The sequence below is a fragment of the Xanthomonas sp. F10 genome, from assembly GCF_014206815.1.
GTDB classification, from domain to species: domain Bacteria; phylum Pseudomonadota; class Gammaproteobacteria; order Xanthomonadales; family Xanthomonadaceae; genus Xanthomonas_A; species Xanthomonas_A indica.
This window is the reverse complement of the sequence record NZ_JACHNP010000003.1, coordinates 344,223-399,830: the sequence shown is the minus strand read 5'-3', so window position 1 is coordinate 399,830 and position 55,608 is coordinate 344,223. Positions and strand designations below refer to the sequence as shown.

Annotated in this window: 52 protein-coding genes (1 of these 52 cut by a window edge); 14 read left to right on the top strand and 38 right to left on the bottom strand. The window is 66.4% G+C overall.

Translation table 11 applies throughout. The features are described 5' to 3' along the window. Positions 1–67: 67 nt before the first annotated feature. The 5 genes from FHR56_RS18535 to FHR56_RS18515 all read right to left on the bottom strand — a co-directional run bounded on the left by FHR56_RS18535 (position 68) and on the right by FHR56_RS18515 (position 7,593). Positions 68–1,615, bottom strand: coding sequence for a PepSY-associated TM helix domain-containing protein (locus FHR56_RS18535; protein WP_184502764.1), 1,548 nt, complete (start codon positions 1,613–1,615; stop codon positions 68–70). Beyond that, positions 1,612–1,884, bottom strand: coding sequence for a hypothetical protein (locus tag FHR56_RS18530; RefSeq protein ID WP_184502819.1), 273 nt, complete (start codon positions 1,882–1,884; stop codon positions 1,612–1,614). Before FHR56_RS18530 ends, FHR56_RS18535 begins: the two co-directional genes overlap by 4 nt. Further along, positions 1,874–2,164 (bottom strand): hypothetical protein, encoded by a 291-nt coding sequence (locus FHR56_RS18525; RefSeq protein WP_184502763.1) that lies wholly within the window; start codon positions 2,162–2,164, stop codon positions 1,874–1,876. Before FHR56_RS18525 ends, FHR56_RS18530 begins: the two co-directional genes overlap by 11 nt. Next, positions 2,164–4,416 carry a TonB-dependent receptor gene (locus FHR56_RS18520; protein ID WP_345776741.1) on the bottom strand — a complete coding sequence of 751 codons (2,253 nt, stop codon included), beginning with the start codon at positions 4,414–4,416 and terminating at the stop codon, positions 2,164–2,166. Before FHR56_RS18520 ends, FHR56_RS18525 begins: the two co-directional genes overlap by 1 nt. Before the next feature lie 798 nt (positions 4,417–5,214). Beyond that, entirely contained in the window at positions 5,215–7,593 is a 2,379-nt protein-coding gene (locus tag FHR56_RS18515) for a TonB-dependent receptor (RefSeq protein WP_184502762.1), read from the bottom strand. Positions 7,594–7,955: 362 nt separating this feature from the next. Here FHR56_RS18515 and FHR56_RS18510 point away from each other — a divergent pair, with 362 nt between their 5' ends. Beyond that, entirely contained in the window at positions 7,956–8,717 is a 762-nt protein-coding gene (locus FHR56_RS18510) for an OBAP family protein (RefSeq protein ID WP_260400330.1), read from the top strand. A gap of 135 nt (positions 8,718–8,852) precedes the next feature. Here the strand turns inward: FHR56_RS18510 and FHR56_RS18505 are convergent, their stop codons facing one another. The 6 genes from FHR56_RS18505 to FHR56_RS18480 all read right to left on the bottom strand — a co-directional run bounded on the left by FHR56_RS18505 (position 8,853) and on the right by FHR56_RS18480 (position 12,603). Further along, complete coding sequence (locus FHR56_RS18505) at positions 8,853–9,317, bottom strand: YbjP/YqhG family protein (protein WP_260400328.1); 465 nt, start codon at positions 9,315–9,317, stop codon at positions 8,853–8,855. Between the two features lie 316 nt (positions 9,318–9,633). Continuing rightward, positions 9,634–10,074, bottom strand: coding sequence for a hypothetical protein (locus FHR56_RS18500; RefSeq protein ID WP_184502761.1), 441 nt, complete (start codon positions 10,072–10,074; stop codon positions 9,634–9,636). Between the two features lie 121 nt (positions 10,075–10,195). Beyond that, on the bottom strand, positions 10,196–10,588 hold the full coding sequence (locus FHR56_RS18495; protein ID WP_184502760.1) for a hypothetical protein: 393 nt from the start codon (positions 10,586–10,588) through the stop codon (positions 10,196–10,198). A 685-nt stretch (positions 10,589–11,273) separates the two neighbouring features. Continuing rightward, the gene (locus FHR56_RS18490; RefSeq protein WP_184502759.1) at positions 11,274–11,714 is read right to left on the bottom strand and encodes a hypothetical protein; all 441 of its coding nucleotides are present in this window, start codon (positions 11,712–11,714) and stop codon (positions 11,274–11,276) included. A 59-nt stretch (positions 11,715–11,773) separates the two neighbouring features. Next, a complete protein-coding gene (locus FHR56_RS18485) occupies positions 11,774–12,055 on the bottom strand; it encodes a hypothetical protein (protein ID WP_184502758.1) in 282 nt (93 codons plus the stop codon). A 113-nt stretch (positions 12,056–12,168) separates the two neighbouring features. Beyond that, positions 12,169–12,603, bottom strand: coding sequence for an Imm26 family immunity protein (locus FHR56_RS18480; RefSeq protein ID WP_184502757.1), 435 nt, complete (start codon positions 12,601–12,603; stop codon positions 12,169–12,171). Between the two features lie 209 nt (positions 12,604–12,812). Between FHR56_RS18480 and FHR56_RS18475 the strand changes: the two genes are divergently transcribed. Then, a complete protein-coding gene (locus tag FHR56_RS18475) occupies positions 12,813–13,490 on the top strand; it encodes a hypothetical protein (protein WP_184502756.1) in 678 nt (225 codons plus the stop codon). Here FHR56_RS18475 and FHR56_RS18470 read toward each other — a convergent pair. The 8 genes from FHR56_RS18470 to FHR56_RS18435 form a co-directional block, all read right to left on the bottom strand. Next, positions 13,453–14,055 (bottom strand): hypothetical protein, encoded by a 603-nt coding sequence (locus FHR56_RS18470; protein ID WP_260400326.1) that lies wholly within the window; start codon positions 14,053–14,055, stop codon positions 13,453–13,455. The genes FHR56_RS18475 and FHR56_RS18470 overlap by 38 nt on opposite strands. A gap of 70 nt (positions 14,056–14,125) precedes the next feature. Continuing rightward, complete coding sequence (locus FHR56_RS18465; protein WP_184502755.1) at positions 14,126–14,389, bottom strand: hypothetical protein; 264 nt, start codon at positions 14,387–14,389, stop codon at positions 14,126–14,128. Between the two features lie 65 nt (positions 14,390–14,454). Then, positions 14,455–14,811 (bottom strand): hypothetical protein, encoded by a 357-nt coding sequence (locus tag FHR56_RS18460; RefSeq protein WP_184502754.1) that lies wholly within the window; start codon positions 14,809–14,811, stop codon positions 14,455–14,457. A 155-nt stretch (positions 14,812–14,966) separates the two neighbouring features. Next, entirely contained in the window at positions 14,967–15,359 is a 393-nt protein-coding gene (locus tag FHR56_RS18455) for a DUF4288 domain-containing protein (RefSeq protein ID WP_184502753.1), read from the bottom strand. Between the two features lie 92 nt (positions 15,360–15,451). After that, complete coding sequence (locus tag FHR56_RS18450; protein ID WP_184502752.1) at positions 15,452–15,904, bottom strand: hypothetical protein; 453 nt, start codon at positions 15,902–15,904, stop codon at positions 15,452–15,454. Between the two features lie 180 nt (positions 15,905–16,084). Then, a complete protein-coding gene (locus FHR56_RS18445) occupies positions 16,085–16,489 on the bottom strand; it encodes a hypothetical protein (RefSeq protein WP_184502751.1) in 405 nt (134 codons plus the stop codon). A gap of 127 nt (positions 16,490–16,616) precedes the next feature. Continuing rightward, positions 16,617–16,943: a hypothetical protein gene (locus tag FHR56_RS18440; RefSeq protein ID WP_184502750.1), complete on the bottom strand. Its 327-nt coding sequence runs from the start codon at positions 16,941–16,943 to the stop codon at positions 16,617–16,619. Positions 16,944–16,961: 18 nt separating this feature from the next. Next, positions 16,962–17,150: a hypothetical protein gene (locus FHR56_RS18435; RefSeq protein ID WP_184502749.1), complete on the bottom strand. Its 189-nt coding sequence runs from the start codon at positions 17,148–17,150 to the stop codon at positions 16,962–16,964. Between the two features lie 978 nt (positions 17,151–18,128). On the opposite strand from FHR56_RS18435, the gene FHR56_RS18430 reads away from it, so the two are divergent. Then, positions 18,129–18,326, top strand: a complete 198-nt coding sequence (locus tag FHR56_RS18430; RefSeq protein WP_184502748.1) for a hypothetical protein — start codon at positions 18,129–18,131, stop codon at positions 18,324–18,326. A gap of 327 nt (positions 18,327–18,653) precedes the next feature. On the opposite strand, the gene FHR56_RS18425 is transcribed toward FHR56_RS18430, so the two are convergent. The 8 genes from FHR56_RS18425 to FHR56_RS18385 form a co-directional block, all read right to left on the bottom strand. Then, complete coding sequence (locus FHR56_RS18425) at positions 18,654–19,115, bottom strand: hypothetical protein (protein WP_184502747.1); 462 nt, start codon at positions 19,113–19,115, stop codon at positions 18,654–18,656. Between the two features lie 178 nt (positions 19,116–19,293). Beyond that, positions 19,294–19,980: a hypothetical protein gene (locus FHR56_RS20530; RefSeq protein ID WP_221441957.1), complete on the bottom strand. Its 687-nt coding sequence runs from the start codon at positions 19,978–19,980 to the stop codon at positions 19,294–19,296. 372 nt (positions 19,981–20,352) lie between these two features. After that, entirely contained in the window at positions 20,353–20,655 is a 303-nt protein-coding gene (locus FHR56_RS18415; RefSeq protein WP_184502746.1) for a hypothetical protein, read from the bottom strand. Between the two features lie 61 nt (positions 20,656–20,716). Further along, entirely contained in the window at positions 20,717–21,025 is a 309-nt protein-coding gene (locus tag FHR56_RS18410) for a hypothetical protein (RefSeq protein ID WP_184502745.1), read from the bottom strand. A gap of 727 nt (positions 21,026–21,752) precedes the next feature. Further along, positions 21,753–22,280 (bottom strand): hypothetical protein, encoded by a 528-nt coding sequence (locus FHR56_RS18405; protein WP_184502744.1) that lies wholly within the window; start codon positions 22,278–22,280, stop codon positions 21,753–21,755. 255 nt (positions 22,281–22,535) lie between these two features. Beyond that, the gene (locus FHR56_RS18400) at positions 22,536–23,885 is read right to left on the bottom strand and encodes a hypothetical protein (protein WP_184502743.1); all 1,350 of its coding nucleotides are present in this window, start codon (positions 23,883–23,885) and stop codon (positions 22,536–22,538) included. A gap of 698 nt (positions 23,886–24,583) precedes the next feature. After that, the gene (locus FHR56_RS18390) at positions 24,584–28,408 is read right to left on the bottom strand and encodes a LamG-like jellyroll fold domain-containing protein (protein ID WP_184502741.1); all 3,825 of its coding nucleotides are present in this window, start codon (positions 28,406–28,408) and stop codon (positions 24,584–24,586) included. 271 nt (positions 28,409–28,679) lie between these two features. Further along, the gene (locus FHR56_RS18385) at positions 28,680–31,454 is read right to left on the bottom strand and encodes a TonB-dependent receptor (protein ID WP_184502740.1); all 2,775 of its coding nucleotides are present in this window, start codon (positions 31,452–31,454) and stop codon (positions 28,680–28,682) included. Between the two features lie 296 nt (positions 31,455–31,750). On the opposite strand from FHR56_RS18385, the gene FHR56_RS18380 reads away from it, so the two are divergent. Continuing rightward, positions 31,751–32,773 (top strand): sugar kinase, encoded by a 1,023-nt coding sequence (locus FHR56_RS18380; protein WP_184502739.1) that lies wholly within the window; start codon positions 31,751–31,753, stop codon positions 32,771–32,773. Positions 32,774–33,361: 588 nt separating this feature from the next. Here FHR56_RS18380 and fabV read toward each other — a convergent pair. From fabV to FHR56_RS18365, 3 genes are all read right to left on the bottom strand, one after another. Further along, positions 33,362–34,567 carry an enoyl-ACP reductase FabV gene (fabV, locus tag FHR56_RS18375; RefSeq protein ID WP_184502738.1) on the bottom strand — a complete coding sequence of 402 codons (1,206 nt, stop codon included), beginning with the start codon at positions 34,565–34,567 and terminating at the stop codon, positions 33,362–33,364. A gap of 363 nt (positions 34,568–34,930) precedes the next feature. After that, positions 34,931–35,563, bottom strand: coding sequence for a response regulator transcription factor (locus FHR56_RS18370; RefSeq protein WP_184502737.1), 633 nt, complete (start codon positions 35,561–35,563; stop codon positions 34,931–34,933). Further along, complete coding sequence (locus FHR56_RS18365; RefSeq protein WP_184502736.1) at positions 35,560–36,657, bottom strand: histidine kinase; 1,098 nt, start codon at positions 36,655–36,657, stop codon at positions 35,560–35,562. Before FHR56_RS18365 ends, FHR56_RS18370 begins: the two co-directional genes overlap by 4 nt. A 230-nt stretch (positions 36,658–36,887) precedes the next feature. Between FHR56_RS18365 and FHR56_RS18360 the strand changes: the two genes are divergently transcribed. The 3 genes from FHR56_RS18360 to lldD all read left to right on the top strand — a co-directional run bounded on the left by FHR56_RS18360 (position 36,888) and on the right by lldD (position 39,574). Beyond that, the gene (locus FHR56_RS18360) at positions 36,888–37,463 is read left to right on the top strand and encodes an isoprenylcysteine carboxylmethyltransferase family protein (protein WP_184502814.1); all 576 of its coding nucleotides are present in this window, start codon (positions 36,888–36,890) and stop codon (positions 37,461–37,463) included. A 133-nt stretch (positions 37,464–37,596) separates the two neighbouring features. Continuing rightward, positions 37,597–38,397 (top strand): transcriptional regulator LldR, encoded by an 801-nt coding sequence (gene lldR / locus FHR56_RS18355; protein WP_184502735.1) that lies wholly within the window; start codon positions 37,597–37,599, stop codon positions 38,395–38,397. Between the two features lie 13 nt (positions 38,398–38,410). Beyond that, complete coding sequence (gene lldD, locus FHR56_RS18350; RefSeq protein ID WP_184502734.1) at positions 38,411–39,574, top strand: FMN-dependent L-lactate dehydrogenase LldD; 1,164 nt, start codon at positions 38,411–38,413, stop codon at positions 39,572–39,574. Positions 39,575–39,848: 274 nt separating this feature from the next. Here the strand turns inward: lldD and FHR56_RS18345 are convergent, their stop codons facing one another. Both FHR56_RS18345 and FHR56_RS18340 read right to left on the bottom strand, forming a co-directional pair. Next, positions 39,849–40,826, bottom strand: coding sequence for a Ku protein (locus FHR56_RS18345; RefSeq protein ID WP_184502733.1), 978 nt, complete (start codon positions 40,824–40,826; stop codon positions 39,849–39,851). Continuing rightward, positions 40,826–41,221 (bottom strand): hypothetical protein, encoded by a 396-nt coding sequence (locus tag FHR56_RS18340; RefSeq protein WP_184502732.1) that lies wholly within the window; start codon positions 41,219–41,221, stop codon positions 40,826–40,828. Before FHR56_RS18340 ends, FHR56_RS18345 begins: the two co-directional genes overlap by 1 nt. A 162-nt stretch (positions 41,222–41,383) precedes the next feature. Between FHR56_RS18340 and FHR56_RS18335 the strand changes: the two genes are divergently transcribed. After that, on the top strand, positions 41,384–41,686 hold the full coding sequence (locus tag FHR56_RS18335; protein ID WP_184502731.1) for a hypothetical protein: 303 nt from the start codon (positions 41,384–41,386) through the stop codon (positions 41,684–41,686). A gap of 376 nt (positions 41,687–42,062) precedes the next feature. On the opposite strand, the gene FHR56_RS18330 is transcribed toward FHR56_RS18335, so the two are convergent. From FHR56_RS18330 to adh, 3 genes are all read right to left on the bottom strand, one after another. Then, positions 42,063–42,458, bottom strand: coding sequence for a DUF779 domain-containing protein (locus tag FHR56_RS18330; protein ID WP_184502730.1), 396 nt, complete (start codon positions 42,456–42,458; stop codon positions 42,063–42,065). Then, complete coding sequence (adhP, locus tag FHR56_RS18325; protein ID WP_184502729.1) at positions 42,458–43,486, bottom strand: alcohol dehydrogenase AdhP; 1,029 nt, start codon at positions 43,484–43,486, stop codon at positions 42,458–42,460. Before adhP ends, FHR56_RS18330 begins: the two co-directional genes overlap by 1 nt. A 124-nt stretch (positions 43,487–43,610) precedes the next feature. After that, a complete protein-coding gene (gene adh / locus FHR56_RS18320; protein ID WP_184502728.1) occupies positions 43,611–45,140 on the bottom strand; it encodes an aldehyde dehydrogenase in 1,530 nt (509 codons plus the stop codon). Between the two features lie 243 nt (positions 45,141–45,383). Between adh and FHR56_RS18315 the strand changes: the two genes are divergently transcribed. Beyond that, positions 45,384–47,279: a sigma-54-dependent Fis family transcriptional regulator gene (locus tag FHR56_RS18315; RefSeq protein WP_184502727.1), complete on the top strand. Its 1,896-nt coding sequence runs from the start codon at positions 45,384–45,386 to the stop codon at positions 47,277–47,279. A 156-nt stretch (positions 47,280–47,435) separates the two neighbouring features. Here the strand turns inward: FHR56_RS18315 and FHR56_RS18310 are convergent, their stop codons facing one another. Next, the gene (locus FHR56_RS18310) at positions 47,436–47,771 is read right to left on the bottom strand and encodes a hypothetical protein (RefSeq protein ID WP_184502726.1); all 336 of its coding nucleotides are present in this window, start codon (positions 47,769–47,771) and stop codon (positions 47,436–47,438) included. Positions 47,772–47,845: 74 nt separating this feature from the next. Then, positions 47,846–49,927, bottom strand: a complete 2,082-nt coding sequence (locus FHR56_RS18305) for a TonB-dependent receptor (RefSeq protein ID WP_184502725.1) — start codon at positions 49,925–49,927, stop codon at positions 47,846–47,848. Positions 49,928–50,102: 175 nt separating this feature from the next. On the opposite strand from FHR56_RS18305, the gene FHR56_RS18300 reads away from it, so the two are divergent. Then, positions 50,103–51,305 carry an amino acid aminotransferase gene (locus FHR56_RS18300; protein WP_010340653.1) on the top strand — a complete coding sequence of 401 codons (1,203 nt, stop codon included), beginning with the start codon at positions 50,103–50,105 and terminating at the stop codon, positions 51,303–51,305. A 202-nt stretch (positions 51,306–51,507) separates the two neighbouring features. Here the strand turns inward: FHR56_RS18300 and FHR56_RS18295 are convergent, their stop codons facing one another. Next, complete coding sequence (locus FHR56_RS18295; RefSeq protein WP_184502724.1) at positions 51,508–52,992, bottom strand: FAD-dependent oxidoreductase; 1,485 nt, start codon at positions 52,990–52,992, stop codon at positions 51,508–51,510. 68 nt (positions 52,993–53,060) lie between these two features. Between FHR56_RS18295 and FHR56_RS18290 the strand changes: the two genes are divergently transcribed. The 4 genes from FHR56_RS18290 to FHR56_RS18275 all read left to right on the top strand — a co-directional run. Then, positions 53,061–53,528, top strand: a complete 468-nt coding sequence (locus tag FHR56_RS18290; protein WP_242082613.1) for a MarR family transcriptional regulator — start codon at positions 53,061–53,063, stop codon at positions 53,526–53,528. A gap of 119 nt (positions 53,529–53,647) precedes the next feature. After that, positions 53,648–54,664, top strand: coding sequence for a class 1 fructose-bisphosphatase (locus FHR56_RS18285; RefSeq protein ID WP_184502722.1), 1,017 nt, complete (start codon positions 53,648–53,650; stop codon positions 54,662–54,664). A gap of 263 nt (positions 54,665–54,927) precedes the next feature. Further along, positions 54,928–55,251, top strand: coding sequence for a hypothetical protein (locus tag FHR56_RS18280; RefSeq protein ID WP_019796764.1), 324 nt, complete (start codon positions 54,928–54,930; stop codon positions 55,249–55,251). 80 nt (positions 55,252–55,331) lie between these two features. Beyond that, positions 55,332–55,608, top strand: partial view of a hypothetical protein gene (locus FHR56_RS18275; protein WP_260400323.1) — the 5' portion only. The gene runs 236 nt beyond the window's last position; 277 of the gene's 513 nt are visible here — the first part of the coding sequence; the start codon lies at positions 55,332–55,334; the stop codon falls past the right edge of the window.

The window sequence follows — 55,608 nt, the reverse complement described above, 5'->3', positions numbered from 1 at the left end:
ACTTTCGCGGCCATCGATTGCGTGACAGCGGCACCCTACCGTGCCGCATGGCGTGCGCTGCGGCGCCTCAGCGCGGCGGCGGGAACGCCCACACGCTGTGCGGATCGCCGCCCTGCCCGCGACGGTACGCCGCGCGCGCCATCTGCCAGTAGGCCCAGGCCAGCAGCAACGCACAGGCGTCGATCGCCAGCAGGGTGCCGCTGCTCCACGGCGCCACCCAACCGGCGGCACCGCGCAACCCGGCCAGCGGCACCAACGCGGTCAACGTCGCGCAGGCCAGCAGCAGTTCGTAGGCGCCGCGCGCCGTCGGCCGCAGCAGCGCCCAGGCCACCGCGAGCGCGAACACCGCGTAGTACGCGCCACGCTCCATGCCCGGCGGCAGCAGGCGCGCAGCCACGAACAGCGCCGAGACCCCGGCCACGCAGCCCAGGCACACGCCGGTGGTGAGCCGTGCCATGAGGTGGGTGCGCAACGGCTGCGCGTGCTGGCGGCGCTTGCGCCGTGCTTCCACCCACAGCAGGTTGCCGCTGTAGAACAGGAAGGCGCCGCCGAGCCCGAGCAGGAAGTACAGCCACTGCAGCGGCCAACGCCCGTAGTTGCCGAAGTGCAAGGTCTGCAGGCCGCGCAGCGCGGCCACGCCCGGCGACATGGTCTGCGGCGACAGCACCCGCAGCACCTGGCCGTCGGCCGCGCGCAGCGCCACGCCGCCGAGGGTGTTGAGCCGGCGCTGGTCCTGGTGGCCGTAGAGCTCGACCTGCGCGTTGGCGTCGCCGGCGTCGTGGAAGGACAGGCTCTCCGGCACGAAGCCGGGATTGGCCGCGCGCGCCCGCGCCACCAACTCGGCCACCGGCAGCATCGGCGCAGGCACGTGCGCGGGCTGCACGTGCGGGGCCAGTTCGAAGTCCGGCTGCAGCACCTGCATCAGCTTGCCGTCGAACACCAGGTACTGGAACGGCGCCAGCAGCAGCACGCCCAGGGTCAGCACCGCGCCGGACCAGGCGAAGATCACGTGGAACGGCAGCGACAGCATGCCGATGGCGTTGTGCGCGTCCTGCCACAGGCGCTTGACGTTGCGGCCGCGGCGCAGCGCGAACAGGTCCTTGAGCAGCACCGGCGCATACAGCACCACGCCGCTGACCAGGGCCAGCCCGTACAGCAGGCAGACCACGCCGAACAGGTAGGTGCCGAAGGTGCGCGGCAGGCCGGCAGTGAAATGCAGGTCGTACAGGAAGTCCACGAAGCCGCTGCGCTGCGGCAGTTGCAGCGGTTGCCCATCGGCGCCGGGCTGGAACTGCACCATGCCGCCGAAGGCCTGCTGTGCGGCCGGCCCGAACGCATACAGCTGCGGCAACGCGCGGCCCTCGCCCGGCAGCATCAGCGTGTAGGACTCGGCCAGCGCCGGATGCCGCGCCAGCACCGCATCGGCCAGCGCCTGCGCGGCCTGTTCCGGCGGCAGCGTCGGGGCGTGCAGCGCCGACGGCCGCGGCCACTGCTCCAGGTCATGGGTGAACACGTTGATCGCCCCGGCATAGAAGGCGATGAACAAGGCCATGCCGGCGAGCAGGCCCATCCAGCTGTGCGCCGACAGGAACTGGCGCAGGGTCGCGGCCTTCATGGGGTCACCTGCACGAGATGGTTGGCCTTGAGCAGGAACAGCGCCACGTAGCACAGCGCGGTCGCACCGCCCAGCCACAGCCACGCGCGTGCGCCGCTGCGGAACACGAAGGCCAGCGACATCGCGCCGATCCACGCCGGGAACACCAGCAACAGCCAGGGCAGCGTATGCACCTGCAGATTGCCCGGCCACAGCAACACGCACAGGCCGATCGCACCCACCGCCAGCGGCAGGCCGAGCACGATCGCCGCCAGCCACCTAGCCCACATCGCCAGCCCCTCGGTGCAATTGCCGCCACGCATCCAGGTACGGCAAGGCCACCGCCGCCAGCATCGTCGCGCTCAGCGCGGCGAAGACGCCGGCCCACACACCCAGCGCGGCGATCGCCGCACCCAGCGCCGCCACGCACAGCAGCGTGCCGGCCACGCGCAGCGCGCGCGCGTGCCGGCGCCAGGCCGGGCACAGCCGCTGGTGCGCGGTGGCCAGGTAGAACGCCAGCGCCGCCAGCGCGGCGGCCAGCAGATAGCCGGCGGTGGCGAGGGCGGTCATCACCAGCGCGCCTCGAAGCCGATGCCGACCACGCGTGGCGCGCCCAGGATCGCGACCGGCTCGGTGGCCCAGCGGTACTGCACGTAGTCGCGGTCGAGCAGGTTGTTGGCGAAGATCCACGCGCTCCAGTCCAGGTTCTCGTAGCCGAACTTGGCGTTGACCACGGTGCGCGAGGCCAGCTGCACGGCGCCGGCGCCGATGTCGGTGTACACGCGGTCGCGGAAGCTGGCGTTGAGGTTGGCCAGCCAGCCCCCGGCGAAGCGCCAGTTGGCGCCCAGCGCCGCGGTCCAGTGTGGCGCGTAGGCGAACTCGCGGCCGGCGTAGTCGATGACCGAGGCGCCGGCGATGGTGGCGAAGCTGTCGTAGCGGGTGCGCGCATAGCCCAGCGAGCCGTACCAGTCGAAGGCCTCGTTGGGGCGGTGGCTGGCCTCCAGCTCGGCCCCGTACAGATGCGCGCGGCCGGCGTTGACGGTGTTGTAGTCGAAGCTGTTGAGGCCGAAGTAGGCGGTGGTCTGCTTGTCCTTCCAGTCGATGTAGTAGGCGTTGGCGTTGAGGGTCAGGCGCCGGTCCAGCCACTGCGAGCGCAGCGAGGCCTCGTAGTTCCAGGTGTATTCCGGGTCGTAGGGGAAGGCCTGGCTGCGCGCTGAGTTGAAGCTGGAGCCGCCGGAGCGGTAGCCGCGCTGCACCACCAGGCTGGTCGACACGTCCGGGTTCCAGTCGTAGCGCACGCCGAGCTTGGGCAACAGGGCGTCGAAGTCGCGCGTGTTCCAGGCCACCTCGCCGTTGGCCGAGCGCACGATGCCGGCCACGCCCTGGTTGATCGCGACGATGGCCCGATACAGCGCGGTGCCGCTGGCGGCGAAGGCGGCCGGGTCGGGATAGCGGCCGGCGAAGGCGGCGGTGGTGTCGGAGGCCATGGCGTAGCGCTGGCGGTCGTAGCGCAGCCCGCCCAGCAGCGAGAAGCCGCTGCCGACCTGCCATTGGCCGTCGGCGAACAGCGCGCGGTTGCTGGAGCGGGTCGGGCTGGCGCTGACGTAGTCGACCGGAATCACCGGCAGGGCCTGCGCGTAGCGGGTGGCGATCGCGGTGGCGGTGGCGGCCGGGAAGCCGGCGCTGCGCAGCAGGCCGGCGATGGTCGTGGTCGGCGTGGCGACGTTGTTCAACAGTTGCGCGTCGTTGTCTTCCACGTGCCGCGCCCAGTACGCGCCGATCAGGCCCTGCACCGCTGCGCCGGCGTAGTGCAGGCGCAGCTCCTGCGAGGCGGTGGTGTCGTCGAGCTGGCGCTGCGCGTAGCCGGCGTTGTCCGGGCCATGGTCCATGTCCCACAGGCTGGACGAGGTGACCTTGTTCCAGGCGCTGACCGAGGACAGCGACCAGGCGTCGGAGAGCGCGTAGTCGGCCTGCAGGGTGACGATGTCGCTGTCGCTGCGGGTGCGGTCCGGGGTGTTGTTGGTGGCGTCGCGGTGCTCGAGGTAGTCGGGCAGGTCGGTGCGCACGTAGGTGTACATGTACGGGCCGGTGCGGTGCGAGCGGGTGTAGCCCAGTTGCACCTTCAGCCCGGTGATCGCCGACGGCGTCCACAGCAGCTTGCCGCGGTAGATCGCCGAGACCTGCGCGTCGTCAGCGGCCTGGCGGGTGAGGTTCCAGGTGTAGCCGTCGAAGCTGCGCTGCTCCACCGAGGCGCGGAACGCCAGCTCGTCGGGCACGATCGGCCCGCCGATCGCGCCGGCCAGGCTGCGGTCGGACGGATCGGAGGCCAGCACCCGCAGCTTGCCCTGCCAGTCCATGGTCGGCTCGGCAGTGCGCAGGACGATCGCGCCGGCCAGGGCGTTCTCGCCCTGCAGGGTGGATTGCGGGCCGCGCAGGACTTCCACCTGCTGCAGGTCCCACAGGCTCAGCGGCGCCCAGCTGATCGCTTTCCACGGCAGGGCGGCGCCGTCCAGGTAGATGGTGGCCAGCGGCGCATCGCTGCCGCCGTCGATGTTGCGGATGCCGCGGATGCTGAAGCCGGCGTCGCCATAGGTCTGCGCCATGTTGGCGGTGCGGTTGAACACCTCGTAGGCGTTCTGCAGGTTCTCCTGCTCGATGCGCGCTTCGGTGGTGACGGCGACCGAGCTGGTCGTGTCCTGCACGCTGCGGCCGCTCTTCTCGCCGGTGACGACGATCTGGTCGAGGGTGGTGGGATCAGGAGGCGGCGCGGCCTCGCCGTCGGCTGCGCGCGTTGTGGGCGCCCAGCCCAGCAGGATGGACACGACAGACAAGGTCAACACCGATCGCGCGACGCGCATGCACCACTCCCCCGAAAGACTCACGGATGAAGGCATGGCGGCGGCTGTGCCCGGCTGCCGGACCCGGCAGCGCTGGGCGCGGACTGTAGCAGAGCGGGGGCGGGGCTGCCATGGGATTTGGGATGGGTGGCAGGTTTGCTCGGGCCTCGGGCCTCGGGGTCGGAGCCCTCGGGGTCGCAGGCGGTGGCGGCAGTCGTAGGAGCGGCTTTAGCCGCGACCGGGCTTTACCGCGAAGGTCGCGGTCGCGGCTGAAGCCGCTCCTACGATTCTTCTTGTCCGGCACTCACGCTTGAAGCAACAGCAAAGGCTTTCGCCCTAACGGGCGAGTTACTTTTCTTTGCTTGTGCAAAGAAAAGTAACCAAAAGAAGCGCTTTACCACAGCCGAAGGCTGGTCAAGCACACCCTGCCTACGCGCCCTCCGCGCTGCGCGCTCCGGGTTCGCGTCCATCCCGGGGATCCGCGGAAGGGGCATCCTGCCCCTGCCGCGGACGGCGCACGTCCATGTGCGCCGCCCCTTCAGGGTTTTTCCCCGCGCTGGCCGCCGCTTCGGAAGGGAACCCGGTGAATCAAAAGCAAGAGCCAAAGCCAGGCAACAACAACAGCAACAGCAACGGCGACGGCGACGGTGACGGTGACGGTGACGACTATGGTCACAGCGACGGCAACGTGCTCCCATCAAACGCAAACGGGCAGGAGGACCATCGCCCTCCCGCCCGCTGGCGCCGGCAGGTGTTGCCGACGTGGTGCTACACGCTCTGCGATCAGTGCCAGTGCAGGTTGAACGAGACGCCGACGATGCGCGGTTCGTTGTAGACGGCCGCCATGTAGTTCTCGATCACGCCCTTGAGGTTCTTCTCGTTGGTGATGTTGCGGGCGAATGCGGCCACTTCCCAGGCGCCGTAGTCGCCGGTGTAGCCCAGCTTCAGCCCGCCCTCGAAGTTGCCCTTGGAGGTGAACTCGGTGGAGTCGTACAGCACGAAGCTGGTGTAGCCTTGCTTGTTCCAGTCGGTGGCGACGAAGAACGCGCCGCCGTCGTTGACCGGGATGTCGTAGCGGGCGGCCAGGTTGACGTTGTACTTGGGCGCATTCGGCAGCGGGTTGCCGTCGATCTGGGCGAAGGTGTTGCTGCCGATGCGGATGGTCGGATCCTTCACCGTGCACACCACCACGCCGTTCAGGCCGCACACCTGCGCGTACACGCGCTTGTCCTGGATCTCGCTGTGCAGCAGGCTCAGGCCCGCGGTCAGCGACAGGTTGGGGATCGGGCGCCAGTCCAGGTCCGCTTCCATGCCGTAGGCCTTGGCCTTGTCGGCATTGAACAGCACGCCGTTGCCGTTGGAGTCGTTGCCGTTGAGCTGGATGTCGTCGACGGTGTAGGTGAAGCCGGTGACGTTCAGGCGCAGGCGGTTGTCGAACAGGTTGCTCTTGATGCCGGCTTCCCACGACAGGATGGTTTCCGAGTCGGCGGTGGTGAAATCGGAGTTGAACACCGCCGAACGGCCCTGGATGGTCGGGCCGCGGAAGCCGCGGGCGACCTTCGCGTACACGTTGACGTTCGGGTTGATCGCGTACATCGCGCTCAGGTCCCAGCTCGGCTGGGTGTCGGCCAGGCGCACGTCGCGGCGGCCCCTGTAGGTGACCACGCCGGCCGCGGTGTCGGCGGTCTTGAGCAGCTTGGTCTCCTTGCTGTCGCGGGTCTGGCGCACGCCGGCGGTCAGGGTCAGCGCGTCGGTGACCTTGTAGGTCAGCTGGCCGAAGCCGGCCCAGGAGGTGTTGCTGTTGTGCAGGCGCACCCAGTTGTTGGGATTGCGCGCGGCAGTCTGCAGGAAGTAGGCGCGCTGGTAGAAGTCGGTGGTGTCCTTGCCGTCGAAGTAGAACGCGCCGGCCTGCCACTGCAGCGGGGCGTCGCCTTCGCTGGCCAGGCGCAGTTCCTGGGTGTACTGGTCCAGGTCGCGCACCTGGCCCATCGACTGGCCGTAGCCGTTGGGCACGCCGTTGACCGGGAAGTTGGCCGCGGCGCCGCCGTCGGTGTCGCCGCGGCTGTAGCCGGAGGTGGTCTCGTAGGCGCTGATCGAGGTCAGCGACACGCCGCCGAAGTCATAGATCGCCTTCAGCGAGGCGCCGTGGGTCTTGTACGCCTGCGGGTTGTCGTGGGCCTCGTCGTAGGCCACCTGGTCGCGCGGCACGTCGACCTTGTTGGACCCCTTGGTCAGGGCGCCGCGCAGGAACAGGGTGGAGGTGCCGTCGTAGTCGCGGGTGTGGAACGCACCGAGCAGGGAGAAGTTCTCGCTCGGCTTCAGCAGCAGCTGCAGGCGCGCGTTGCGGTCGTCGTAGCCGCCCATCGCGTCCTTCTTCGGGGTGACCGTACCGTCGGCGCTGGGGCCGGTGTAGGTGTTGTCCACCCAGTCGTCGCGGTGCTGGTACAACGTGGACACGCGGAACGACAGCACGTCGTTGATCGGGCCGCCGATGCCGCCATCGACCGAGACGGTGTTGTAGCTGCCGTAGCTGGCGGTGACGCGACCGGTGTAGTCGTCGCTGGGCTTGATGCTGTCGAACTTGACGATGCCGGCGGTGGTGTTGCGGCCGAACAGCGAGCCCTGCGGGCCGCGCAGCACTTCCACCTGGTCCACGTCGTAGACCGGGTTGGACTTCAGCACCACGTGCTCCAGCACCACGTCGTCCTGGATGATCGACACCGGCTGCGAGGCGCCGAGGTAGAAGTCGATGTTGCCCAGGCCACGGATATAGAAGCGCGGGAAGATGCGGCCGGTGGTGGTTTCGGCGTAGAAGCTGGGCACGCGGCCGGACAGCGCCAGCAGCGTGTCGTCGCCGCCGGCGGTGAAGTCGCGCATCGCCTCGCCCTGCACCACGCCCACCGATACCGGCACCTCCTGCAGGTTCTGCTCGCGGTGTTCGGCGGTGACGATGATGGTGTCCAGCGAGGTCGCCGCATCGCCATTGCCGGCGGCATTGGCCGGGCGGGTCTCGCTGCCGGCCAGCGACGGCGCGCTGTCCTGCGCGGCAGCGGCGGCGGCGACCGAGGCCAGCACCAGGGCGGCGCAGGCCTGCGCCAGGCGAGTACGGGCCGGCGCGGCGCGCGCGGTCAGCGGGCGCGGGGAGAGAGAGGGATGCAGCATGTCGGATCCTTGTGAGCGCGCAAAATCGAGTCCGTTCGGCTTGCGCAGCAGCCCGCGACGGCATGCGCCATTCTATGGCGCAGCGCGGCACGATATGTCGTCTGTGTTGCAACGCCATTGCAGTGACGGCGCGGCGGCCACGACGCGACGGTGCATGACCGGCCGACGTCGCGCGACGCGGCTGCAGCAGACATGCGTAGACCTGCATGCGCCACGGCGCCGGCCAGCTTCGCACATCACGACACCGTGCAGACACCCCGGCCACGGCCGATCGACGCGGCGCAGCCGATGCTGGCCCTGTCGTGCGCCACGCGTCCTGGCCATGCGGCCCCACGCCGCCGCGCCGCCTTTGGAGACCCCATATGCGCCAGATCCTGTTCGTTCCCTTGTTGCTGACCCTGGTTGCCTGCGGCCGCGACCGCACCGAACCCGCCACGCAGCCGCCCGGCGCGGCCGAGAGCGCCAAGACCCGGGTGCTGGAAGCCGGCGCCAAGGCGCTGCAGGACGATGGCCCGGCCGCGGTGCTGGACATCCACCTGGTCGGCTTCCATCCCATGCGCGACCACCCGCACCAGCAGATGGAAGCCCACCACTTCTGCCGCCAGGTCAACGAGGACTTCGCCCAGTGCGCCCTGTTCGACGGCGACACCGCGCAGGCCAACCTCACCGGCGTGGAGTACATCATTTCCGAGGTGCTGTTCCAGCGGCTGCCGCCGGAGGAGCGCCACTACTGGCATCCGCACAACGGCGAGATCCTGTCCGGCCAGTTGTCCGCGCCCGGCCTGCCGCTTACCGCGGAGAAGGCGCTGATGCGCAGCAAGCTCAACAGCTACGGCAAGACCTGGCACACCTGGCATTCGCGCCGCGGCGCGGAGCCCGGCGATGCCCTGCCCCTGGGCAAGCCCATGCTGGCCTGGTCGTTCAACCGCGACGGCGAACTGCAGCCGGACCTGCAGGCCCGCCGCGACGCCATCGCCCCGCACCGCAGCGCCGAGCTGCGCGCCGATCGCCAGGACCTGACGCCGCTGGCCAAGCCGCAGCAGGGCGTGGACCTGCTGCGCGACGCGTTTCCCAAGGCCACGCCGATTCCTGGGGTGGTGGAGGCGGGGACGGAGGAACGGTAGGGGCCCGGGAAGCCGTGCGCCGGCGACGTCATTCAGGCCGAAGATCCCGCCTCGGAGCGGGCTTATGCCACGTGCGGCAGGGCCTGCAGCGGTGCCGGCATCGGCACTGCGCCCCGTGTTTCGCGCCGGTGGACATCAAGGTGTGCAGCGCTCCGCCGCGAATTCGGCCAGGCGCTGGGTGAGCGTTCCTTCCTGCCACGCGATGTCGAGAATCACCCAGCGCTCGTCTTGCCGACCGAGCACCACCGTGTCCGTCCACTGCAGGCTGTCGACGGCCAGGCGGGCGCGCACCCGTGCGGTATCGCCCTTGACCCGAGCGGTCGTCGAGACCAGCGCCGTGGGCTGATCCGGCCACAGGAAGAACGGGCTCTGGTCCAGCATGTGCGGCTTGACGTCGGCCGGCACAAGCTTCGCGCAGGCCGCCTCGTAGGCACGCTGCGCCTCCAGCGCCGCGAACAATTCCCGCCCCAGCAGATGCCGCACCTGCGCAACATCCCCGCCCGCGTGCTCGGGCGCGAGCGCCCAGGCATAGAACGCCTGCACAGTGCGCACCGGCGACTCTCCCGCGGTGGCGGCGAACGCGCTCAGCCACAGGCTCATCGCACACAGAAACCGCAGTCCCCTCATGGATCGCCGACCCCTTTGGCCGCCGGGCGCGGCATGGCGATCCTCGGTTAGCCGCTGCGCGCCGTCAATGCGAGCGCTCTCTCGTGCGCGCCAGCGGCCGGGGTGGACGCAGCAATCCGTTGGATTTGAAAGCGAGACACATCCGGTCTCACCGAGCCTCCACCCACGTAGGAGCGGCTTCAGCCGCGACGGGCGTTCCCGTTAAAGCCTGTCGCGGCTGAAGCCGCTCCTACGCAGCGACAACACGTTCCGCTGAGTCACAGCAAAAAGGCCCCTATCAGCACGGCCCTTAGTCGCTGTCCACCCCGAGCACGCTCAGGCGCAGCGGCGGTGCATCCGAGCCGGTTGGCGCATGCGCCAAGGTGCCGGTCACCCGCACCACCTGCCCGGTGCCTTCCTCGCGCAGATGCGCCGCCTGGTCCGCGGTGACCGCCAGCCGCAGCCGACGCACCTGCTCGTGCCGCGGCTGCCGCCCGTCCGCCGACGCCGCCACGCACACCGGCTGCGGCAGGATCAGCACCTCTTCCTGGGTCGCTGCCGCACCGGCATCGATATGCGTGTGCGCATGCGGCGCGGTAGGCGCGGCGTTCCCAGTGGACGATGGCGCCAAGATGCCGGACAAGGTGACCTGGGTCGGCCCATACGGCAGGCAGTGCTTGGGCGCTGCCATCACCTCGGGCACAGTGCCGAGCAGCAACAACGGGAACAGCGACAGGCTTCGGATCGGCATCGTGGCGGGCACAGACGGAGACGGGCCGCCGAGCATACCCAAGCGCGATGGCGGGCGTGCTGCAGCCGGCGGCATCACTGGCGTGCGCGGCACCGCGTTGCCGCCGAGACGGCAGCGGCGGTCAGGGTTCGCGCTCCACCACCAGGTCGGTGAACTGCGGTTCGGCGGCGATCAGCGCATGCACCCGCGCAAAGCATGGATCGTCGTCGCGCATCGCATGGCGGCCGAGCAGCCGTTCCCAGAACGAGCGCTCCTTGTCGATCTGCAGCATCCAGGTATGGTTGCCGTCGACCTCTTCCTCGGCGTAGGCGCCGACCAGGTAGGTGCGCCCCTGGCATTCCGCTTCGGACGCCCAGCCCCAGTCCTCCGGGTCCGGCTCGGACAAGACCATGGCGTCGCCCACACGCATGCGCAGCCAGTCCAGCAGCGAGCTGCCGCGGATCGGATTGATCGGATTCTCCGGCTCGGCGCTCACCTCGAGCAGGCGGGAGCGGAAATGGATGACAGGATGCATGCGGCAGCTTGACTCTCGAACGATCGGGGGGCGGACGCGCGCATCGCCGCGGCTGCGTCATGGCGCGCAGGCGCGGATGGGCGGTCCCGGAGGGTAACGCACGCGCGGCGGTCCAGGTGGACAGCGGTGCGGCACGTCATGTAGCTCGTGCGGCCTACGCAGGCGCCTGCGGCACGCAGAGACGGCACTCGCAGCAGCCAGCGACCAGCGCCGGACACCATGGTGCCGCAACCGTCCAGATCCATTGCAGCATGCCTGCATGACAACTCATCGCATCCGCCGTAGACAGGCACATGCGCCCAGAGACGCCCAGCTACCGATCGCAGCGGCGAGCCACACGTCGGCGACCTTGCGGCAGGCCGAGGCGCAAGCCAGGGAGGAAAAGGAGTCGCCGGGAGGGCCCTACTGCAGCGGCGCCGCGCCCTGGCGTTGCCAGAACGTCAGCCGCGCCTCGATGCCACACCACAACGGAAGCACCCACCCAGCGGACAGCAGCGCGATCGCGAGGGCAAGCAGTCGCTACCTCATGGCACGCCACCGTGTGCTGGCGTCGCCACGTGCCGACAAACACCATCCGAGTTATCAGGCGGATCGGCAACGTCGGCAGGAACGTGCAGGCCGGCCGACTGTCCCGGTTGCCCTGAGGCGATCACGGCAACGCGTCGGCACGCCGTCATGGTGCTTGCTACGGCTCTGGCTCCAGATCCGGCTCGAACGGACGATCGGGCAGGCGCTGCCCGCACCACGGACAGAACTGCACGCAGATCGCGTCATTGAGGTACCAGGTCGGATCCTCGCCACGGAACAACTCGAACCCGATCCGCACCACCCTGTCCGGCTTGGTCACCGCCTCGAACATGCTGAAGCAGCAGTAGCGAGCGACGCGCTCGCGCCACGCCCCGCTCTCGGGAAACTGCGCCTCCAGCCAGAGCGCGCTCCAGGCCTGGCATGCCGTGCATTGCGCCAGATGCGACAGCGCAGCGTAGATCGGTGGATCAGGAAAGTGCTCCTCTTCCACCTCAATCAAGCCTTCGAGCGCCATCACCAGTTCGGGCCTTTGGTGAATCTGATCGCGCAGCGCCGACAGCGTGTGTCGGGTGATGAAGCAGGTGCCGGAATGTGGCATCGGTGCAATCCTTTGCAGTCCAAGGCCAGGGAGCGTAGCGCGGTGCAGCCGCTTCGAGGTTAAGCGCCCGCCGCGCTCCACAGCGCATAGCCCAACAACCCAAATCCCACCAGGGCAAACCCGCCCCAGAAGGCCGCCGCGTCGGCCGAAACCACGCGTGGGGCCAGATAGGCGCTGCGCCTGCCGGATTTGCTGCGCCGTTTGCTGCTCCACGGTTCGACGCTGTAGTAGCCGAACGAGAACGTCGGCACCACGAGCATGCCGACGACATAGCACAGACCGTAGAGGACGATCTCGACCAGCGGGCGCAGGACCACCTCGGTCAACAGGCTTGCGGGCATGGTGTCACCTGATCCAGACAGAAGTGGTGTGCGGCGTTGGCCACGCCGCTGCGCCGAGGCTGCATGCGATGCTCGCCGAGCGGCCACTGGCCGTCAACGGCCGGAGCGCCCGATCATCGGCTGTCGCTCAGCAGCCGCTGCACCAGCTCGAATCCGAGCACCGACATCGAGGGATAGCGCGCGTATTCGTCCACCGACAGCATCCGCACGAAGGTGTCGCCTTCGTGCAAGGCGCCGGCGATATGGAAGGTCAGCAACTTCCTGGCGTCTTGGGGCAGCGGCGCGTGGCCGACGATCTGCCATTCGCCGCTCCTGAGTTTCCGGGTGCCGGTGAACAGCATTCGGATGTCCTTGTCGCCATCGCGCACCGGCAGCGGCTGTGCCGGCGACGCGCCAAGCGTCGGTTCCGATGCCTGCTGTTCCAGCACACAGAAACCGACCACCTTGCGATAGTCGCCCTGCGGCGCCCACAGCACTTGGCAGAGCGCGTACGTCCCCGCATCCAACGGGATCGCGAAGACATCGCCGGCCAGGTACTTCACTGCCATTCCACCATCCTCTTGCATCCGAGAACTGGATCGCAAGGGTATCCCTGCGGCGTGCCTGATGGCATCTACCTGACAAGTCGAGGCGTTCGCCGGGGTCGATGCCGCTGCCCCTGCCGGCCAGACACCCGCCACATCCTCGCCACCGATTCACTCGCCACCGGTTCACCCGCAATGGACCACACTACCGCCCCACCTTTGGAGCGACTCTGATGCACAAGACCTGGCTGCTCGCCTTGTTGGCAGTTCCCGCACTGGCCTACGCGGCGCCGGACGAGGACACGGCGATGTGCCGCAATGGCGGCTTCCCCATGAGCACGGCCGGGTTCTCGCTCGCCAAGGTCGCGGTGCCGCGCCTGTACCTGCTCAACGACGACGACGGCTGCCCGGCCAAGGGCGAAGCCGCGTGCCGGCAGCGCGCCTATGTGGTCAAGGACGACACGGTGATCCTGGCGCAGCGCAAGGGCGGCTTCGTCTGCGCGTTCTACCCCAACAAGGTCGGCGGCAGCGCCGGCTGGGTGGCAGCGTCCAGCGTGCAGCCGCTGCCGGCGACCGCCGCACCGAAGCCGCAGGCCTGGGTGGGTCACTGGCACGACGGCGACAACGAACTGCAGCTGATCGCCAACGGCGACGGCACCCTCACCGCCAACGGCGATGCCTACTGGCCAAGCGCCAACCCGAGCCCCGATCAGGCCCCTGGTGGGCCGCACCTTGGTTCCTTGACCGCGCGTGCCTTTCCGGAAGGCAATCGGCTGGAACTCAGCCAGGACGACTGCAAGGTCCGCCTGCAGCTGGTCGGCGACCTGCTGGTGGCATCGGACAACCTGGAATGCGGCGGCGCCAACGTGAGCTTCAGTGGCGTGTACCGGCGCGAGGCGGCGAAGCGCTGAGGCGTGACCTCTGCGGTTTTCGCGTTGCGTGTAATCCGGGCGGCGATGTGGTGCCGCCCGGGTTCTCACTTAGAAGATCGCGTCCCGCGATGTGATTCCAGTTTGCGTCACAGACCCACGCTTTGCGCGACAAGCTCCGCGAAGACCCACACATCGCCCTTGTCATAGGTCTCGGGCGCTTCCGTTCCGCCCAGCGTCGGATACGGTTGCGGATATAGATCTGTCCGGGCTTCAACGGGCCCAGACGCGCAGCGATCGCCCGGACGTGGTCGCCGCGCAACACGTACTCCTCGAAGCCCGGATCGCGCAGGATCGCCGCCTCGAACGCCGCAGTGGAGGCGTGCGCGCCATACGACTTGCCGGCAGCCTTGAACGGATGCAGCACCGCGTAATCCTGGCTGGCCGGATCATGCAGAAAGAAGTGGCCGAGACTCGAGTAGCCGACGACGACGGTATACGCCGGGAACGCGTCCGCCCAGGGGCCGAGCACCACGTGCGATTCCGGCGTGATCAGGTAATACAGCGGGACGTTCGTCGCGTCGGCGCGCTCTGCACTCTGGCTCATTGGAGACCTTGCGGCGATGGCGTGCCAGGATACCAAGCCACGCGCTTCCGCCTGCTGTCATCGTGTTCACCTAGGCCTTGGCGACGACTCCGTAGCACTTGGCCGATCCATCCAGGAAGAACTGCACGTTGTGCTCTTCGCACCAGGCCTCCAGCTCGGCCTTGAACACCGGCCACAGCTCACGCGCCCATGCAGGTGCGCTCTGCGCCCAGGCGTGCTCGGTGGGCACGTAGACAGACGGCACGCCCATCGGGAAATCCAGCACGAACTCGCCGCCCGGGCCGATGCAGACGAGTTCTTCCTTCCATCGGGGTTGGAATTGGAATGTGGTCATGGGGGGAACGCGCCCTGGGAATGCTGCGCTAACGGCGACGCGAGATTCTAGATCAGTCACGTGCCTCAGTTACCTACCCACCAGAGGCGGGCAGCCTTCAGAAAACAGAACAGCGCCACAGGCGCGGTGATGTAGACGCCAACCCGCACGCCCGAAAGATACGACGCGCGATCGACAGTGGGACGCATCACCCTAGCCCACGTCCGCTCGCTCGCGGCAAGACGCCAAAACGACCAGGCAGATAGAGCAAGAACAATACCGGCAACGGTCAACGACGCCGACGTAGCGAATTCACCGTTCCAGTTGTCGAGATAGCCAGCAAAGCTTAGCCCGGGGAACCAGACCAGAAGAACGGCCAGGGCGAACCTGGGTCGGAGCAGGCCGAGGTGAAATGTTCTTGGCCACTTCCAGTTTGCAAACATGTGCGTAGGTCGGTGTTGGCTTCAATGAAGGGATAGACAGTTACACGGCGCCGGGCATCACGGCTAACACAAAGATGTCAAGCAGAATGGCGAAGAAGCGAATCCCAGCGGGGGCATCCAATACATGCCATTTTGGTGCTTCCATGGCGTCGCGGTCATGCACCCAGTTGATCCTTCAGCGCTTCTAGCGACATCACCCGCTGCCTCAGCGCATCGAGCCGAATGGATTCGTGTTCCTCGTACATGATCTCGGCCCCATCCTCAAGCGACTCATAGATGGGCAGGAGCTGCGTGACACCTTCGAATACCCACTGGACAGGAATCCCGTCGGGACCGCCCTTGTAGGGATCGGTCGTCGTCTCCGCCACGGCAACAACCTTCCTATAAGCCTCGTCGAAGTCAGGAGCACTGACAATGACCGTGTTTTCCCATGCTAGAAACTCTTCTTGCGGGTCGTCGTTACCAACGGCATCGAGTTCGATGAAGCGAATCACGTAGGTACCTACATACCAACCTACGGGAGAACTGCCTTTCTGACAGGTCGACATAAGCGTACATCCTGGATGGGGGGCCACCATGCGAATCAACATTGACTGAGTCTTGGAAGCCAATTCCGCCGGCAAGCCACGTCTATGTCGACTCAAGCGCCGAGCACGTCGGGCGAGAGTTGCTTGAAGAAGTCGCTGAAGACCTCGCCGTTCATTAGCTTTTCTCGCTTCTCGACATAGCTAAAGACGGGGACCGAAACCTTTGCCGGGTTTTCGTCCATCCGTCCCATCGTGAGAAAAGCGCCGTCGCTGTCCCGCGCGACACACCAACGCAGGGCGGTGCGTTGCTGCAACAACTTGCCGAAGGCGAAGCCAAGTCCCTCGACCAATGCCGTGTGTTCGGGGCGGTCGCTCTCTTCATCGACCAACCAGGACGTGCGGACTAGATCGAGATACTCCGGTTCCGGGGTGTACCCTTGCGAAAGGTCTACGTCTGGCATGTAGCGCCGGTTGAGCATTTGAAACGAAGGCGCGCACTCCGCCTCGAGTTCAGCGACCTCTCGATCGGACAGAAAATGGGTTATTTCGAAGGTGTACTTGCTCATGGCATCCCATCGCGATCCGATCGCCTAGGCTCGGTGTGGCGTGATCCTTACCGAGTGATCGGCGCAGTCAATCCGTCCTTGTTGGCCGTACCCATCCTGACGACGTCAGTTTTTGGTTCAGCGGATGTGCCAAGCAAGTCAGGGAGCCGATTCGATACACCTGCGTTAGTCGGCCCCAACTCATGGCGCTGTGTAGGTGCCTTCGACCTTGCCAAGGATCTTGTGGAAACCCAGCCCGTACGCGACGTGGTCACCAGAGAATGTCGTGCCGGTGATGGTTCCGACGTAGGAGTCGTACCCATCACAGACCGTGTTGATCAGGAGAACCTCCAACTGGCCATCCGTTATTGTGTAGGCGGGGGTCTTGGTATAGCGCCCGGGATCAGATACAACATGTGCCTGCTTCCACTCACCGGAAATACATGTCTTGGCCGGCTGGTCAGTCAACTCGAACGTCAGCTTCCTGATCTCCTTTCCGGCAGCATTGGTCTCGACAAAGGCAACCCTTGAATAGTGATGTTGAGGTTGAGCGTTGCAAGCCGCAGCGAAGAAGAAGCATGCTGCAATCGAGAGGTTTCTGATCATGCCAGTAGCACCATATTAGATGAGTAGCAGAAAGAAAAATGTCCACACCAGAAATAAACCGCGCATCCCTCTGAAGACCTTCGGAATGGGTCGATCTCCACGATCCCGAGAAACAGTACTAACTCTTCTACGAGGTCTCGGCAGCGACTGAGCATGTAACAGACGCAGCAGCGATTTCGATAAGGCCACCGACAAGATACAGATGACTCGCCACTTGTGACTCCCCACAGATGAAGTCCGTGATGTTTCCAGGCCCGGCGTGTGCCTGCAGCACATCCATGTCGCTGATCTGATTGAACCGCGTGACGTCGCGAAAATTAAGGACCGCAGGTACCCTGACGCGCGATTGACTAGATGGGTAATAGGCGAGCCGGATCTCGACGGTACGCTCCACCGGGTCGAGGCAAACGCCCAACAGCGTCGCGTCGTGGAAGTCGAGTTGGGACAGATCCATTGGTTGCGCCTGATGTGCTTAGTGGTGGGTCGACGCCAACAACGGGTTGGGTGGGTCAAAGCTATCGTATGCCCGCATCCTGCCAGCATAGAAGCCTTCAAACACAAACTGGAACCGCGCGCGCAGGCCGCTGACGTCTTCGTCGGAGACGCCCTTGATTGCAAACACATCGTTCGGATCGAAGTGGCAGCCAAGAAGCATCAGCACGAAGCTGAAGACGCGGAACAGGTGCCATGCCTCTCGCGCTCAAGTTCGCCATCGGTCACCAAGTCGTACAGGGCCTTCTCCAGAAACCAGTACTCATCCCAGTCCAAACGCATCTCTTCATGGAGGCGGCCGACGAACGAGCCGTCGTCATATGCGCCGCATCGGGCGAAGTTGCGGGCAACACCGTTGTGGCATTCAGAGCGCTATCCGCTTGCATTGCGTCGATCCACTGAATGCAATCGGTCCGAATGAGTCAGCGGGTTTTGGGGTCATGCCGGCCTCGCGCGCCAAGCACAAGGATGATGAGTGAGCCGATGGTGCAGCACCCTGCGCCCAAGAGGAGGGGATCCAATAGTCTTGCGACAAGATAGGCGCTGCCGATGACGTATTGAAGCAGGGAGATGAAGACGCATAACACCACCAGAACCATCAGAAGGATGCCGACAGCGCCAAACATCACGCCAAGGGTCCTCATCCTACTCGGCAGGCCACCAGCCGCCCGGAGAGCGGAATAGTTCACCGAAGCACACATGACAAAGAGCAGCGCCACAATCCCTAACCGAATCGCTGTACCGTCCATCTGTGGCCTATTTGTTCCTCTTGCCGCAGAAGCGCGGCGTGAAGCGATCCTCGAGCAGGTCCGCTCAGCACTAGCGCTATGGCTACTGTAGAACGGGGGTCAGACTGAATTTTTTAAAGGTATCACACGCAAGAAAGTGTATGCCCTGGTTTCTGGCTTGAATGAACTGTTAGCGCGAATTTGCTGTCGCACTACGCCTCAGCATGTACTTGATGGCATGTGCTTGGCTACCAAGTATGACAACTACTGGCGCAAACCAAGCTAGTGCGTATTGCCAGAAGTAGCCATCCTTGTGATCAAGGGCCGCCCACAGAACTGAAATGAGGACGGAACCGATAAGGGTTGGAAGTGTGTACGCGCGTGTAGCTACGGAGCGCGATCGAATCACGAGCCACATGATGGACACGATGCTTACAAGCCAAGCGATTGGGAAGATGATCTCGACACCCATGATCTGCGCTCAAATACCTGAGTTAAGCCGTGCCGCGAACGGCGTCGGATTGGACGAATTGTTAGGCTCCAAGCCAGTGATGCAGAGCATCGCCAAGTTCCCACTGTTCGAAACCCGGATTTGCAATGACACCATCGCTATCTAGGGGCGACACATTGACGCCCTCTTCTACGTCTTCGTAGTACAACACTTCATTACCACGTTCCGCTACGACAAAGACGGACTCAACATTGTCTCCGCGAACGATGGGCGTTGCACGCGGCGCCATCCTAATCTGTTTGAATGCCTTTTGCTGGGTAGTTTTTACAGCCACCGAGCTCTCGCTCGATCAGTTGGCTAAGCTCATCTGCTGTGATCGGCTTCCATGTATCCATTGGGGCCTAACGCCTGAAGTAAGCCGACCCGCGAATTGGATTCGGCTTGTTGGCGGAAGTCAACGGTCCAGCTGATCCGTAAGGGATGTCTCACTGCATCAGCACGTGGTGCCGAGTGTCACCAATAGGTGCACGGACCTGTCAGGGGGTGCATCATCCTGTGGTAGCGCAATGGGACTGCTGGTGCCGGCGGCGACGATGGTCTTGATCTGGCATGCGGGAATGCCCTGCTCCAGCAGATAGTCATAGACAAGTTCAGCGCGACGTGCCGACAACATCATGCACGATGCAGGGCTGCACTCAGTTGCGTTCGCCCTCCCCATCAAGTCGTAAGCGACGTTCGGATACTCCTTCATGATCGAGACATTCATCTGTAGATTCTCGAGTTGAAGCCCACCCGTGTTATCCGTCGATTGCTCAAGGTTCTCCCCTACAAGCGGATGTCCCTGTCTGAAGTAGACCGGCCGCCAGTCGAGCGACATCGACTGCGCCGGACCTGCCACCAACACGATGGCGAAGAGCGTCAATATCTTCACTGCGGCAACGCGGATCGCTTGCATGTGTCATCCCCTTATTGATCCGATGCGTGAAGTGTTCGGCTTGGCAACTCAAGTCTGTACGAACAGCACAACACGATAGTACGGCTCGGCGAGAAAGCCCATAGCGCACTGCCTATGGCCGGGTCACACACTGTTAGCGTGGGATGCGCCTTGAGGTTAGTTCTATAGTATCGGACACTTATGATTGATAAATGTCGATGACGTGCCGCGGCTGAAACCAAATAGGTAACCCCGCTCGAATTTCTTCTGTGCAGTATGGATCATTGTCCAGGACACCAAAGTACCATCCGTTCTGTCGCGCTTGAACCTGAACCCACATTCGTTCACCGCGGTCTTTGAGTTCGCCCGACGCGCTGCAAACACGGATGTAGAAGCAGACCTTTACCAGCACTCCGATCTCAAGCGATGCGCGTTGGACAAGAGGAGGCACCCAGTAGGTATCTGGATGCTCGGCATGCGCGACTTCGCCATCGCCGATCATCCAGCCGTCGTCGTCCAGTGTCGTCAGACGCGGGATGTGAGTACTAGATGGATCCAGAGCAATCTGGACAGGAAGCTCACGAATGTTCTCGGGTACGTCCGCGCCAGGAACCGAATGATATTCGAGAGTGAGTTGCCCATCGGCGAGGACACAGATGAAGCCACATTTCGTGTCTCCAGCGCGGCCAAGGACGGAAGGACTGCGAAGCGTCTGAGCTGCAGTGGGTAAGGATGCATGAGCAACCGATACCGAATAGCCGCCTTCAGTTTGGCTGTAATCGCTGAGTTCCGTCGCCGAACAGATGGCATGGAACTGAGCCGGCTCCAGCACACCGTAGGTCAGCAGACCAATCGCCTTGATTTCGAACTCGCGGAGTGCCGGCATGTGACATCCCTGCCTCTTGGGCAGCGCAGATGGGCTCGGAAGGATCCTCCGGACGACCGGCTGCCGTCAATCTGTCTCTCTGAACTACCCAGACCTCCGCCCAGATCGTGCAGGGCTTCCGCGCCCTGCAAAACCGTTCTGGTGCGACAGGTACCGGCTGGCCCCCGATAGTTGCGGGACTGGGGCGAGGATTCGAGGTCAGGGTGATTAAAAAAAAGCCGTGGCTAGAAAGCGCACTGTAACCCCTGTTTCCACTCTTTCCCCTTTTTCTCTGAACTGCGAAGGGGGATCGGCTCGACGCAATGCCTGAGTTGAGCCACGCCACAAATCGGTGTCAGCTCGAACGAAATTTTTGAGTTCTCAGCGATGAAATCAAACAGAAACTTCAATAATTTCTACTGCCTGTGATCCTTCAACATACCAGAGCTCCGCGAGATTGAGTACGTTTTCTATTGGCTCGTCCGGATGACTGGTTGTTGTGATGTCATGGGAGAAATTGCTATCTGGGTCGGTGAGTAACAAGTCAAAAGCAAGCTCCCAGTTCTCGCAATCCGTCCCCACAGCGCAGAAAAGATCAATCTTTCGCTGTATCAGATCTAACAGCAACGGCTTGTGGTGCACCGAGTACGGCACAGAGCTTATGAGTACAATCTTCAATGCGCCGGCTGAATTCATTGGTGGGATCTGGTGCCTGCATTAAGCCGTGCCGCGAGGGTGCGTCGACTTGAATGGATTGTTAGACGCCACTGTTAGGCTCCAGCAACGATGATATGTCGCGGTATTCCTGCGAAGGAAACTCAAGCTGAGGATTGGCGAGCCAGTAGGCTTCTCCGTGGATGTGAAGCATGGCCCAGTGCCATGCCTCTTCATGGAAAATAAGCCCGCGGAGGCCATTTGGCTGCTCGTAGGGATAGCGTGCAACTGCCGCATCGTCAGCGTCTGACGGGGAGTAGGACCCGTAAGCGCGAAGCACCCACGCAAACATGTGGCGTTCGTGCTTCAGGTACTCCAAGTACTCTTTCTCTTCCCAGGTTTGAGTTGCCATGAAATTCGTGTGTGTCGCCTAACTGCTATCTACTATTTTCCGTATCGGCTAGCTTAACCTGACCCAGTTATCGATCGTGAGGTGCATCGCCCGCACCAAAATAGTTGTAACAACCGACTGCCCCAAGCACGACCGTCAGCACAATGAGACGACGCCTTCGATATCCAAGTTCGACCGAAGAAGCTTGCGACGTCAAGAAGGGACACGTAAGCATGGCGACACTACGGCAGCCCGGCACCCGAGGCTAACCAAGCCGAAACCAAGGTGAAGCTGCCATGATTCCCGAATCTGGCTAAGCATCTTATCTTGCACCTAACGCCTGAACTAAACGGACCCGCGCAGTGGCTTCGGCTTCAATGAATTTTTAGAATCTTTGTCCTTCGTTTTGTGAGATTGCTTGGTCTTGTAGTAGAGACGAAATACACTGTATGCGCAGAGTAGGAAAATCCAAAGTGGAAGGCGCACGACCGAGAAGACGATGAGTTGGTAACTGTGAGATCTTGCGTACCACTCCGCATGTGCTGGGATGGATTCGAGTACGAACGTCAAGTAATAGCAGGCGTGGATTGCCACAAGGCTACCCCAAGTGAGCAGCACTAGGCGCAATTTTGCGAAAGCCAGCTTATCGATTAGCTTAGTCATACATGGCCTAGCATCCACCAAAACCGTGGAGCAGAGTAACCGTTCATAGGTTGGCACACAATAAAGTGCACTCCGACCCCGGGTTTTAACTTTTTTTCAAAATTCCTCTTTCCCAGATGGGAGGATAGCTCGCTTGGGTGATTAATTTATGTAGAGCGAGAATTGCTAAGTGTATATCCTCGGATACTTCACGTATCTGAGCAATTGTCACATTGCTTGATTCAAACTTTAACTTGCCGCGCGCAGAACCGATGTTGATAGTGCACTTACCAGTGCTAGAATCGTAGTACAAACTATTGTGGGAATAACGATTCCTTTTACTTTGTGCAGCCTTTAGTTGAGTTATGACACCAGTGTATTCCTGCAGATGGGTTGCGTGAGGAGAAAGCTCGACGCAGAGCGCAGCCAATATATCCAACCGCTGAGGGAATGATGAGTGTGCTAGCAGAATAAACGAAGTTGGATCTGAAAGGCTATCAAATCCGGCTAATTTTCCTATCCCAATATTAAGTGACGCCTCTAGGGTGCCCCACAGGGTAGTTATCCTTCCGATCTCGATCAAGTATTGATCAGGCAGCGGATAGTTTTTTGCGAGTTCATCAGTGAGCTTCATGCATTGCCTGCTAATTCAACAGCTAATGGCGACCTGGAACCATGCGGAAACCGCCAAAAATAGGGTCAGAGTGCACTTTCTAGAGCGCCGCTCACAGGGAAGTGTACTCTGACCCCATTTACTGAGTGACATTTCAGTGTTACCACACACAAGAAAAGTGAACTCTGACCCCTATTTCTCGCTTTGGTCAGAGTGAACTTTTAAAGGTGTCGCGCATGCAAAGTGCACTCTGATCACCGGTTTGCTTTTTCAAACCTAGAATAGCCTCTTTTTAAGGTCTGAAAAAGCATTAAGCCCACCCCGCCAGTCGCTTCCAGTTTTTGGGAGAACAAATGGATATCGCGCATCGTCTTGAAAAAGAAGCTTATAGTGCTTTCCCTCTTCGTAGATGGTAAAGCCAAGGCTCGCAAATTCAGCTCGAACAGGTGCAGTCATAGAAGTGTATTGGCGCAGCAGTTCCTTTAACCGATCAAGGATTTCTTCGCGATCACCGGGGTTATCGTTACTCACCACCAATGCATCAAGGATGTTACGCCTACGAGAATGTGGCTCTGCGGATGTTGCTGCTGATTTAAGGGATTCGATAATCAAGCCCACTTGTTCACCTTGGTACAGGTCCGATTCTGATGTCTCAAGGCTAATCGTGTGCTCTTCATCACCAGAGGAGTATTGAATACCCCTCTTACTATAACGAGCTCGAACCAGCTCAGCTTCTAGGCGCTGTATTTCTTCATCTTTAGCTAAAATCTCTTTGTCAAAGTGACCTATGTATTCTTCAATATTGTCAGAACCGGATGCACGGAGCATCTCAAGCTTTTGGCGGGACGTGACTTCCTGCAAATACGACCATGTACACTCACGACGCAGACGCTGGTAGAGCAAAGAAATTCTGATCTTTTTTGAAATAGCAGCCTGTAATGCGCTGGGTGAGCCCCACTTACTTGGGAGGTATATCCACTTTCCGACTCCGTCAGGCCAATATATAGCGACAGCGCCGCCATATACGTTCTCTCCATAAACTTGTCGCGTGATCTGGGAAGAGAATTTGCGACTTGGTTCCACAACCACGTGAGCCATCCCCGATAGCCACTTGGCAAGCAATTTAGGGTCAAGGATAAGAGCCCCTGAATGATCCCGACTAACATATACAGCAGGCATTACACTTCCCGTGCCAGCACATATTATCTTCTCTGCGAGATCGGTGTCCGTACTGGTAAGAAATATCGGATCATCAGTAACAGATAGTTCGCCGTCATAGCCGCCTGCGAATTTCTCCATGAGCAACTTTACGATGTAAGGGCGTTTTCCTTGCTCCAGCCGCTCAACAGGAAGCTCAGAGTCCACATTAAGCTGGACACTTACCCAGAAACTTCTTCCTGATTTGTGACCAATCACATCCGTTACCCAGCGAACTCCGTCCTCGTCGGTCTTTTCATAACGTATGCCGCCCGATGAAATTGTTTCAGATTCGAAAAATGCAAAATTTGCAGCTTCAGTATCATCCCCATACTTTCCTTCTCTAACTCCACTTGGAATCTCGTTAGCTAATTTCGTATGAGGACTTTTTACAACCCAAATTCGACAGCAATCCATGAAGTCAGACATTATTGTCGATTCGGCGATTGGAAACTGCGTTTTAAATGTCAGCACTTCGCAAAGCCCTCTTCTAGCTTTAAAACTGATTTAAGCCACGACGCAAAGTGGCGTCGGCTTGAGTGATTTTCTTATGGGAGCCGGTTAAAATCGGTGTCAGCTTGAATTTTCTAAGATCTGGGCACGGCGGGAGAACAGCTAGGGCCCTTTGCGCTACCATAGTAGCCGTGCGTGTCAACAAGCTCTTAACTTAGAAAATTAAGGCTTATGCCGACGATATCGATTGTTGGTACTCGGACTACGATAGCTACCGCCCTTATGCGAAGAGCCGTGGCCCGACGTGTAGTGACCACCGTGACTGGCCGTGTGGTGTGAACCCGCCGCACGCACACGTGCGTCCGCAGATGCAGCAGCCAGGCACATGGCGAACCCAGCCAGCGCCGCGATGATCGAGACTTTGGTAAACATCGATTTCCCCCTGATAAAAAGTGGCTTCCTAGTTTCCGTTGCAGATTGGCGCTCTACGCCGCGTATCCCGCAGGCGCACCCGTCCAATCAGGTCCGATGGAAGTCCGTTCTCCCACAGACGATCCTGTTCTAGCACGGCGTCACACTTTTTGGGGAGACAAATGCGGCCGTCCGTCGTGAACATTCCGAGGTGAATGCGCGCCCCGCTAGGCTAGGGCGCGTTTTGATGTGGCCCGTTTAAATCAGGGCACATCCACCACATTGTTTCTCTGCGTCAGTTCTGCGATGTCGCCCTGGGTCACGATACGCAGCCGACCGTTTTCGGCGCTCTTTCCACCGGGCACCACCAACCGCACCTGTGCCGTCTTCGGCTCCAGATCGCGCGGCGCCGCCATCGGCGGGAATGCCGCCCGCGCCACTTCACGGCCACGCGCATCCTCCAACACCACGAACCCAGCCGGCGCATCCACATGCCCCAGGCTATGCACGGTGACTTCGATGGCATCGCCGGTCACCCGCACATCCCCAAGCCCAATCCCCAAATCCGGCCGCAGCTCGACCGGCACAGCGGCCGGCGCAACCAGCTCGAACTCCATCACCACCGTCTGCCCGGCCGGAAACTCCACATCCACCGCCCCGCTCTTCTCGAACGCAAACTCGCGCGTAGCGGCCTTGCCATCGATCTTCCCATCGCCATCGCGATCGATGCCCGAGCGCATGCGCCACTGCCCAGCCGCGACATTCCACCCGGTCATCTGCGCCCGCTGCAGCTTGCCGCTGGTGTTATAGGCGATGACGGTGAAGCGATCCTGTCGCGGCTTCGGCAGCAGCAGCGCCACCTGCACCGCGCCTTCGGGATCGGCGAAGCGCCAGCTGACGGTGTGGCCGGGGTAGGTCTGGTTGCGCTTGAGGGCGACGCCGCCGAGGCGGGCGCGCTGCAGGTTCACGGTGGGCGATTCGACGCGGTCGCTCCACCAGTGGCCTTCGGTGTTCATGTAGAAGGTCTGCAGTTTGTCGCGGGTCTCGGCGCGGTACAGGGTTTCCAGCCAGCGCGGGTCGCCGGTCTGTTCCCAGGCGACGTGGTGGGCGAAGTCCGGAGCGTCGTCGGGCTCGGCGTCCGCCGCTGTCTTGGCCAGGCTGGCGCCCCAGTTGTCGCGCTTGCCGAGCACGTCGAGGAAATTCTCGTTGAGCAGGGACAGGCCGACGGGGCCGGCCTTGGCGACGCGGTAGTCGATGGGCTGGAGGTAGCGCGCGTCGCCGGTCCAGCGGTAGGCGGCCCAGAAGGTGTGCAAGGTGTCGGGGCCGCCGCTGCCATCGAATAGGCTGCCGCCGCGGGTCTTGCCGGTGGCCCAGTTGATCTCGTTGGGCAGCGCCCACTGGCCCTTGGCGTCGGTGTAGGCATGGGCCAGGTAGCCGTCGGCCAGGCCGGTGACGATGCGGCGGCTGTTGGGATCGGCGTTGTAGCCGCCCAGCAGCAGCGCCGGGTGCAGGATCGGGAACGAATAGGGTTTTTGCCACTGCCAGTTCGGTTCGCGGTAGACCTTGCGCCCGCCGAACCAGTTGCTGGCGAACAGCAGGTGGCCCTGCGGGTTGACCTGGATGATGTTGTCGAAGGCCTTGACCGTGCGCATCAGCCGCTCCACCGTCAGCGGGTCGCCCCAGTTGAGGTAGAGCATGGCGCTGTTGATGTTGATGCCGTCTTCGTAGGAATGCAGTTCGTCGGTCTCGATGGTGGAGAGGCCGTCGGTGAACATGCCGTTGCGGTAGTTGGCGTCTGACAGGGCGGTGAGCGAGGCGTTGAGCTTGTCCGGGTCCACGCCCATCAGGGCGACGCCGGGCCATTGCTGGGTGAGGTCAGAATCGTCGGAGATGCCGCCGCCGAAATCGCCGTAGTCGACCTGGCGCTCGTCGATCCACCAGTTGATGTAGAGGCGCGTGGCCTTGAGATCTTCCAGCTGCCAGAACGCCCAGCCCGGCACGCCCTTGGGCGGCTGCGGCAGTTGCACCGGCAGCGGGCCCTGGTTGCCGTAGCTGATGTCGGCCCAGTATTGGCGGCCCAGCGCGTTGTCCGGGTCCACCCGCAGCAGGTCGCGGATGTCGGCATCCAGGCGCGCGTACAGGCGCTGGCGCTTGGAGGTGGTGTGTTCCTCGACCAGGAAGCCCCAGTTGTCCTTGACCTGGTTGAAGCGGTCGGCGATGTGCTCGGCCTTGGCCTGCGCGCGCGGCTTGAACAGCAGGCGCAGTTGCGCGCCGTCCAGCGCGCGCGCGTCAAAGCCGGGTGCGGCCGAGGCGATGCTGAGCATCAGGCTGTCGTCGCCGAGGATGCGGTCGCGCAGGTCCAGCCACAGCGTGCGCGCCTGTCCGGGCGCGACCGAGACCGACACGTCGAGCATGTCGCGGCCGGGCCAGATGGGATCCTTGACGCGGATGTTGAGCGGGATCAGGCCGTCGTGCGTGGCCGGCAGTTGCAGCGCCGGCAGGTCGATGGCGATGCCGTCCAGGCCGTCGTGCATGTTCTCCCAGCCGTACGACCAGCTGCGCATCAGCGGCTGTGCGGCCGGCGCGTCGCCGAGGTTGGACGGGATGAGCACGTGGACGATGGGCAGCGGCGGCACCGCGGTCTTCTCGTCTGCACGCTTGCGCGAGGGCGCCTTGGTCGGCAGTGCGACCACGGTGCTGCGCTCGTCCGGCGGGTAGCGCCCGGCGATGTAGGCGCGCAGCGCGGCGAGGTTGGCGTAGTCCGGGGCGATGTCACTGCGCACGGTGTAGCGCAGCGTGGCGCTGGGGGTGGCCGGCTCGGCGCCGGCGCCGACGTCGTAGGCCCAGATCTCCTGGATCGGGGTTTCCTGGGCAACGTTGCTGAAGCGCAGGTGGCCGCCGCGGCGGCGTTCGAACTGGTCGACGCTGCGCACGGTACCCTGGGCGCGCGCGAACAGCGGCGTGGGCGTCGCGCCATCGGCGGCATAGGTGGCCTGACCGTAGGCGGCACCGCGCAGTTCGATGCGGTTGAACGGTTCGTCGGGCAGGGCCAGATCCAGCGCCTTGCCGCCTTCGACGTAGACGTTCCAGTCGGGCAACTGGAAGTAGTCGTTGCGGCCGGGCAGGCGCGAGCGGTTGTAGACGCCGGGCCAGGTGGTCTCGGCGATGCCGTCGGTGGCCTTCCACATCCACTCCTTCAGGTCCTTGGCGTCGGCGAACTCGACCTTGCGGATGCGCGTGGACGGCGCATCCAGCGCCGGTGGGGCACGGCCATGGTCCCAGCCGAAGCGGCGCAGCCAAGCGTTGCGCGCGGCGCTGTCGGGCACGGGCTCGGCGCTGCGCGGTTCCTGTTGCCGGGCCAACGCGGCGATGCCGACGGCATCGAGCATGCGGTCGTAGACGCGGATCTCGTCGACGTCGCTACCCCGCAGGAAGTTGTAGCGGCTCTGCACCTGGTGCGGCGCCAGCACGCGCGCGGCCAGTCCAAGCTGGTCGAGCGCGGCGTCGAAGTCGAGCGAGCCGCCCTCGGCGCAGGCCTGGGTGCAGTCCACGCGCGCGGCTTCCTTGCCGTCCACGTACAGGCGCACGCCGCGGGTCTCGTCCCAGGCGAAGGCCAGGTGGGTCCAGGCGCTGGGCGCGGGGTGTTTGTCGAGCGTGAAGGAGACGCGGGTGCGCGCCAGGTTGGCGTCGGTGACGAAGGCATCGAAGCCGTGGCCGTTCCAGTCGATGCGCAGCCAGGCCATGTCCCAACTGGTGTGGTCGGCATAGCCGACGCGGAAGATCACGAACGGCGCTTCGCCGACTGGATAGCGCGAGCGCCAGAAGAACGACAGCGTGCCGCGCTGAGTGTAGATGTTGCCGGGGGCGTTCCAGGACAGCACGCCGTCGTCGGCCCATTCGATCGCCTGCCCGGACACGCCGGTGGACACCAGGGCGATCTTGTCGCGGAAGTTGGGTGTCGGGTCGCCCTTGGCGACGTCGGCGTCCAGGCCTTTGTCGGCGGAGACGCGGAATAGGAGTTCGGGGGTGGCGGCTATGGCGATGGTGGGACAGACGAGTCCGCACAGCAGAGCGAGACTGTGGAGCATGCCGCGCAGGCGCACGGGGAGTGCAGGAGCGGACCGAGGCCAGCTGTCGCGGCTGAAGCCGCTCCTACGAGGAGCCGGTGCGCGCGTAGGAGCGGCTTCAGCCGCGACGATGTGGTCGGCGACGGCGCCACTGCGAATTGCCTGTTTCATCTCGCTCCTTTGCGATCGGCGCGCGCCATGGCAGCGCGCGGCGACCTCCCTCCCCGGCCCGCGAGTATGCGGGCAGCGGGGCGTTGCCGATGCCGCAGCGCGGCACCGGCGCACGCAACCTTCAGAACTTGTAACGCACCCCGATCGCGTACTGGCGACCGGTCTCGCTGTAGGTCAGCGGCAGTTGTGCGCCGCCCGCGCTGGTCTGCACCCACTCGTAGTACGGCACGTTGGTCAGGTTCGAGCCTTCCAGGCTGATGTCGATCTTCTCGTCGATCTTGTAGGTCAGCTTGGCGTCGACGACATTGGTGCCGCGCATGCCGTGCATGTCGAAGCCGGTCTCGGTGGCCGGCACCTGGGTCAGGTAGCCGTCGCGGTGGGTCAGCGACACGCGGCCGCTGAAGCGCTCGCCTTCGTAGAACAGCGTGGCGTTGTACGAATTCTTCGACAGGCCGGTGAGGTCGGTGTTGAACGATAGCGCGCCGGTGCCGGTGACGTACTGGATCTTCGACTGCACGTAGGTGTAGTTGAGCTGGGTGCCGAAGTTGGCCCACTTGCCCGGCAGGAAGCTGAAGGGCTGGATGTAGTTGAACTCGGCGCCCTTCAATTTGCCGCCCGGGGTGTTGAGCGGCACGCTGAAGACGAAGTCGTCGCTAGCCGCCGCGCCGGTGCCGTCGAGCAGGCTGACCGGCAGGCCGCTGCTGGAGTACGGGGCGATGGTGCGCGCGGTCTGCACGAAGCTGTCGATGTCCTTGTAGAACAGCGCCAGGCCCAGCATCGCGCCTTCCTGCAGGTACCACTCGAAGCCGAGGTCGGCGGTCTTGGCCCGGATCGGATCCAGGTTCGGATTGCCGCCGCTGACCGTGCGCGCACCACCGGCGACGGCGACCGTCACGCCCGGGGTCAGGCTGCCCAGGCCCGGCCGCGTCATCACCTTGGCGGCGCCGAAGCGGATCAGGAAATCCGGGGTGATCTCGGCGACCAGGTTCAGCGACGGCAGGGTGTCGTGGTAGTCGCGCTCGACCGTGGTGTTGATCAGGTTGGAGCCGACCAGGGCGTAGCCGGTGGAGGACTGGTTGGTCTTCACGTAGCGCACGCCGATGTTGCCGGAGAACGGAATCGCGCCGATGTCGAAGGCGAAGTCGCCCATCAACCAGGCGCCGCGGTCCTTCTCTTCCACGCTGCGGGTGTTGACCGCGCGCTCGGCCAGCGCCCAGGTGCCGTTGCCGCTGTAGATGTCCAGCGCATCGGCGATGCCGTTGAGGTCGGGCACCGCCCAGTTCGACGGCGTGCCTTCGATGCCCTTCAGCCCGGCCAGCGCCACCAGGTCGGCCGGCACGATGCGGTTGCCGGTGGCGAAGGTCGGCACGCTGGTCTCGGAGGCGCGGCGGAACTCCTTGGTGTCGAAGCCATAGTTCTTGGCCAGCACGCCGCCCTTGAGGGTGAAGTTCGGGCCCAGGTTCCACTCGAAGTTCAATGAGCCGGTGTCGAAGTCGTTGTTGGCCGACTGCGGGCGCATGCGCACTTCGGCCAGCGTCCAGCCGTTGGCGGCGGTCGGGTCGATGCCGTAGTCGAACACCGGCGAGGTGTAGCTGTTGCGGTAGTCGTAGCTGTAACCGGCCACGTTGTTCTTGTCCATGATCACCGTGGTCTGGATCGGGTTCCGGTGCTTGGAACTGGAGGTGCCGACCTCGCCGGTGATCTTGAAGGTGTCGCTGAAGCGGTGCTCGCCGCTCAGGGTGAGCTGCTTGAAGACCGTGTTCCACTCGTCGTGGCGGTTCTCCGAGCGGATGTCGACGTTGTCGAAGCGGCCGTACAGCAGCGCGCCGGAGGCCGGATCGACATAGCCGTCGCGCACGATCATCTCCGGCTTGCCGTTCTGCGAGCGGCCGCGGCTGAAGCTGATCGCCTCGATGTAGTGCTCGTCGCGCTTGGCGTCGATCTTGGAATACAGGCCGTCCAGCGAGAACTCGGTGCTGTCGTTGGGCTTCCACTGCAGCGAGCCGGTCACGCCCAGGCGGTTCTGCTTGTGCTCCATCTGCGTGTAGCGCGGGATGCGCGGGCTGAACACGTTGGCGCTGTTGGCCGCGGCGAACGGCGAAGCGGGGCTGTAGCCGTTGTTGCTGGGGCCGTTGGCCCAGCGGGTGGTGCCACTGCCTTCCTCGAGCACCTGGCGCTCGGAATAGGCCACCGACATCAGCGCGCCGAAGGTGCCGTCGGCCCAGGTGTTGGCGACCAGCGCGGCGATGCGCGGATCGGCCTTCTCCGACATGCCGTTATAGGTGGCCTGGCCGTTGGCGGCGAAGGTGAAGCCGTCGTAGTCGAACGGCCGCGCGGTGCGCAGGTCGACCGTGGCGCCCAGCGAACCTTCCTCGACGTCGGCCGAGGCGGTCTTGCGCACCACCATCTGGGTGAACAGGTCCGAGGCGAACACGTTGAAATCGAAGCCGCGGCCGCGATTGGTGCCGCCGCTCTGGTCGCTGGCGCCGACCGTGGTCAGCGCCTCCATGCCGTTGATGCGCACGCGGGTGAAATCCGGGCCGAGGCCGCGCACGGAGATGTTGCGGCCTTCGCCGGCGTCGCGGGTGATGACCACGCCGGGGATGCGCTGCAGCGATTCGGCCAGGTTGGTGTCGGGGAACTTGCCCACGTCCTCGGCGACGATGGCGTCGACCATGCCCTTCTCGGCGCGCTTGATGTCCAGCGCCTTCTCCACGCTGGCGCGGTAGCCGGTGACGACGACGGTGTCGAGCTCGGTGGTGGCGTCGGCGGAGGCCGTGGCCGGCGCCTGCGCCGGGGCGTCCTGCGCCTGCAGGGCACCGGCCTGCAGGGCCAGCCCGATCGACAGCGCGAGCAAGGTAACCGGTGTCTTCCGGCGTTCGGTACGTGATTGCATGTCCTCCCCTCCCAAGGGTTACATGACGGCGTGGAACTGCGGGCGTTGTCGCGAATGACACCGCTAGTCAAAAACAACGTTAACAGTTGCGAAACATTGCGGCATCTTGCAGCGCAACAGAGTGCCAAGCGCTCCAAGGGTCTTTCCAGTCAATGAGATAGCGAATGATCGCGATGGCGGCCAGTGCCGAAACGCCTGTAGCCGCACAGAAATGACACCGCTAGTCAGTTCTTCTGGCCGACGCCCGCGTTTCGCGGCATGCTTGGCGTTCCTTCGGCCGCCCGGACCCGCCCGCCATGACCGTTTCCCGCATCGTCTGCTTCGGCGAACTGCTGCTGCGCCTGGGCGCGCCCGGCCACGAACGGCTGCTGCAGACGCCGCGACTGGAGGTGCAGGTGGGTGGTGCCGAGGCCAACGTGGGCGTGGCGCTGGCGCATTTCGGCCATGCCGTCTCCGTGGTCAGCGTGCTGCCGGACAACCCGCTGGGCCAAGCCGCGGCCGGCGAGTTGCGCCGGCATGGCGTGGACACCCGCGGGGTGCGCTTCGTGCCCGGGCGCATGGGCCTGTACTTCCTCAGCACCGGCGCCGGGCACCGGCCGAGCGAGGTCACCTACGACCGCGCCGGCTCGGCCTTCGCGCTGGATGCGGGCGACCAGCACGACTGGCCGACGCTGCTGCGCGGCGCGCAGTGGCTGCACCTGTCCGGGGTGACCCCGGCGCTGGGCGAGCGCGGCGCGGCGGCGGCGCTGGCCGCGGCACAGGCAGCGCGCGCGGCCGGGGTGCGGGTGTCGTTCGATGGCAACTACCGGCCCAAGCTGTGGGAAGCCTGGAACGGCGACGCGCCCGGCATCCTGCGGCAATTGCTGGCGCAGGCCGACGTGCTGTTCGCCGACTACCGCGACCTGGAGGTGGTGCTGGGTCACCGCTACCCGCAGGACAGCGTGCAGGCGCGGGTTGAGGCCGGTGCGCGCGACGCCTTCGCCGCGTTCCCGCAACTGCAGGCGATGGCCTGCACCCAGCGCGTGGCGCACAGCGTGGACCGGCACAGCCTGGGCGCGATGCTGCTGCGCCGCGATGGCAGCGTCGCGCAGGCGCCGGCCGAAGAGCTGAGCGGCATCGTCGACCGCATCGGCGGCGGCGACGCCTTCGCCGCCGGCGTGCTGCACGGGTTGAGCCAGGGGTGGGACGACACCGCCACGATCCGCTTCGGCCTGGCCGCCGGCTGCCTCAAGCACACGCTGCCCGGCGACGTGCTGGCGCTGAGCGAAGCCGAGGTGCAGGCCTGCGTGGGGGCGACGCGGTTCGATGTGAGGCGGTGAGAAGCCGGGATTGGGGAATGGGGATTGGGGATTGGCAAAGGCGCTAGCGCTGCGGGTTTCGCGGCGCGGGGCGGCGCCGCGGTATGGAACCGACCTCATTCCCGACGCGGTTCGGTCAATTCCAGCATCGCGGCTTCGGTTGTCGCGGCTGAAGCCGGGGAAAGCTGCCGCGGGGATGGGTGGGGTCTTTGTGGGAGGGACTTCAGTCCCGACGCGACTCGGTCAACGCACGCATTGCCGCTTCGCTTGTCGCGGCTGAAGCCGCTCCTACGGGTGCGGCGTGCGCTCTCGTAGGAGCGGCTTCAGCCGCGACAAGCCATCGAACATCAGCAATGCGCGGTGCGAGCGCAATGGCGCACATGTCGCTGCTTCGGTGTTGCCGGCAGCGCCGCTAATCACTGTACGGCCTGGCCCGCCGCCACTGCACAGCCCTCGCCTGTCTCGCCATGGAGGCCGCTCATCCCGGCGCTGCCATCGCTTCGGCTGCCATCGAAAAAGAAAACGGCCGACATCGCTGCCGGCCGCATGTTCTTTCCAGGATCCGGGATCACAACGACTCCCGAATCCCCACTCCCCAATCCCCGCTCCTCAGAGCTCCACGCAATCGAACTTGACGTCCGGGTCGACCTCAGCGTCGTAGTCCACGTCCTTGCGTTCGAAGCCGAACAGCTTGAGGAACTCGTGCTTGTAGCCGGCGTAGTCGGTGAGCTGGAACAGGTTCTCGGTGGTCACCTGCGGCCACAGCGCCTTGCAGGCGTTCTGCACGTCGTCGCGCAGTTCCCAGTCGTCCAGGCGCAGGCGGTTCTCGTCGTCGGTGGCGGCCGGCTGGCCGTCCTCGCGGTACAGGCGCTCGCGGAACAGGCGGTCGGCCTGTTCGATGGTGCCTTCGTGCAGGCCCTTTTCCTTCATGATCTTGTAGACCATCGAGATGTACAGCGGCATCACCGGGATCGCCGCGCTGGCCTGGGTCACCACCGATTTCAGCACCGCCACGTTGGCCGTGCCGCCCTGCGGCTGCAGGCGCGCGTGCAGGCGCTGCGCGGTCTGGTCGAGGTCGACCTTGGCCTTGCCCAGTGCACCGTGCCAGTAGATCGGCCAGGTGATCTCGGTGCCGATGTAGCTGAAGGCGACGGTGCGTGCGCCCGGGGCGAGCACGCCGGCGCCTTCGAGCGCATCGATCCACAACTCCCAGTCCTGCCCGCCCATCACGGTGACGGTATCTTCGATCTCCTGCTCGGTGGCCGGCTCGATCGAGGCCTCGATGATCGCGTCCTTGTTGGTGTCGATCGCGGTGGCGGTGTAGGTCTGGCCGATCGGCTTGAGCGCCGAGCGCTTCACTTCGCCGGTGCTCGGCAGCTTGCGCACCGGCGAGGCCAGCGAATACACCACCAGGTCGACCTGGCCGCCCATGTCCTGCTTGATCAGCTCGATCACCTTCTCGCGCGCCTGGTCGGAGAAGGCGTCGCCGTTGATCGACTTGCTGTACAGACCGTCGGCCTTGGCCTGCTTGTCGAAGGCGGCGGCGTTGTACCAACCGGCGGTGCCGGCCTTCTTCTCGCTGCCGGGCTTTTCGAAGAACACGCCGAGGGTGGCGGCGCCGAAGCCGAACGCGGCGGTGATGCGCGAGGCCAGGCCGTAGCCGCTGGACGCGCCGATCACCAGCACGTTCTTTGGCCCATCGTGGCGCACGCCGCGCGCGCGCGTGGCGGCGATCTGCTCGAGCACGTTGCGCTCGCAGCCGAGCGGATGCGTGGTGGTGCAGATGAAACCGCGGACTTTCGGATGGATGATCAACGTGAATTCCTCGTCGGCACAATGCCCGCGGCATCTTAATGTCTGCGGCGGGCATGCAGAAGTCCCGGTGGCAGCACACGGCAGGGTATGGAACGCGGTGCGGGTGGAGGCGCGCGCGTGCAGGGGTGTCGCGTCGCGACTGAAGTCGCTCCCACAAAGGCAGGCATCGTGGTGGCGGGCGCTGCGCTGGCGCGAGGTGGATCGCGCTGGTCGGCGAGCCACGCATCGCGCCGTCGGTTGTCGCGGCTGAAGCCGCTCCTACGGCGAGCGGGGGCATAGCGCGGTGGATGGAACCGGTGTGGGAGGGACTTCAGTCCCGACGCGCTGACGGTGGATGTCTCGGCGAGATCGCCTGGGTGCGCATCAGATGATGCGCAAGGTGATCGCCTTGAGCACGGCGCGGGTGCGGTCGCGGGTGCCGAGCTTGTCGAGGATGGTGGAGACGTAGTTCTTCACCGTGCCTTCGGCCAGGAACAGGCTGCGCGCGATCTCCTTGTTGGAGTAGCCGCCGGCGAGCAGGCGCAGGATCGCCACTTCGCGTTCGTTGAAGGTGTCGCGCGGCGCGTCCTCGTCGCGGTAGCGGTAGCGCGCGCGCACCGGGTCGGTGCTGACCGGCTGCAGCAGGGTCTCGCCCGCGGCTACGCGCGCGATCGCCTCGCGCAGATCCTCCGGCGCAGCGTCCTTGAGCAGGAAGCCCTGCGCGCCGGCGGCGGTGGCGCGCAGCAGCAGGTCGGATTCGTCGAAGGTGGTGAGCAGCAGCACCGGCGTGCGGTCGCCGCGCGCGCGCAGCTGCTGCAGCGCCTGGATGCCGTCAATGCCCGGCATGCGGATGTCGCTGAGCACCACGTCCACCGGCGTCGCCGCCACCGCGTCGAGCAGGGCCTGGCCGTCGTCGGCCTCGCAGGCGACGACGATGCCCTGGGTCTGCAGCAACGCGCGCAGGCCCGCGCGCACCAGCACCTGGTCGTCGGCCAGGGCGATCCGCAGCGCGCTCACAGCGGCAGCCTCACGCTCAGCTGCATGCCGCCGAGCGGCGTGCGGCCCAGGTCCAGGCGCCCGTGCAGCGCGGCCAGGCGCTCGCGCATGCCGGCGATGCCGTTGCCCTCGCGGATGCGCTCGGCGCGGTGGCCGTCGTCCTCGATGTCCAGGCACAGCTGCTGTCGGTCCTGGCCCAGGCGCACCCGCACATGCGCGGCGTCGGCATGCCGCGCGGCATTGGTCAGCGCTTCCTGCACCAGCCGCAGCAGGGTCTCGGCCAGGTGCGGGTCGGTGATGCGCAGCGCCGGGTCGATCTGCAACTGCAGCTGCGGCCGCGGGAATGGCGCGGCCAGGGCACACAGCGCCGTCTCCAGGTCCACGCCGCGTTCGTCGCGCAGCGACTGCACCACCGCACGGATGTCGGCCAGCAACTCGCCGGACAGCCGCTCCACCGTCGCCACCTCCGCCCGTTGCGCCAGCGCCGGATCGGCCAGCAGCAGGCGCAGCTGGATGCGCATGGCGGTGAGCTTGTGCCCGGCCACGTCGTGCAGTTCGCGCGCCAGGCGCAGGCGCTCGGCATCGCGGGTGCTGTCGGCGAGCAGCGCGCGGGTGGCCAACAGGTCGGCATTGACCCGCGCCAGCGCCTCGCGCGCCAGTTCGGCGGTGCGCGCGTAGTGCGCACTCAGGCCGGCGAAGGCATGGAAGCCGGCGTAGATCAGCGTGGTCGGCAGAGGATGCCTGATGCCGGCGGCGGACAGCGCCAGGAACGTGCCCAGGTTGGCCAGCAACGCCAGCGCCAGCACCTGCCGCGGCGGCCACTGCAGCGCCAGCTGCGCGACCACCACCACCAGCAGCACCGGCGCCGTGCCGACATGCGGCTCCAGCCAGACCAGGGCCATCGCCGCCGCCGCCTCGAGCCACAGCGCGGCATCGCGCCAGCGCCCGGGCAAGTAGTGGGCGCCGAGCAGCGGCAGCAGGAACAGCATCGCCGCGAGCCAGCGCCAAGCCGCCAATGCATGCGGCGCGAACTGGAACGACCACAGCACGGTGGCCACGGTCAGCAAGCCGGCCAGGCGCTTGGGTTCGATCAGGTCGCGCAGGAATCGGTTCATGCGGCGGATGCTGACCGCGCGGCGACGCCGCGGCAATGGGCCGGACGCAGAAAGTGACTTCCGGCAGGCGGAGCGGGTGACCAGCGGCCACTGCCGCGCCACCACGATGGCGGCACACTGCGTCCATGCCCTGCTGCGCGCTGGACACCCGGCGCGCTGGATGGGGCCGCTTCATCCACCCTGCCACGCAATGCCTGCCTTGCACGCCGCACGAGGACACCGCCATGCCCATGACCCTGCACCATCCGGATCTGCTGTTCATGCTGCTCGGCCTGAGTTGGGGCGCCTACGAAATCCTGCTCGGCCGCCGCCGCCGCGCGGCCGATGGCGGCGCCCGCGACCAGGGCACGCTGCGGCTGCTGTGGCGCGTGCTGTATGCCGCGGTGGCGCTGGGCGTCGTGCTGTCGATGCTCGGCGTGTGGCGGTATGCGCCGCACCTGCGCGAGCCGTTGCGCTGGACGGCGTGCGTGCTGCTGGCCAGCGGCCTGGCGCTGCGGTTGTGGTCGATCCGCGTGCTGGCGCGCTGGTTCACCGTCGACGTGACCATCCAGGAAGGCCACCGCCTGGTCCGCCACGGGCCGTATCGCTATCTGCGGCATCCCTCCTACACCGGCGCGCTGCTGGCGTTCTACGGGCTGGCGCTGGGCATGGGCAACGTGCTGTCGCTGCTGGCGATCGTGCTGCCGGTGACCTGGGCGTTCCTGCGCCGCATCCAGGTCGAGGAAGCGATGCTGACCCAGGCCTTCCCCGAGGAGTACCCGGACTACGCCGCGCACAGCTGGCGACTGCTGCCGTGGGTGTGGTGAGGCCACGTCGCTGGTCACGACCCCACTGATTGGTATTACCAATTCTGTGCAGCCATGGCGCTGAAGCGATTGACGCCACGTGAGATCAGGCGCTTAATGTCGCTGTAGCGTTTCTCCTCTCCGCGAAATTGGTATGACCAAAATCTCCAGGGCCGCCAGCACACCGGCAGCCGCCGAGTCCCTTGCCCGGCTCAGCGACCGGGTCGCCGCGCAGTTGCGGACGCTGATCACGCAACGCGGCCTGGCGGTCGACGCGCGCCTGCCCGCCGAGCGTGCCCTGGCTGCGGAACTGGGCGTGTCCCGCCCGGTGTTGCGCGAGGCCATCGCCCAGCTCGCCAGCCAGGGGCTGCTGCGGGCCCGCGTGGGCGGCGGTACCTACGTGCAACGGCCACCGACCCCGGAGGACCACGTGGTGGCGCCGCTGCAGCCGTTCCTGCCGCTGCTGCACGCCGACCCGGAATACCGTTTCGACGTGCTGGAGGCTCGCCACGCCCTGGAAGGCGCCACCGCCTGGCACGCGGCGCTACGCGCCACCGACGACGACCGCGCGCGCATCGACGCCGCGTTCGAGGCGCTGCTGCAGACCCATGCGCAGGCCGATGCGGCCGCCCAGGCGCATGCCGATGCCGACTTCCATCTGGCCATCGCCGAGGCCACCCACAACCGCGTGCTGCTGCAGGTGATGCGCGGCCTGTTCGACCTGCTGCAGGCCAACATCTCGCAGAGCCGGCAACAGCTGTTCGCCTCGCCGCGCATCTTCGCCGCCCTGCACGCCCAGCACCGCGCCTTGCGCGACGCGATCCTGGCCGGCGACCCGGAACGCGCCCGCGCCGCCGCGCACGCCCACCTGGAATTCGTGCACAGCGCGCTGCGCACCCTCGACGAGGACGATGCGCGCCGCGCCCGCGCCTCGCGCCTGCCCTCCTCTCCCTGACCGCCCCGCTCCCATGATCATTTCAGCGTCCACCGACTACCGTGCCGCCGCGCAGCGCCGGCTGCCGCCGTTTCTGTTCCACTACATCGACGGCGGCGCCTATGCCGAGCACACCCTGCGCCGCAACGTGTCCGACCTGAGCGACATCGCCCTGCGCCAGCGGGTGTTGCGCGAGGACATGTCGGCGCTGGACCTGCGCACCGAGCTGTTCGGCGAACGCCTGGCCTTGCCGGTGGCGCTGGGGCCGGTGGGCCTGACCGGCATGTACGCGCGGCGCGGCGAGGTGCAGGCGGCCAAGGCGGCTGCGGCCAAGGGCGTGCCCTTCACTCTGTCCACGGTGTCGGTGTGCCCGATCGAGGAAGTGGCGCCGGCGATCGACCGGCCGATGTGGTTCCAGCTCTACGTGCTCAGGGACCGCGGCTTCATGCGCAACGCGCTGGAGCGCGCCAAGGCGGCCGGCGTCACCACCCTGGTGTTCACCGTGGACATGCCGGTGCCGGGCGCGCGCTACCGCGACGCGCATTCGGGCATGAGCGGACCCAATGCGCCGCTGCGGCGCATGCTGCAGGCGGTCACCCATCCGCGCTGGGCCTGGGACGTGGGCCTGCGCGGGCGCCCGCACGACCTGGGCAATATCTCCACCTACCGCGGCCACCCGACCGGGCTGGCCGACTACATCGGCTGGCTCGGCGCCAACTTCGACCCGTCGATCACGTGGAAGGATCTGGAATGGATCCGCGCGTTCTGGACCGGGCCGATGGTGATCAAGGGCATCCTCGACCCGGCCGACGCGCGCGATGCGGTGCGCTTCGGCGCCGACGGCATCGTGGTCTCCAACCATGGCGGGCGCCAGCTCGACGGCGTGCTGTCCAGCGCGCGGGCGTTGCCGGCGATCGCCGATGCGGTGCAGGGCGAGCTGAAGATCCTGGCCGATTCCGGCGTGCGCAGCGGCCTGGACGTGGTGCGCATGCTGGCGCTGGGTGCCGACGCGGTGCTGCTCGGCCGGGCCTTCGTGTACGCGCTGGCCGCCGCCGGCCAGGCCGGCGTGGAGCACCTGCTGAGCCTGATCGAGAAGGAGATGCAGGTGGCGATGACCCTGACCGGCGCCAAGTCGATCGCGGCGATTTCGCGCGAGTCGCTGGCGCAGGTGACGCGCGAGGCGATGGTCTCGGCGTAGGGCGTGTCAGCCATTCGCAACCTGCCAGGCCGCGATGGCGCGTGCCTGTCGCGAGGAAGCCAGAACGCGGATGGCAAGGCACGCCAGCGAATGACGCCCTCGCCACCGCGCGCGCTCGGGGTGGCAGGCGAGCCGCGGCATTGACGGCGCGCGGCACGACCTGACGACCGGCAGGCGCTGTGCGCCGCACCGCCAGCGGCGCGCTTGCCGGCCCGATGCGGTGCGTCGCCCTCCGGATCGGTGGCACACCTGGCGCCACCACCACCGACCCGCCCTAGCCCGCCTTGCGCCGCGCCGGCGCCTTGCGTGCGGCCGGCTTGGCCTTGGCTGCCGCCGGTTTCGCGCGCGTGGCTTTCTTCGCCTTGCCGGACGCCGCCTTGGCCGGCTTGCTGGCCTTTTTGGCGGTCTTGCGCACGGGCACGCGCTCGTCCTGCTTGGCCGGCGTGCGCTTCTTGGCCTCCAGGCTCTTCTGCAGCAGCGACATGAAGTCGACCACGTTGGTGGCGGCATCCTCGCGGTGCGGGGCCTCGGCGTCCTCGTCGACCTGGGTGGTGCCCTCCTGCGCCTTGATCCGCTTCTGGATCACCGCGTGCAGCCGCTCGCGGAATTCGTCGTGGTAGGCATCGGGATCCCAGCGCCCGGACATCGAGTCGATCAGCTGCGCCGCCATCTCGGTTTCCTTCGCGCTGATCCGGTAGTCGGCGGCCTTGCCGCTGGGCAGCGTGTAGTCGTCCAGGTCGACCAGTTCCTGCGGATAGCGCAGCAGGATCAGCACCAGCGCGTCCTGCAGCGGCATCACCGCCGACAGGTATTCGCGGGTGCGGATCACCACCCGCGCGATGCCGACCTTGCCGGTGCTGCGCAGCGTCTCGCGCAGCAGCACATAGCCCTTCTCGGCCTTCTTGCCCGGCACCAGCACGTAGGGCTTTTCGAAGTAGCGCAGGTCGATCTCGGCGGCGTCGACGAAGGCTTCCACCTCCACCGCCTCATGGCTCTCCGGCGCGGCCGAGGCGATGTCCTGCTGCTCGACCACCACGTAGTTGCCCTTGCTGTATTCGTAGGCCTTGACGATGTCCTTCCACGGCACTTCCTCGCCGGTATCGGCATTGACCCGCTCGAAGCGGATCGGGCGCTTGTCGCGCGCGTCGAGCATGCGGAAGTGCAGATCGACCCGGCGTTCGCCGGACATCAACGACACCGGCACGTTGAGCAGGCCGAAGGACAGCGTGCCGGTCCAGATCGGGCGCGGCATCAGTGCGCCTCCATGCCGGTGGCCTGAGCCGGCAGGTGATCCAGCGCCTGCCAGGCGTCCTCGACCACCTGCCGCGCCTGGTCCCAGTCCAGCCGCGAGTCGCCGCGCACCAGGTCCCAGTGCGCGGCCAGCTCGCCATCGGTCTCCGCTTCCGGCCCGCGCGGCCAGCCGCGGGCGTGGGTCTGCAGGGCGAAGGCATAGGCCGGGCACAGGTCGCGCCACGGGGTGCGGTGGCGCGCACGGCGCTGGCGATAGTCGGCCAGGCTGTAGCGGCGGTAGTCCGGCGCATCCTGCGGGCGCGGTGCGGCGCCACGGCGACGCGGCGGCGGCACGCTCGGCAAGGGGTCCAGATGGGCGTTGAACAGCAAGGGGTCGGGGCGGTCGCTGGGGCGCATGGCAGGGCTCCGGGCGGCAACGTCGGCGGGGGGATGCGCAGCAGTAGCGCCCGCCCCGTTAGCGGTTCGTGACCGACGCGTGCAAGGGCCGCGATTCGCAATGGCTTCACTGCCGCGGCGGTGAACTGGACCTCCGCCGCCATTCCTCTGGAGGAACCGGACATGACCACGCCCACCGATCCGCTGCGCCAGGCCCCACCCGTTCCCGGCGAACAGCGCGGCAAGCGTCACACCCAGGACCGCGAAGACCGCGGCGCCGGCGACAGCCCCGAGACCATCGTCGAACACGAACCGCGCACCGGCGAAAACCGCGCTGCGCCGCAGGACACGCCGGCGCACTCCACCCCCGACACCGCGCACGGACGGCACGCCGACGCCAACCAGGACGAAGCGCTGGAAGAAACCTTTCCCGCGAGTGATCCGGTATCGCCGTTCGTGCCGGCGAAGCCGCCGAAGGGGTCTTAGCGGGAGGCGTCTTAGGACGTTGTTGTCGCGCTCGTCGTCGTTTTGCGACGTACAACGGATGTGTGTAGGAGCGGCTTCAGCCGCGACCCGAGCATTTTCGGAAGGCCCGTCGCGGCTGAAGCCGCTCCTACGGCAGTGCCCGGCGCTGCGTTGTGGTGAGCATCATCGCGCATCCTTTGCATCGGCCAGTACATCGACTTGGTCGGTGACCTGCTCAATGGAAGAAGCTTGCTTCACCAGGGACACGAACCCTCCTCCACTGCGTCCGAATCCCGTCCATGTAGGAGCGGCTTTAGCCGCGACCGACGTTACCGGTAACGCCACGGTCGCGGCTAAAGCCGCTCCTACCAATGCATAAGGTCGCGCGCTTCCACGGCTACACCTTCCCCGCCGCCTCCAGCGCGGCGTACTCGCTGTCGGCGAACAGCCGCGAGCGCACCAGGAAGCGCACGCCTTCGCCGTTCTCCAGTGAGAACATGCCGCCGCGGCCGGGCACGACGTCGATGATCAGCTGCGTGTGCTTCCAGTAGGCGAACTGCGACGGGCTGATGTAGAACGGCGCCTCGCCGATCTCGCCCAGCAGCACGTCGCGGTCGCCGACGATGAAGTCGTCCTGCGGATAGCACATCGGCGAGGAACCGTCGCAGCACCCGCCGGACTGGTGGAACAGCAGCGCGCCGTGCCGCGCCCGCAGCTTGGCGATCAGCTGCAGGGCCGGCAGCGTTGCCAGTACCTGCGGCGGCAGCGCGGCCGCGGGCGCGGACGCGTCCATCAGGCGGCCATGTCCAGCACGATGCGGCCTTCGATCTTGCCGGCGTGCATGCGTGCGAACACGTCGTTGATGTTGTCCAGGGTGTCGGTGGCCACAGTCGCGGCGACCTTGCCCTGCTCGGCGAATTCCAGCGACTCCTGCAGGTCCAGGCGGGTGCCGACGATCGAGCCGCGCACGGTCACGCCGTTGAGCACCATGCCGAAGATATCCAGCGGGAACTCGCCCGGCGGCAGGCCGTTGAGCGAGACGGTGCCGCCGCGGCGAACCATGCCGATGGCCTGTTCGAACGCCTTCGGCGAGACCGCGGTGACCAGCGCACCGTGCGCACCGCCGATCTCCTTCTTCAGGTACGCCACCGGGTCGGTGGTGCGCGCGTTCACCGTCACCGTCGCGCCCAGGCGCGTGGCCAGCGCCAGCTTGGCGTCGTCCACGTCCACCGCGGCCACGTTCAGGCCCATCGCCTTGGCGTACTGCACCGCCATGTGGCCGAGGCCGCCGATGCCGGAGACCACCACCCAGTTGCCAGGCTTGGTGTCGGTGACCTTCAGGCCCTTGTACACGGTGACGCCGGCGCACAGGATCGGTGCGACCTCGACGAAGCCGATGCCCTTCGGCAGGTGGCCGACGTAATTGGCATTGGCCAGCGCGTACTCGGCGAAGCCGCCGTTGACCGAGTAGCCGGTGTTCTGCTGCGTCTCGCACAGGGTTTCCCAACCGCCCAGGCAGTGCTCGCAATGGCCGCAGGCCGAGTACAGCCACGGAATGCCGACGCGGTCGCCTTCCTTGACGTGGTCCACGCCGGCGCCGACCGCCACCACGTGGCCCACGCCCTCATGGCCGGGAATGAACGGCGGATTCGGCTTCACCGGCCAATCGCCTTCGGCCGCGTGCAGGTCGGTGTGGCACACACCGCAGGCCTCGATCTTGACCAGAATGTCGCCGGCCTGCGGCCGCGGTACCGCCACTTCCTCGATCGCCAGCGGCTTGCCGAATTCCCGCACCACGGCGGCTTTCATCGTCTTGTCCATTGCAACGCTCCTGAGAAAAACGGGTGATGTCACCATCGCGCGACCGGCGACGGAGTGCCTTGATCCAGATCAGTTGCTGGCAGGCGACGACACGCTGCTGTGTACCGCCGCCCTGCCCCATGCGTCAGAAGAAGCCCAGCGCCTTCGGCGAATAGCTGACCAGCAGGTTCTTGGTCTGCTGGTAGTGATCGAGCATCATCTTGTGGTTCTCGCGGCCGATGCCCGACTGCTTGTAGCCGCCGAACGCGGCATGCGCCGGGTAGGCGTGGTAGCAGTTGGTCCACACCCGCCCGGCCTGGATCGCGCGGCCCATGCGGTACAGCCGCGCGGCATCGCGGCTCCACACGCCCGCGCCCAGCCCGTACAGCGTGTCGTTGGCGATCGCCAGCGCCTCGGCCTCGTCCTTGAAGGTGGTCACCGACACCACCGGGCCGAAGATCTCCTCCTGGAACACGCGCATCTTGTTGTGGCCCTTGAACACCGTCGGCTTGACGTAGAAGCCGCCGGCCAGGTCGCCGTCCAGCGCGTTGCGCTCGCCGCCGATCAGCACTTCGGCGCCCTCCTGCTTGCCGATATCGATGTAGGACAGGATCTTCTCCAGCTGCTCGCTGGAGGCCTGCGCGCCGACCATGGTGTTGGGGTCGAGCGGGTTGCCCTGCTTGATCGCCGCCACGCGCTTGAGCGCCTTCTCCATGAAGCGCTCGTAGATCGATTCCTGGATCAGCGCGCGCGACGGACAGGTGCACACCTCGCCCTGGTTGAAGGCGAACAGCACGAAGCCTTCCACCGCCTTGTCGAGGAAGTCGTCGTCCTCGGCCATGACGTCGGCGAAGAAGATGTTGGGCGACTTGCCGCCCAGCTCCAGCGTCACCGGAATCAGGTTCTGGCTGGCGTACTGCATGATCAGCCGGCCGGTGGTGGTCTCGCCGGTGAAGGCTATCTTGGCGATGCGCGGGTTACTGGCCAGCGGCTTGCCGGCCTCCAGGCCGAAGCCGTTGACCACGTTGAGCACGCCTGGCGGCAGCAGGTCGCCGATCACTTCCATCAGCACCAGGATCGAGGCCGGGGTCTGCTCGGCCGGCTTCATCACCACGCAGTTGCCCGCGGCCAGCGCCGGCGCCAGCTTCCAGCACGCCATCAGCAGCGGGAAGTTCCACGGGATGATCTGCCCGACCACGCCGAGCGGTTCGTGGAAGTGATAGGCGATGGTGTCGTGGTCGATCTCGGAGATGCCGCCTTCCTGCGCGCGCACCGCGCCGGCGAAGTAGCGGAAGTGGTCCACGCACAGCGGCACGTCGGCGTTGAGCGTCTCGCGCACCGGCTTGCCGTTGTCCCAGGTCTCGGCATAGGCCAGCAGTTCCAAGTTCTGCTCGATGCGGTCGGCGATCTTCAGCAGCACGTTGCTGCGCTCGGTGCTGGAGGTCTTGCCCCAGGCGTCCTTGGCGGCGTGCGCGGCGTCGAGCGCGGCTTCGATGTCCTCGGCGTTGGAGCGCGCCACCGCGGTGAACACCTTGCCGGTGATCGGCGTGCTGTTGTCGAAGTACTGCCCGCTCTTCGGCTCCACCCACTTGCCGCCGATGAAGTTGCCGTAGCGCGACTTGAAGATGGACTGCGGATCGGTGGCATGCGGCTTGGCGGTGCTGACGGCGTTCATCGTGTTCTCCTTCGGCGGTCGGAAAGGACGGGCAGGGCCGTCCGGTAGCCGCATATGCGCAAGTCCGATGCCAGGTTTTGCGTGCTGCGCCGCGTCACGCGGTCGCACCGCGACACAACGACGCAGGTGCGCCGGTTTTGCTGCGTCGCGTCACGTACGGCGATTGCACCGCGCCGACGGATGTGCTGTTTATCGGGACACCCGTATCAACAGGTGTCGCAATCTGCGACAGCGGAGCCGGACATGGCGCAACCATCGCAACATCAGCTCGGCCTGGCGCGCCGCGCCTTCTTCGAACGCGGCGGCGCGCCGGTCGGGCAGGTGCCCGACACCATCCTGCAGTCGTGGCAGCGCTGCCAGCGCCTGGGCCTGGCCGCAGACGCCAAGCCAGCGATCGAGCCGCTGGAGGCCTCGCGCCTGCGCGCCCTGCGCGAGGCGCACGAGCGCCTGTGGCGGCTGGCCCGCGCCGAACTGGAAGGCCTGGCCGGCGACGCCGCGGCCACCGGCAGCATCGTGCTGCTCACCGACGAAGCCGGCTGGATCCTCGACGCCGAAGGCAGCCCGCGCTTCCTCGACAAGGCGGGCAGGGTGGCGCTGATGCCCGGCGCGTGCTGGAGCGAAACCCAGGTCGGCACCAATGCGATCGGCACCGCCATCGTCGAAAGCCGCTCGGTGGAAGTGCGCGGCGGCGAGCACTACTTCGCCCCGCATCAGATCCTCAGTTGCGCGGCGGTGCCGATCTTCGATCCCTATGGCGGCCTGGCCGGCGTGCTCGACATCTCCGGCGACGCCAGCGTGCAGCACATGCATGCGCTGGCACTGGCGCGGATGGCGGTGGCCAACATCGAGCACCGTTACTTCGACGACGGCATTCCCGGCTGCGAACTGCTGCGCGTGCACCACGACCCGGCGCTGCTCGGCACCGCGCGCGAGGCACTGCTGGCGTTCCGCAACGGCCGCCTGGTGGCGGCCAACCAGGCCGGGTTGCGGCTGTTCGGGCTGGAACGCCACGAACTCGGGCGCGCGCCCTACGAGGCGCTGTTCGAGGAACCGCTGTCGCGGCTGCGCCAGCAGGGCAGCGTGTTCGACCTGCAGGGGCGCGCACTGCACGGACGCATCGACAGCCCGGCCGACGACCGTCCGCGGCGGCGCCCGCAGCAGGCGCCGATCACCGTGACCGCGTCGTCGCGGCCTTCGGCGGCGGCCGCGTCCGACGCGCCGTTGTTCGATGCCGCGCAGGAGCTGGCGCTGGAACGCGCGCGGCGCGTGCTCGACGCGCAATTGCCGGTGCTGGTGCAGGGCGAGACCGGCACCGGCAAGGAAGTGTTCGCGCGCGAACTGCACCGGCGCAGCGCGCGCGCCGGGCGCCCGTTCGTGGCGGTCAACTGCGCGGCGCTGCCGGAAGGGCTGATCGAAGCGGAACTGTTCGGCTACGAGGACGGCGCCTTCACCGGCGCGCGCAAGCACGGCAGCCCGGGCCTGCTGCGCCAGGCCGATGGCGGCGTGCTGTTCCTGGACGAGATCGGCGACATGCCGCTGGCCTTGCAGCCGCGGCTGCTGCGCGTGCTGCAGGAACGCGAGCTGCTGCCGCTGGGCGGCGGCAAGCCGGTGAAGCTGGATTTCGCGCTGATCTGCGCCACCCACCGCGACCTGGACGCGGCGATGGCCGAACAGCGCTTCCGCCCCGACCTGTACTACCGCATCGCCCACCACTGCGTGCAGGTGCCGGCGCTGCGTGCGCATCCGGACCGGCGCACGCTGGTCGCCGAGCTGTGGACGCGGCTGGGGCAGGGGAGGCGCCTGACCGAGGCGGCCCTGGCGACGCTCAGCGCCTATGCGTGGCCGGGCAACCTGCGCCAACTGGTGGCCTGCCTGCGCACGCTGGTGGCGTTGAGCGAGGCGGACGCGCTGGTCGATACCGACGCCTTGCCGGCCTACCTGCCCGGCCTCCGCGCGGCGGAGCAGGGCGGCCACGGTGGCGCCGCGATGCCGTTGCCCGATGCCGACCTGGACAGCCTGGCGCTCGGCGCCATGCGCCAGACACTGGATGCCTGCCACGGCAATGTGTCGCAGGCCGCGCGCCGGCTGGGCATCAGCCGCAGCACGCTGTATCGGCGGCTGCAGTTGGGGACGCACTGAAGCAGGGTGTCGCGACGCTGCCGGCAACACTGCACACGATCATCGAGCTCGCCTGTAGTGATCGCCAATCGCCAGCAGCGACGTGATGAGCATGCGTGTGAGGCGGCTACGTCCCGGCGCCTGGCTGCGCTGCTGCGCCTGTGCCGCCAGGACCGCTCAGGGAAGGAGGCGCACGCGCTTCACGAACCGCAACCGCTCGTCCGGGCCCGGACCGGCAATGCGGTCGCCGTTGGCTTCGGTGGCGTACTCCAACGCGACCTGCCTGCCCTTGAGTGCCTTCTTCAACACCGACACCTCGCTTTCTGGGTCGACGACAAACCAGTCGCCACACTCCATCGCGCAATACGCCTCCACCTGCCGCCCATCGGCCGCACGCACGACGATGGTCATGTCGTCGATGCCGCCGCCATCGACCAGCGTGCCGGTGACGGACGCGGCCAGCGCGGTGATCGGCGTGAGGGCGAGCAGGGCGAGCAGCCATCCGGTTTTCATCAGCGTCTCCAAACGCGTGCGAGGGTGGCAGCGTACTGACGGTGCCCGCGCAATGCTGCACGTTGACGACCCACTCAGGGCATGAAATCCCATTGCAACCCGACCGTATAGCTGCGATCCGGACCCGGCTCGTAGTAACGGCCATTGCCGTCGTTGACGATGACCGAACCGATGTAGCGGCGATCGAACGCGTTGTCGATGCGCGCGAAGGTCCGCAGGGTGCCGTGCGCGGTGGTCCAGCGCCGCGCCGCTTCCAGGTTGAGCACGGCGTAGCCGGGCGCGGCCTCGCTGGCCAGGTCGTTGACCACGGTGTCGCCGGCGGCCACGCCCTCCACCGCGAACTGCCAGGCGCGCGGCTGCCACTGCCAGCGCGCGAACAGTTGCTGGCGCGGCACGCCGGGCAGGCGCGTGCCGGCGGCCACCACCGCGGTGGGCGTGGCGCAGCCGCTGCTGGCGCAGGTCAGGTAGGCCTGGCGCACGGTCGCCTGCAGCCAGGTGTAGGCCAGCTGCAGTTGCGCGCTGTCGCCCAGCGGCAGGGTCAGGCTGGTCTCGGCGCCCTGGCGGCGGGTGCGGCCGATGTTGCGGTAGGTGCTGCGGCCGTTGGTGTTGCTGGCCACCGCCAGTTCGTCGTCGGTGCTGGCGCGGAACAGCGCCGCGTCCCAGCTGGCGCCGGCGGCATTGCGCCACTTCGCGCCCAGTTCCAGGTTCTGGCTGCGCGCAGCGGCCAGGTCCAGGGCCAGGCCGGCGCCGCCGTCGCGGCGGTAGCCCAGCTCGTTGAAGGTCGGGGTCTCGAACCCGCGCCCGGCCGAGGCGTAGAGCCGCAGATCGTCGCTGACGCGGAACACCAGCCCGGCCACCGGCGTGGTCGCGGCATAGTCGGTGCGGCCGCTGTCGTCGGGGTTGCGGCCGACGATGTAGGCGTCGTCCGAGCGGAACCGCACCTGGCTGTGGCGCAGACCGGCCAGCAGCGACCAGCGCTCGGCGAACTGCCACCAGGCCTGGGCGAACTGGTCCACGTTCTCCACCCGGTCCTGCTGGTCGCGGCGCAGCCGGCCCTTCACCCCCAGCGTGCTGCCGACGAAGTTCTCGTAGCCGGTGCGGTGCTGTTGCTGGCGATCGGCATTGGCACCGACGGTGAACTGGAACGGGCGGCCGCCCAGTTCGCCCTGCCAGGCCCAGCGCGCGTCGAGGCCGCCGTAGTCGCCATCCAGGTCGATCACGCCGCCGGCATTGAGCGGGTTGCTCTGCGCGCCCACCGGCACCGACAGGTACTGCTCCACGTCGCGGCGCCCGGCGTAGCCCATCAGCCGCCAGGTCTGCCGGTCCACCTGCTGGGTGAAGATGGCGCCGGCCTGCACCTGGCGGGTGGACTTGCGGGTATCGAACTGGCTGGCCGCGGCGGTGGCCTGGCGCGGGTCGGCGGCGACCTGGGCGCGGCTCAGGCCCAGCGGATCCTGCGCATCGGGCGCCTCCAGTGCGTTGAGCAGCAGGTCCAGGCGCCGCCCCGGTGCCAGGTCGATGCCGATCTTGGCGTTGAAGGTGGTGCGCTGCGCGTGGCTGTGGTCGCGGTAGCCGTCGGTGCTGAAATGGGTGGCGGCCAGGTTGTAGTGGACGCCGCCCTGCTGGCCCAGCGCCTGCGCGCTGAGGGCGGCGGTGCCGTGGCTGCCGATCGCGCTGCGCAGCCGCCACGGATCGTCCGGCTGGCCATCGGCGCTCCACAGCTGCACCACGCCGCCGGAGGAATTGCCGTACAGCGCCGAGAACGGCCCGCGCAGCACCTCGACCCGCTCGCTGCCGAACAGGTTGAAGTTGGACAGTTGGCCCTGGCCGTCCGGCATGGTGGCCGGGATGCCGTCGAGCAGCAGGCGCACGCCGCGCACGCCGAACGCCGAGCGCGCGCCGAAGCCGCGGATCGACAGCTGGGTGTCCTGCGCATAGTTCTGGCGGTCGCGCGCGAGCAGGCCGGGCACCCCGGCCAGGGCCTCGGACGCCTGCACGCCGAGGCGGTCGCTATCGCCCAGGCCGGTGGTGGTCAGCGACGCCGGCAGGTCGAAATCGGCGACACCGCCGACGCGGGCGGCCTGGACCTGCAAGACGGGCAGGGTGGTGGCGGGATCCTCGCCGGGGGCGGCGCGGACCAGGGACGACAGCGCCATGGCGCAGGCCCCGCAAAGCAGGGCGGAGGGGGAGGGAACGGACATGCGCCATCATCGCCCATGTGCCGCCGCCCCGCACCCGGCCAAGCGCGACCGCGTTTGTTAGGATGAGGTGTTTGACCGCGCCGGCTCCGGTCCCCCCGGCCCCCACCTTCGCCACCGAACGAGTACCGCCGTGTCCTTCTTTGCAAACGTGGAACAGGTCCCAGGCGACCCGATCCTGGGCCTGACCGAGGCCTACAACGCCGACTCCCGCCCGACCAAGGTCAACCTGGGCGTGGGCATCTACTACGACGAAAACGGGCGCATCCCGCTGCTGCGCGCCGTGCAGCAGATCGAACAGCAGTTGGCGCAGGAGGCCAAGCCGCGCGGCTACCTGCCGATCGACGGCCTGCCCGCCTACGACCTGGCCACGCAGAAGCTGCTGTTCGGCGCCGAGTCGCCGCTGCTGGCCGCCGGCCGCGTCGCCACCTCGCAGACCGTCGGCGGCAGCGGTGCGCTGCGCGTTGGCGCGGACCTGCTGAAAAAGCTGCTGTCCACCTCGACCATCGCCATCAGCAACCCGAGCTGGGAGAACCATCGCGCGGTGTTCACCGCCGCCGGCTTCGACGTGGTCGACTACACCTATTTCGATCCGGCCAGCCACGGCTTGAACTTCGACGGCATGCTCGCCGACCTGCGCGCGCTCGCGCCCGGCAGCGTGGTGCTGCTGCACGCCTGCTGCCACAACCCCACTGGCGCCGACCTGAGCCAGGCGCAGTGGCGCACCGTGGCCGAGCTGCTGAAGGAACGCAACCTGTTCCCGTTCGTGGACATCGCCTACCAGGGCTTCGACAAGGGCATCGACGCCGACGCCTACGCGGTGCGCCTGCTGGCCGAGGTCGGCATCGACAACTACGTGGTCGCCAGTTCCTACTCCAAGTCGTTCTCGCTGTACGGCGAGCGCGTCGGCGCGCTGTCGGTGGTCTCGGCCAACGCCGCCGAGAGCAAGGCGGTGCAGTCGCAGGTCAAGCGCATCATCCGCACCATCTACTCCAGCCCGTCCACGCACGGCGCCGCGCTGGTCGCCGGGGTGCTCAACAGCCCGGAACTGCGCGCGATGTGGGAGCAGGAACTGACCGAGATGCGCGAGCGCATCCACGCCCTGCGCGCCGGCATGGTGCAGAAGCTGGCCGCCCTGGGCGCGCCGGAGTTCGGCTTCATCCAGCAGCAGGCCGGCATGTTCTCCTACTCGGGCCTGAGCAAGGCGCAGGTTGACCGGCTGCGCGAGGAGTTCGGCATCTACGCGGTCGGCACCGGCCGCATCTGCGTGGCCGCGCTGAGCCAGAAGAACCTGGACTACGTGACCCAGGCCGTGGCGACCGTGCACAAGGGCTGAGTGCCGCCGGCGAGGCCGCCGCCTGGCGGCCTGATGCAGTCCGGCCAGGACATCGCACCGGGAGCGCGCAAGCCTCCCGGTTTTTTATGCCCGACGCCAACGCCGGCGGCTGGGTCGCGCAGGCGGCGCTGTGCCGTGTGGCGCGATCGATCGGGTCGCCGCACGGCATCCTGTGCCACCTGCGCAGGCACGCCAGCGCAGGTCACGCCGCATGCCGTTGGAAATGGCCGATCAGCGCCGCGAGGTGCGGGGTCGCCACCCGTGCGGCGACGTAGCCGTCCGGGCGCACCAACAGCCACTCGCCCGGGTGCGGTGCGTAGGCGTCGGCGAAGTGGCCGTGCACATCGCGCAGATCCCCGGCCGGGCCGATGATGTGCACGTGCAGTCCGCGGCACCCGGGGGCGAGGGCCCGATCGGCGGCATAGCCGAGCAGGGTCCAGTGGGTGCCGCGCAAGACCTCGAACAGCCGCAGCGGCTGCCCGCCCGCACCGCGCAGCGGCGCATCCGGCGCCCGGTCGCCCGGCTGTATCCGGCGCTCGCCCGCGTCGGCCTGCAGCGACAGCGACGAGGCCCGGTACTGCAGGTCGAGCTGCTGCACCTCGCGACCGCGCCGCTGGTCGCCGTGGCGGGCGCGATCGAGCAGCCGCGTGGACAGGCCCAGCATCGCGGCGGCGATCGGCCGCCGCTCCTCCTCGTAGGTATCGAGCAGGGCGGCGGGCGCGCCGCGCAGCACCGCGGCCAGCTTCCAGCCCAGGTTGTACGCATCCTGGGCGCTGGTGTTCAGCCCCTGGCCGCCGGTCGGCGGATGGATGTGCGCCGCATCGCCGACCAGGAACACGCGCCCGGCGCGGTAGCGATCGGCCAAGCGCGCGCTCATCTGATAGGCCGATGCCCAACAGACGCGGTCGATCACCAGGTCGTCGCGGCCGGTGCGCGCGCGCAGCATGGCCGCCAGGCCCGCGACCGACAGGTCCACCTCGCCGTCGCGCGGCACCGGCGCCTGCAGTTGGAACAGCGCCGTGCCCAGCAACGGGCACAGCGAAATGCGCCGCGCGTTGTCGTCCTCGTGGAACGTATGCCAGGCATCACGCGGCAGCCCGTGCAGCACGATGTCGGCGACCACCGCGCGCACGCCCAGGGTCTGGCCGGGAAAGCCGATGCCCAGCATGGGGCGCACCGCGCTGCGGCCGCCGTCGGCGCCGATCAGGTAGCGCGTTGCGATGGTCTGCTCGCCGGCCGGCGTGGCCACGCGTACGGTGACGCCCTCGGCGTCCTGCGCGAAATCGAGCAAGGCATGGCCGAACTCCACCTGGTGCCCCAGTTCCGACAGGCGCGCGCGCAGCGCCGCTTCGGTCAGGAACTGCGGCACCATCAACGGGCTGCGATAGGGTTCGGCCGGGGTGGCGGGACCGCCGTCCACCACGACCGTGTCGACCCAGCTGCCGTCGGCGCGATGGGTGCGCGACACCGGGTAGAGGCCACCGGCGGCGAACAGTCGATGGATCAGGCCCATGTCCTCGAACATCTCCTGGCTGCGTGGCTGGATCCCCTTGCCGCGGGAGCCGGGGAAGGGCTGGTCGCGCTGTTCCAGCAGCCGGAACGCGACCCCGCGGCGGGCCAGTTCGATCGCCAGGGTCAAACCGGCCGCGCCGGCACCGCAGATCACCACCTCGGGGGACATCGTCATCGCTGCAGGCTCCATAAATGTGCAAAATGCACTTAACTGGAGAGGACGATATGCCTGCCGATAAGAGAGTGCAAGATACACATATCTCGCCCGAACTGAAGTCGCTGCACCTGTCCATGGTCAGCATCGCCAGCGTGATGAACCGCCCGCGCAACGACGCGCGGCTGCTGGAAGAAGCCGGCCTGACCCTGGACCAGGCGCTGTTCCGCCTGCTGGTGGTGATCGAGCGATTCGGGCCGATCGGGGTGGTGGACCTGGCCGAGCGCCTGGGCCGCGACTACACGACCATCAGCCGCCAGGTCGCCAAGCTGGCGGCGATGGAGCTGGTCGAACGCCGCGGCAACGCGCAGGACCGGCGCCTGCGCGAGGCCACCGTCACGCCCAAGGGCAAGGACATGACCGACCGTCTGGATGCGGCACGCGAGCGCATCGGCCGGCGGATCTTCGCCTCCTGGGCACCGCAGGACGTGACGGATCTGGTGCGGCTGATGGCGAAGTTCGCCGCTGCCCTCGAAGCCGGCGAGCGCACGCCATAGCGGCACGCGCGCGTCGGCCGCTACGCGGTGTTTCGACGCGCGTGCAGCACGGCGCATCGAAATCCGCGGCGCAACCCGCGACAATGGCGGCCCCCTTCTCACGCAAGGCCGCCCTGCCCATGTCGCGAACGTCGCTGACCCGCTTCCTGATCGAAGAACAGCATGCCGGGCGTATCGGCCCGGAACTGCGCCAGCTCATCACGATCGTGTCCCGCGCCTGCAAGCGCATCTCCATCGCGGTCAGCAAGGGCGCCCTTGGCGGCGTGCTCGGCGACGCCGGCACCGGCAACGTGCAGGGCGAAGCGCAGAAGAAGCTGGACGTGCTCAGCAACGACATCCTGCTTGAAGCCAACGCCTGGGGCGGTCACCTCGCCGCCTGCGCCTCGGAAGAAATGGACCACTGCCAGCCGGTGCCCGACAAGTACCCCAGCGGCGATTTCCTGCTGCTGTTCGACCCGCTGGACGGCAGCTCCAACATCGACGTCAACGTCTCGGTCGGCACCATCTTCTCGGTGCTGCGCGCGCCGCCCGGCACCGACAAGCCCGGCGACGAACACTTCCTGCAGCCGGGCACCGCGCAGGTCGCCGCCGGCTACTGCATCTACGGCCCCAGCACGATGCTGGTGCTGACCCTGGGCCACGGCACCCACGCCTTCACCCTGGAGCGCGAGGAGGGCAGCTTCCTGCTGACCCAGGCCGACATGCGCATCCCCGAGGACACCGCCGAGTTCGCGATCAACATGTCCAACCAGCGCCATTGGGAAGCGCCGATGCAGCAGTACGTAGCCGACCTGCTCGCCGGTACCGAAGGCGTGCGCGGCAAGAACTTCAACATGCGCTGGATTGCCAGCATGGTCGCCGACGTGCACCGCATCCTCACCCGCGGCGGCATCTTCATCTACCCCTGGGACAAGAAGGATCCCGGCAAGGCCGGCAAGCTGCGGCTGATGTACGAAGCCAACCCGATGGGCATGCTGGTGGAGCAGGCCGGCGGCGCCGCCAGCACCGGCCGCGCGCGTATCCTCGGCCTGCAGCCGGAGCAACTGCATCAGCGCGTGCCGGTGTTCCTTGGCTCCAAGAACGAAGTGGCCGAGGCGGTGCGGTATCACTTGGAGCACGACAGCCGCCAACGCTGAATGTGTGGTGGTGCGACGGTCGCGCGTCCGGGCGATCCTGGACGATGGCGGCTGTCGCCAGCGCTGCCGTATAGTCGCTGCCGCAACGCCGACGCATCGCCGCGGTGGTGCAGGGGAAGCCGCCACAGGCGGCGTATTGCGCTTCGGCGAGATCGTCCTGGAACGGCAGCCGTCGCTCCTGGGCGGCGCCTCGGCGCGATGATGTGCGCTATCGCCGTCGCAGCGCCGGTGGCGGTAAAACAACTCAAACAGGGGAAAGTGCGATGAAACATGTCTTCGGACTGCTGCTGCTGCTCGTCTCGGGTGTGGCCTGTGCCGACACCACGCAACAAGGGAAGATCACCCGTGTGGTGGTCGAATCCAGCTACGCCTCGGTCTGGCTGGAGAACCAGCCGACCAACAACGAGTGCGCGTCCGACGGGCGCTGGGTGATCGATTTTTCCGCGGACGCCATCGCCAAGGAAAAGTATTCGGCCATCCTCTCCGCCGCCTCTTCCAGGACCCAGGTCGTGCTGCAGTTCACGACCAGCGAGGGCTGTGGCGGCTTCGGTGCGAAGAAGATCCACTACGTCGACCTGCTGTACTGATCGCACACGCGCGCCGCGCCCTGGCCGGGCGCGCAGCGATGCGGCAGGATGCAGCGACCAAGACGAACAAGGAGGTTCCGATGCGCTGGTGCGTGATGCTGGTGGCGGTGTTATGGAGCGGCCTGCTGTCGGCGGCCGAACCCTTTCGCATGCAGAACCTGATGCTGCTGCAGCCCGACTCGGTGATGCGCGAGCGTGCCGAGCACATCGAAGCGCTGGCGGCGTATGTGAAGGCGCTGAATGCCGCGGCGTCGCGCGAACTGGCGCGGGTCGGCACGCCCCGGCCTGCTGCCGGCTTCGTGGCCGTGGCCGTCCGCCCCGGCGGCCGTTCCAGGATCTGGCTGGATCTGGCACCCG

What these genes read in the sequence shown, in the direction of transcription:
- FHR56_RS18530 (WP_184502819.1), bottom strand. Translation starts at nt 1,884, where the DNA reads ATGTGGGCTAGGTGGCTGGCGGCGATCGTGCTCGGCCTGCCGCTGGCG.
- FHR56_RS18450 (WP_184502752.1), bottom strand. Translation starts at nt 15,904, where the DNA reads ATGAGCAAGTACACCTTCGAAATAACCCATTTTCTGTCCGATCGAGAG.
- FHR56_RS18380 (WP_184502739.1), top strand. Translation starts at nt 31,751, where the DNA reads ATGACCGTTTCCCGCATCGTCTGCTTCGGCGAACTGCTGCTGCGCCTG.
- FHR56_RS18495 (WP_184502760.1), bottom strand. Translation starts at nt 10,588, where the DNA reads ATGCATCCTGTCATCCATTTCCGCTCCCGCCTGCTCGAGGTGAGCGCC.
- FHR56_RS18505 (WP_260400328.1), bottom strand. Translation starts at nt 9,317, where the DNA reads ATGAGCCTGTGGCTGAGCGCGTTCGCCGCCACCGCGGGAGAGTCGCCG.
- FHR56_RS18385 (WP_184502740.1), bottom strand. Translation starts at nt 31,454, where the DNA reads ATGCAATCACGTACCGAACGCCGGAAGACACCGGTTACCTTGCTCGCG.
- FHR56_RS18410 (WP_184502745.1), bottom strand. Translation starts at nt 21,025, where the DNA reads ATGGCAACTCAAACCTGGGAAGAGAAAGAGTACTTGGAGTACCTGAAG.
- FHR56_RS18475 (WP_184502756.1), top strand. Translation starts at nt 12,813, where the DNA reads ATGCACAAGACCTGGCTGCTCGCCTTGTTGGCAGTTCCCGCACTGGCC.
- FHR56_RS18295 (WP_184502724.1), bottom strand. Translation starts at nt 52,992, where the DNA reads ATGACGATGTCCCCCGAGGTGGTGATCTGCGGTGCCGGCGCGGCCGGT.
- FHR56_RS18315 (WP_184502727.1), top strand. Translation starts at nt 45,384, where the DNA reads ATGGCGCAACCATCGCAACATCAGCTCGGCCTGGCGCGCCGCGCCTTC.
- FHR56_RS18340 (WP_184502732.1), bottom strand. Translation starts at nt 41,221, where the DNA reads ATGCGCCCCAGCGACCGCCCCGACCCCTTGCTGTTCAACGCCCATCTG.
- FHR56_RS20530 (WP_221441957.1), bottom strand. Translation starts at nt 19,980, where the DNA reads ATGCCGGCACTCCGCGAGTTCGAAATCAAGGCGATTGGTCTGCTGACC.
- FHR56_RS18305 (WP_184502725.1), bottom strand. Translation starts at nt 49,927, where the DNA reads ATGGCGCTGTCGTCCCTGGTCCGCGCCGCCCCCGGCGAGGATCCCGCC.
- lldD (WP_184502734.1), top strand. Translation starts at nt 38,411, where the DNA reads ATGATCATTTCAGCGTCCACCGACTACCGTGCCGCCGCGCAGCGCCGG.
- FHR56_RS18490 (WP_184502759.1), bottom strand. Translation starts at nt 11,714, where the DNA reads ATGCCACATTCCGGCACCTGCTTCATCACCCGACACACGCTGTCGGCG.
- FHR56_RS18400 (WP_184502743.1), bottom strand. Translation starts at nt 23,885, where the DNA reads ATGTCTGACTTCATGGATTGCTGTCGAATTTGGGTTGTAAAAAGTCCT.
- FHR56_RS18335 (WP_184502731.1), top strand. Translation starts at nt 41,384, where the DNA reads ATGACCACGCCCACCGATCCGCTGCGCCAGGCCCCACCCGTTCCCGGC.
- FHR56_RS18360 (WP_184502814.1), top strand. Translation starts at nt 36,888, where the DNA reads ATGACCCTGCACCATCCGGATCTGCTGTTCATGCTGCTCGGCCTGAGT.
- FHR56_RS18345 (WP_184502733.1), bottom strand. Translation starts at nt 40,826, where the DNA reads ATGCCGCGCCCGATCTGGACCGGCACGCTGTCCTTCGGCCTGCTCAAC.
- FHR56_RS18415 (WP_184502746.1), bottom strand. Translation starts at nt 20,655, where the DNA reads ATGAATTCAGCCGGCGCATTGAAGATTGTACTCATAAGCTCTGTGCCG.
- FHR56_RS18425 (WP_184502747.1), bottom strand. Translation starts at nt 19,115, where the DNA reads ATGCAAGCGATCCGCGTTGCCGCAGTGAAGATATTGACGCTCTTCGCC.
- FHR56_RS18485 (WP_184502758.1), bottom strand. Translation starts at nt 12,055, where the DNA reads ATGCCCGCAAGCCTGTTGACCGAGGTGGTCCTGCGCCCGCTGGTCGAG.
- FHR56_RS18465 (WP_184502755.1), bottom strand. Translation starts at nt 14,389, where the DNA reads ATGACCACATTCCAATTCCAACCCCGATGGAAGGAAGAACTCGTCTGC.
- FHR56_RS18440 (WP_184502750.1), bottom strand. Translation starts at nt 16,943, where the DNA reads ATGGATCTGTCCCAACTCGACTTCCACGACGCGACGCTGTTGGGCGTT.
- FHR56_RS18390 (WP_184502741.1), bottom strand. Translation starts at nt 28,408, where the DNA reads ATGCTCCACAGTCTCGCTCTGCTGTGCGGACTCGTCTGTCCCACCATC.
- FHR56_RS18455 (WP_184502753.1), bottom strand. Translation starts at nt 15,359, where the DNA reads ATGTCGACCTGTCAGAAAGGCAGTTCTCCCGTAGGTTGGTATGTAGGT.
- FHR56_RS18330 (WP_184502730.1), bottom strand. Translation starts at nt 42,458, where the DNA reads ATGGACGCGTCCGCGCCCGCGGCCGCGCTGCCGCCGCAGGTACTGGCA.
- FHR56_RS18310 (WP_184502726.1), bottom strand. Translation starts at nt 47,771, where the DNA reads ATGAAAACCGGATGGCTGCTCGCCCTGCTCGCCCTCACGCCGATCACC.
- FHR56_RS18500 (WP_184502761.1), bottom strand. Translation starts at nt 10,074, where the DNA reads ATGCCGATCCGAAGCCTGTCGCTGTTCCCGTTGTTGCTGCTCGGCACT.
- FHR56_RS18510 (WP_260400330.1), top strand. Translation starts at nt 7,956, where the DNA reads ATGCGCCAGATCCTGTTCGTTCCCTTGTTGCTGACCCTGGTTGCCTGC.
- FHR56_RS18445 (WP_184502751.1), bottom strand. Translation starts at nt 16,489, where the DNA reads ATGATCAGAAACCTCTCGATTGCAGCATGCTTCTTCTTCGCTGCGGCT.
- adhP (WP_184502729.1), bottom strand. Translation starts at nt 43,486, where the DNA reads ATGGACAAGACGATGAAAGCCGCCGTGGTGCGGGAATTCGGCAAGCCG.
- FHR56_RS18285 (WP_184502722.1), top strand. Translation starts at nt 53,648, where the DNA reads ATGTCGCGAACGTCGCTGACCCGCTTCCTGATCGAAGAACAGCATGCC.
- FHR56_RS18535 (WP_184502764.1), bottom strand. Translation starts at nt 1,615, where the DNA reads ATGAAGGCCGCGACCCTGCGCCAGTTCCTGTCGGCGCACAGCTGGATG.
- lldR (WP_184502735.1), top strand. Translation starts at nt 37,597, where the DNA reads ATGACCAAAATCTCCAGGGCCGCCAGCACACCGGCAGCCGCCGAGTCC.
- FHR56_RS18525 (WP_184502763.1), bottom strand. Translation starts at nt 2,164, where the DNA reads ATGACCGCCCTCGCCACCGCCGGCTATCTGCTGGCCGCCGCGCTGGCG.
- FHR56_RS18460 (WP_184502754.1), bottom strand. Translation starts at nt 14,811, where the DNA reads ATGTTTGCAAACTGGAAGTGGCCAAGAACATTTCACCTCGGCCTGCTC.
- adh (WP_184502728.1), bottom strand. Translation starts at nt 45,140, where the DNA reads ATGAACGCCGTCAGCACCGCCAAGCCGCATGCCACCGATCCGCAGTCC.
- FHR56_RS18365 (WP_184502736.1), bottom strand. Translation starts at nt 36,657, where the DNA reads ATGAACCGATTCCTGCGCGACCTGATCGAACCCAAGCGCCTGGCCGGC.
- FHR56_RS18280 (WP_019796764.1), top strand. Translation starts at nt 54,928, where the DNA reads ATGAAACATGTCTTCGGACTGCTGCTGCTGCTCGTCTCGGGTGTGGCC.
- FHR56_RS18480 (WP_184502757.1), bottom strand. Translation starts at nt 12,603, where the DNA reads ATGGCAGTGAAGTACCTGGCCGGCGATGTCTTCGCGATCCCGTTGGAT.
- FHR56_RS18405 (WP_184502744.1), bottom strand. Translation starts at nt 22,280, where the DNA reads ATGAAGCTCACTGATGAACTCGCAAAAAACTATCCGCTGCCTGATCAA.
- FHR56_RS18515 (WP_184502762.1), bottom strand. Translation starts at nt 7,593, where the DNA reads ATGCTGCATCCCTCTCTCTCCCCGCGCCCGCTGACCGCGCGCGCCGCG.
- FHR56_RS18430 (WP_184502748.1), top strand. Translation starts at nt 18,129, where the DNA reads ATGGACACGATGCTTACAAGCCAAGCGATTGGGAAGATGATCTCGACA.
- FHR56_RS18470 (WP_260400326.1), bottom strand. Translation starts at nt 14,055, where the DNA reads ATGAGCCAGAGTGCAGAGCGCGCCGACGCGACGAACGTCCCGCTGTAT.